Raw genomic sequence first — 57671 nt, forward strand, 5'->3', positions numbered from 1 at the left:
TGGCATAGGTCAGCACCCTGCCCCTCCTTGGATAAGGAGGGGCAGGGGTGGTTGGACCCGGTACTGCAATACCCTTCAATCCTACAACAACTTATCCATCGTAATTGGCAGCTCCCTTACCCGCTTCCCGGTGGCATGAAAGATCGCATTCGCAATGGCCGGCGCTACACCGACTACGCCGATCTCGCCGAGACCTTTGGCGCCGAGCGGATTCACGACTTCATCCTTCTCCTCCACAAAGATCACCTCCATTTCCTGCACATCAGCATTCACGGGCACATGGTATTTGTCGAGGTCGTGGTTGATGAAGCGGCCGAGGTTGTTGTCCATGACCGTGTGCTCGTGCAGGGCGACGCCCATGCCCCAGACCATGCCACCCAGGATCTGGCTGCGGGCGGTTTTGGGGTTGATGATGCGGCCGCCGGCGATGGCGCTAACCAGACGGGTAACTTTCACGGTGCCCAAATCTTCGTCGACCTTCACTTCGGCAAACACAGCGGAGTGGGCGTAGCGGGAGTATTTTTTGTATTCCTCGTCCGGCTTCGTGGAGGCCTCTCCTTCTATGCTATCCTTCTCACTTTGCTGCAGTAAATCAGTAATAGAAAAAGCCTTGGATGAGTCGCTCTTCAGGCTGATCCGGCCTTCTGTAAAACTTACCTCCTCCGGCTTTGCATTTGCCAGTGGCGAATCCGCCTGCTGCTGCGCCAGTTTCAGAAGTTTTTCCTGCACCTGCTCACAGGCTTTTTTTACGGCAGAACCTACAGTGGCTACGGTTTTAGATCCACCCTCCAAGGGTGCCTTTGGCAGGTCAGAATCACCGAGCTTAAACGTCACATCCTCCAGCGGCAGCCCCAGTGCTTCGGCGGCGATCTGGGTCATGACGGTGTAGGTACCGGTGCCGATGTCGGCGGTGGCGCTGCTGACGGTGAGTTTGCCGTCTTTGTGGAGCACGGCTTTGGCGCTGGCCTCGGCCTGATTCGCTTCCCAGGCACCTTGGGCAAATCCCCAGCCAATCAGTTGGTGACCTTCCTTCATAGAACGCGGCTCCATCTTTCGTTTGGACCAACCGAATCTCTCAGCTCCCTGGCGGTAGCACTCCCGCAGCTCCTTGCTCGAGAAAGGTTTGTCTTTGTTCTGGTCTTTCTCGGAGTAGTTTTTCATTCTGAACTCCCGTGGGTCTATACCTGCCTTGTAGGCGAGTTCGTCCATCGCGCACTCCAGGGCATAGATGCCGGTGGTACCACCCGGTGCCCGCATGTCGAGCGGGGTATACACATCCAGCGCCACCAGCTTGTGCGTCAGCTTTGCGTTCTCGGTTGGGTATAGCACACCCGGCCAGAGCACTACATCCTCGCTGTAGTCTTCGAACTTGGAGGTTTCGCCGTATACCTCCTGCTGCAAGGCTTCGAGCTTGCCGTCAGCAGAGGCACCTAATGTAAAGCGTTGCATGGTTTTGGGGCGGTGGCCGAAGGAGAACATCTGCTGGCGGGTGAGCACCACCCGCACCGAGCGCTGCAGTTCACGGGCCGCCAGCACAGCCAGAAACAGCTGGTACTGCGGACGAAGACCTGAACCAAAAGCACCACCCACAAAAGGCGAGATCACCCGTACCTCCTCCTTTGCCATGCCAAAGGCGCTGGCGATGTACTGCTGGCTGTTCTGCACACCCTGTATCTTATCATACACGGTCAGGCGACCGTCTCCCTCCCACACGGCGGTACTGGCATGCATTTCCATCGGGTTGTGGTGCTCGGCCGGGTGGGTATATTCCTCCTGGAGGCGAACGGCGGCATTTGCCAGGGCCTTCTCTACATCCCCGCGTGGCTTGGGTGGCTCAGAAGCTTTATACTCTTCTGGTTCATAGGCATTCTCCAGGTTGGTTTCAAAGTCAGTGTCGTGTGCATCTTCTTCATAGGCTACCTCTACCAGCATAGCGGCATACCTCGCCAGCTCAAAGTTCTCGGCTACGACCAGGGCAATCGGCTGCATGCTGAACTGCACTTCATTGTCATAAAGCGGACGGAAAGGTGAGCCTGGAGGTGCATCATCGTCTTTGTAGTTTTTGTCGAGCCACATGTAGCCGGGGCGGTTTTCGTGGCTGAACACCTGCAGCACCCCGTCCAGCGCCAGGGCTTTGCTGGCGTTAATGCTTTTGATCTTTCCCTTGGCGATGGCGCTGCTGACCACTACTCCGTACGCCAGCTTCTCTGCCGGAAACTCAGCCGCATACTTTGCTTCGCCTGTTACCTTGGCGCGGCCGTCTACACGGTTTTTGTCTTTGCCTATATGATCAGTTTTCATGCTGCTCCCTCCATGTTATAAGCCTGCTCCAGCGCCCGCACAATGGCGCGCTTTGCCAGCTCTATTTTGAAATCATTATCACCATAACCTTTCGCTCCTTCCAGGTAGGCTTCTGCCACTTTCCAGAAATTCTCCCGCGTTGCCTGCTGTCCCTGCAGCAAGGCTTCAGCCTCTGGTTTGCGCCAGGGCTTGTGCGCCACACCGCCCAGGGCAATGCGTGCTTCCCGTATCGTATCGCCGTCCAGTTCAAGGGCAGCGGCTACCGATACAATGGCAAAGGCATAGGAGGCACGGTCACGGAGTTTGAGGTAGGTATAGTGATCGGCAAAGCCTTTAGCGGGCAGGTCGATGGAGGTAATAATCTCGTCTTCCTGCAGGTTAGTGTCGATGTGCGGGGTATCGCCGGGAAGGCGGTGGAAATCAGCTAACGGGATGGTACGGTCGCCATTCGGACCGGTGACGTTTACATTGGCCTCCAGCGCCGCCAGGGCCACAGCCATGTCTGATGGATGTGTGGCGATGCAGTGCTCGCTGGTGCCAAGTATAGCTAAGTCGCGATTATAGCCTTTGATGGCGGAACAGCCGGAGCCGGGCTCGCGCTTGTTGCAGGGTGTTTGCGTATCGTAAAAGTAATAGCAGCGGGTGCGCTGCAGCAGGTTGCCTCCATCGGTAGCCATGTTGCGCAGCTGACCGGTGGCTCCTGCCAGTATCGCGTGTGAGAGCAGCGGGTAACGCTTCTCCACCTGCTCGTGGTAGGCAGTGTCGTTGTTCGTTGCCAGCGCACCCAGCCGCAGACCGCCGTCTTCTGTTTCCTCAATGCTCTTGAGGGCGATGCGGGTAATGTCCACGAGGTGCTGCGAGGCCATTACGTCGATCTTCATCAGATCGAGCAGGTTGGTGCCGCCTGCTACGAATTTTGCCTGGGTATGGGAAGTTACTTCCCGTACAGCGCTCTGTACATCCGTCGCCCGGGTATAGGTGAAGGGTCTCATCGGGCTTCGCTCCTTTCCAGTGCTTCCTGCACCACTTTCACAATGTTCACATAAGCACCGCAGCGACAGACATTCCCGCTCATCAGGTCCCGGATATCATCCATCGTTTTGGCCTTGCCTTCGTTCACCAGCCCGATCACTGAACAGATCTGCCCCGGTGTGCAATAACCGCACTGGAAGGCGTCGTGGTCGATGAAGGACTGCTGCACCGGGTGCAGTTCACCATCTCTGGCAAGCCCCTCGATGGTGGTGATCTCTTTATCTTCCTGCATCACGGCAAGCGTCAGGCAGGAGTTGATGCGCTTGCCGTCGACAAGCACGGTGCAGGCGCCGCACTGGCCGTGGTCGCAGCCTTTCTTCGTACCGGTCAGGTGCAGGTGCTCGCGCAGGGCATCAAGCAGGGAAGTCCAGGGAGCCAGTTCCAGGCGCTGCTCTTTGCCATTGATGCGGAGCATGACTGGTTGCATAGGCGGTAAGGGGGGAGTTTGTTTTTCCATTGTGTAGGTGTTTTAAGGTATAGCAGGCTGGCTTGACAGCAGGCAGCATGACCGGGTATGTGTTTCAACATGAAACAGAACAGATTTACGCTCCCACACCACATAAGTTGGAAAAAGCCAAAGGTTTTAGCTGCCGCTGCACATGTTGTTTTACCAAGCCTCCATATAACAAAACAAACCCCTCTCAAAAACTGGCCGTAACCATATAGAAGCCCCCTCCCTGTGATTGAGGCAGCCTAACGTTCCAGCATAAACCAAAACGCTATGAAAACAAAAGACCACAAGGAATACAAACAACCGGAAGGATATGAATTTGCCCCTGCCTGGGATCAATCGGATACGGAGTCGCGGGAGCATGCCGGGTGTGAACCACTGGCCATGGACAAGAATGAGGCGATGCCTGATGTGAGTACCAGCACGGATTATACCCGCGAAGAAATCGTGCTGGCATTACGTAACCACGGACATCATCCCGAAGGGGTAAAATGGGATATCACCCCACTGGGTATGCACTACCTGCTCATCCACTTTGACATACCGCAACTGAAGGCGGAGCACTACACCATCAAAATAGGTGGCGCTGTTGAAAAAGAACTGACCCTGACGCTGGAAGACATCAAGAGCCGTCCCAGAAAAACCATACCTGTGATGATGGAGTGCGGTGGCACCGGCCGCGTAAAACTCTTCCCCCGGCCTATTGTCTGGCCCTGGAAAGACGAGTCGATCGGCTGCTACGAATGGACAGGCACGCCGCTGCGCGGCATACTGGAGGAAGCCGGGCTCCTGGATGATACGCTCGAGATCCTTTTCACAGGACATGACCGTGGCTTTGACCAGGGCTTTGAGCATAATTTCGAACGCAGCCTGCCACTGGCAGAGGCCATGCGGGAGGAAGTGATGCTGGTGTATGAGGCGAACGGGCAGCCCCTGCCACCACAGCACGGTTTCCCCTTGCGCCTTATCGTGCCTAACTGGTATGGCATGACTTCGGTGAAGTGGCTTAAGTCGATCACCGTCATTACCGAGCCTTTTAAAGGGGTGCAGCAGGCGATCCAGTACCGCTACAAAAAGCCACGAAACCCAGTCGCCAAACTAGCCAGCAAAGTGACCGACCACCTCTGGTACAAAGACGCGAAAGACGATCCGGGCACACCGGTTACTAAAATTAACGTCAACTCCACCATGGCGCCTCCGGGCATGCCGGACCTGGTGCAGCGTAACCGATACGTCATCACTGGCAAAGCCACGATAGTGGGCAAAGCCTGGTCAGGCTGGGGATCTATCACGAAGGTAGAGTTTAGCTGGGATGGCGGCAAAACCTGGGCAGATGCCCGGCTTAAAACACCGATCGGAGAGTTTGCCTGGACACCCTGGGAATATGAGTGGGAAGTACAGGAGCCGGGAGAGTACGAGATCTGCTGCCGCGCCACGGACTCGGCCGGAAATGTGCAGCCAATCGACAGCGACGAGGTATGGAACTACGGCGGCTACGGCGTCAACTCCATACAGCGGGTGCAGGTATTCGTTTGTGAACCGTAAAACCATCTGCTATCCCAAGCAGTATGTGTAGCCATGAATGATGCAGAAGAAACGCTGGAGGAAGCCGGCACCGTTTTGCCAGACCCCAGGACGCTCGTACCAACTACCCTGAACAAAGCGAATGTTTTGTTTATAGGAACTGTAGAAAATGGCTATTTCAATCCGGCGCCAGACCTGAAGCACAGCCCACCCCGCTGGGAGCCGGGCCTGTACAGCATTGCAGCCGGCAAATGGCCCTCACCCAATCTCACCGCTGACCTGCTGGATCTCACACCCTATAACGAGCAGGCCATCCTGGTCATTGCCTCTGACTGGAACCAGGAAGTGATCAGCGAAGCGCGCATCTTTGGCATGATCGACAAGGTTGCCTGCGATGTGCTGCAGAAGTTTGCCTACGAGCACATGCAGGACAAGGAGGAAGAAATAGCCTCCTACATTTCAGGTATAAACAACTAAAAAGATCTGCTTTTTAAGGGAATTGCTGCTTACAGGACCAGCAGGGTGTTGGTGCCGCCATACTCATTGGGGGCTTCTCCGTCAGCATCCGGATCATTGCGCCATTCAGCACCGTCTACGAGGTACTTGAACTCGTGCTGGGTATTGCGCGGGAGTGTCTGCACACACTCGAATATACCGCCTTTTTTCTTGCTCATCTTGATCGGTGTGTTCCAATCGCCATTCAGCCCCAGTATTTCCACTCTTTCCGCATCTGCCAGGCTCATTGTAAATTTCACTTTGCACTGGTCTTTGGTTTTGAGATAGGTCTTTTGAATCATCTTCCTTTTGTTTTTTTCTGTGACGTAAGATTGCTAAAGCGAATCAGCGCTGGAAAGTGTTGCATTTTCCTGCCAGCAATAACATGTACTCTTTCCTGACAAGTTTTGTTAACATTTTGCGTTTCTACCAGGCTACTCCAAAGACTCTGTTCAAGTACGGATTCTCCTTCTAAAGCCTCAATCATTTTAGCAGAGAGATTAACAAGGCTAATAGGGCTCTAAGCATCCTATACTGCTTTGTTCAGCTGAAAAAAAGACGCAATTTATTATGAGCATTCATTGAAAAGAAAGATTAAACGTATCTAAAGGCTTTATTTTTTAGCAACTTGCACCTTTATTTTACCGCAATGCATTCTATTACCACGAACAGGCTTTCACTCAGCATATTTTTCTTTCTTTCCGGCTTCAATTTTTCAAGTTGGGCATCCCGCATCCCCACCATTGTTTCCAAGCTTCACCTGAACGAGGCCGAGTTGGGCAGCATCCTGCTGACCATGCCGGTGAGCTCGCTTATCGGCTTGCCTTTGTCAAGCTGGCTTGTGACCAGGTTCGACAGTCGTTTTCCTTTGATTGTGGCCATGGTCATGAACGCCGCTTCGCTCTCGCTCATCGGGATAGCCGCCACACCATTTGCCCTGGTGGTGGCCTTATTTCTGTTCTCGCTGAGTATGCGTGTATTTAACATCGCCATCAATACACAGGCCATTACGCTGCAGAAACTCTACGACCGCAAAATAAACGGGGCCTTCCACGGTCTCTGGAGCACAGGCGGCATTGTAGGTGTCGGCGTTACCACACTGCTGGTATCGCTTGGCATAACGATCGTGCCGCACCTGGTAGCCGTCTCTATCACCACGACGCTCATGGTGCTGGGCGCCTTCCCATACCTGCTGCGCAACGACCGCTCCACGACGGGCAATAAGCTCACGCTTGGCAAGCCCGATCCGTACATCCTATACCTGGGGCTGCTCGTATTTTTTGCGGCCGTATGCGAAGGTGGCATGTTCGACTGGAGCGGCATTTATTTCCAGCAGGTGGTGGGCGTAGAGGTGTTTACCGCGGGCTATCTCATTTTTATGTCGTTTATGGCGCTTTCGCGGTTCGTTTCAGATCGGATCATCGAGAAAATCGGCATGGAGAAAACCTACGTGCTCAGTGCCAGCCTCATTTTCTCGGGTATTACGCTAGCCATTCTGTTTCCGAGTTTCTGGCCTGCCATGGTGGGCTTCTCACTGGTAGGCTTCGGCACGGCTTCCGTTATACCGATGACGTACACGCTGGCGGGCGCCTCCAAGAAGTATTCGCCCGGCATCGCCATCTCCATGATCGTGACGTTCGGCATTGTGGGTATGCTTATGGGCCCGCCACTCATCGGTTACCTGGCCCACGCCTTTAACCTCAAGTTCGCTTTCGTCACCTTCGCCCTGGCGGGTGCCATGCTGATCCCGATCTCTAGGAAGTTCTTCCGGTTGGAAAGGAAAGTTTAGGGTGTGAGGGATGACTGTTTTTTTGACTGTCATAAGGGAGTCCGGGCTTTGGCTTTGGCTCCCTTTTTTATTTGCTATACCTCTCAGCGTGAGGAATTCATGCTACGCTTACATGCAGTAATTTCTGTTAAAACCCACCTGCGCCGGAAAGAATACCAGGGGATAAAGCCTTCACTTTTGAAATTTTCTGTTTAATTTAAACTGCAGAAAGCCTTATTTTATATAAAAACAGGTTTTCAAACTATACTTTACAAGACTTAACCCCACCATCACCCCATGGAAAACTTCATCAGCTCGGTAAACGACATCGTCTGGAGCAATGCACTGATCATACTTTGCCTTGGGGCAGGTGTATACTTCTCCATCGCCACCAAATTTCTGCAGATACGCTACCTCCGTGAAATGCTGCGCCTGCTCTTCAGGGGGCAGTCGTCCCAAAAGGGTATCAGTTCATTTCAGGCTTTTACAGTAGCCATTGCCGGACGTGTCGGCACAGGTAACATTGCCGGTGTTGCCACTGCCATTGCGATGGGTGGCCCGGGTGCTGTGTTCTGGATGTGGGTGATCGCTTTCCTGGGCAGTTCCTCTGCTTTTATAGAAGCCACACTGGGCCAGATCTATAAGCAGGTGAAAAATGGCCAGTACAGAGGTGGACCGGCCTTCTACATCGAAAAAGGACTTGGCGTGAAATGGTATGCGGTGCTGTTTGCTGTAGCGACCATTATCAGTATGGCCCTGTTCCTTCCGGGCGTGCAAAGCAACAGCATAGCCTCCGGGGTAAGCAATGCCTTTCAGATACCGGTGGCCTATACGGGTGGTGCCGTTACCTTGCTGCTGGCCCTTATTATTGTAGGCGGCGTGAAGCGCATCGGCAACGTGGCGCAGGTGGTGGTACCCTTTATGGCGGGTGCCTATATCCTGATGTCGGTGGTGATCATCCTGATGAATATTTCGGAAGTTCCTGCGGTGTTCAGCCTCATCATCAGTTCTGCATTTGATTTGGAGCCTGCTTTTGCCGGTGTGTTTGGCATGGCCATTTCTTGGGGTGTGAAACGTGGCATCTACTCAAACGAAGCAGGTCAGGGTACGGCGCCACATGCAGCGGCCGCGGCCGAGGTAAGCCATCCTGCCAAGCAGGGCCTGGTGCAGGCATTTTCTGTTTACGTCGACACGCTTTTCGTTTGTACGGCTACAGCCTTCATGATCCTCTTTACAGGGCAATACAATGTGGTCAATCCGGAGGGCGGCTTTCTGGTGGAGAACCTGCCGGGTGTGCCATTCGGCCCGGAGTATACGCAGCTGGCTGTGAGCTCCCACTTCCCTGCATTGGGCAGCGGCTTTATCGCCATTTCGCTGTTCTTCTTTGCCTTCACCACCATCATGGCCTACTACTACATTGCCGAAACCAACCTGAGCTACCTGAACACCAAAAACAAACAATGGATGCTCTGGGCGCTTCGCTTGTTTATACTCGCCGCTACCTTCTATGGCTCAGTGAAAACGGCAGAATCAGCCTGGATGTTGGGCGACATCGGTGTGGGTATCATGGCCTGGCTGAATGTGATCGCCATTTTCCTGCTGCGCAAGCCTGCCTTACGCACCCTGCAAGATTACCTGGCCCAGCGCAAAGCCGGCCTCGACCCAACCTTTGACCCTGATAAACTAGGTATAAAGAACGCCGGCGACTGGAATAAAGCCATCGGCGCTGACGAGAAGGAGGAGTTAGATCATAGAGAACTGAAAGCAGTTTAGAGACAGGGGTAAGAGGTATATAAACCAAAAGAGACGCATTAACTGCGTCTCTTTTGGTTTATGGAATGGGCAAAGCTATATTTTTTTAGAAAACAGGCCTGAAACAGTTTCTGTCATTCTGTTAAGAATCTTGGTAGAAAGGAGGAAAGCCTATGCAACTGGCCCACAAGATCCTTCCAGGATGACAAAAAAAAGAGAATGAAACAGTTTCGTGGTCTCTAACTTTCTAATTCCCCAACTCTCAAACTCCTAAGCTCCCCGCTCCCAATCAACTTCCGGAAACACCACCTCCAGCTGTCTTTTGATCACCCTATAATTCCCTTTCCAAAAACTCGCCAGGTCCGATACGGTCGTGATCGGCTTTAACTCCGGACTCAGCAGGGCCAACTCTACGGTCATTTCGCCTTCGTCTACGGTCGGGCTTTCTTCCCAGTCCAGCACATCCTGCAGCCGGATCTCCAGCTTCGGTTGACTCCCATCTGCATGATAGGTCAGGTCGATATCCGATCCATCCGGCAAAGTGATACTGGATGGGGCCAACACCTCCAGCCTGGCCCGTTGGGACTCGTTCAGGTACTTGGTTTCGAGGATCGGCAGCAGCTCCAGCTCCATCAGTTCATCCGGGTGCTCGATGTCAGCCAGGTATGGCCGCAGCCAATCCCAGTTGGTCATGAGCAGAGTAGCGGTGCTCACATCGGGCCAGGATTCTGAAGGGCGCCACTTTCTTAAACTTAGCACGCGGTTTTGCCACTGCGTGACCTCGTGGTTGAAGTCCAGCAGGTGCTCACCTTCTAGTTTAACGGCCTCGGAAATGGCCGGTACGCGGTGCTTCTCGTCGGGAGCCGGCAGCGGCTTGCTTTGGAGCACGATGCTACCGATGCGGGTATCCATAGAGGCGGTGAGCTCGCCGTCGTTCAGGTCCCAGTGGTAACTTTCCTGTTGCTTTACGAGCGGAGCCAGGTCGCGGGGGTTAAGCGGCGAGGCCAGGAAAATACGGCCGGGGTTATCGCCCGTACCTGCATGCAGGTGGGCAATGGCCAGCCAGGGCTCATGCGCCAGATCGTCACGGTGACCGGCGGAAGCATACTGACCACTTGCCAACTGGAACTGCGCATTGTTGCCGGGGCGGGCATAGGCGATACGCTCCGGGTAGCAGTGCGTCAGCAGCACACCGGTTTCGTAGTCGTCGAAGCTGCCATTATCAGGCTCTATGCTGAACAGCGAGCGGTACGAGCGGGCTACTTTCTCGATCTTGCCGAATTTCTTCCCCTGCCCCTGCTCTTTTCTATACCTGCGGAGGGCTTCTATTCTTAAGTTTATGTCGATGCCGGCGTTGCGGTCCAGCGGGTCGCGCTCTTCCAGGATGGCGGCAATATCACTGGCCAGCGCCACCTGGTCGGTTTCCTCGGCTTTGAGCAGCATGTGCGCGATCCGGGGGTGACAAGGCAGCGCGTGCATTTTTTTGCCGTGCTCGGTGATGCGGCCATGCTCGAGCGCCTGCAGCTGGTGCAGCATCTCGGTGGCGTATTGCAGGGCAGCGCGCGGCGGCGGGTTCAGCCAGGTCAGGCCGCGGATGTCCGTGATGCCCCACTGCGCCATGTCGAGCACCAGGTTGGCCAGGTCGGCTTCCATGATCTCGGGCGTGCGGTGCGGGGCCATGCGCTCCTGCGTGGTTTTGCTCCACATGCGGTAAGCGGTACCGGGCCCCAGACGACCGGCGCGACCGGCCCGCTGATCGGCGGCGTCTTTGGAGATGCGCACGGTTTCGAGGCGCGACAAACCCGACTTCGGATCGAAGCGGGAGGTCTTGCCAAAGCCCGTGTCCACCACCACTGAAATGCCTTCAATGGTTAAGCTGGTCTCGGCGATACTAGTGGCCAGTACCACTTTGCGTCTGCCTTCGCGGTCGGGCATGATGGCGGCGTACTGCTTGCCGAAAGGCAGCATCCCGAACAGCGGGTGTATCCTGAAATCGCGCAGCTGCCGGCGCAGGAGTTCTTCTACTTTGCGGATATCGTTTTCGCCGGGCAGGAACACAAGTATATCACCCTCCTGCTCCCTGGCCGCCTGCACCACCACCTTGGCTGTCATTTCAGGCAGCATGCGGTCGTCGGCGTCGCCGGTATAGAAGGTCTCGATCGGATATTGCCGCCCCATGCTTTGCGCTACAGGGGCCTGCAGCAGGCTCGTCAGCTGGGGCATATCCAGCGTGGCCGACATCACCATGATGCGCAGGTCCGGACGAAGCGCCTGCTGCGCCTCCCGGCTCAGGGCCATGGCCACATCGGCGTGGATGCTGCGCTCATGAAACTCGTCGAAGATTACGATGCCTATACCTGTGAGCGAACGGTCGCTGTGGATCATGCGGGTGAGAATGCCTTCGGTCACGACCTCTATGCGGGTCTTGTCCGAAATGCGGTTCTCAAACCGGATGCGATAGCCGACAGTCTGGCCTACCTCCTCGCCCAGTAGCTGCGCCAGGCGCTCAGCAATGGTTTTAGCCGCCAGGCGCCGGGGCTCCAGCATGATGATCTTTTGATCTTTGAGCCAGGTCTCGCCGAGTATCGCCAGCGGCAGCAAAGTGCTTTTACCGGCTCCGGGAGGAGCGTTGACAATAAGCGTGTTCTGCGCCGAAAGATGCTCTCTCACGGCAGGTATGATTTCCCGAACGGGTAAGTCTATGGTGAAGGGGTTGAAAGGCAATGGAGATTGAGCGTTAATGAGTTTGGAGTTTTTATTTACTGTACCTACGGAGTTTTCAATTGGCAATCCCCTCTCGTGGTGAGGAAATTATACCTGTATTTTCTTCCTGTATGAGGTATACGAGTCTGCTTGCCGATGATACAGAACCTTAAAATTACGAGAAAGTAGCTAATTCTCCTCTTTGGCGGTATGCGGAGGCGGAATTACAGTAGCTTATCAGTCACTTTTTAAAATCATAGGGGATATAATTTTCCCATTGCCATGGCGTGAAGGTGTCTCCAATCGTTTTTTCCAGTAATTCTTTAAAGATGCTTTCCCCGTTGTCGCTGTTTGTCAGTATCAAAATCCCTGTGCCCGTTTCCGGGAAAATAATAGAATAGTGCTGGTAGCCTTCTGAATGCCCTTCTTTGAAAGCTCCCACACCGTAAGGGGATTTGAGCACACCCCATCCTAAGCCATAGCCTAAGTCTATGCTGCTGTTCTCATTTGTATCAATTTTCGCATCAGGTCCAAATTGCCGTTTGCTCTTTATAGCAAACTGTTGCGTAAAGAGCGCCTGCATGGATTCTTTTTTCAGCAGTTTCTGATTCTGTAAAGCAGTTAAAAATTTCGTGTAATCTGCCAGTGTAGTGCCTAAACTGCCTGCTGCACCGGCATCATCCGCCTCGTCTTTTGGGAGTACGCGCTGTTTATTGTCATGTCCATAGGCATACTGCTTTTCCAGCCCCGGTTGCCACACGTAGATATAGCTGGTCCGGGTCATACCCAGCGGCTTAAAGATGCGTTCCTGCGCCATATCTTCCAGTCCCTTTCCCGTTACTTGCTCCAGCACAAACTGGAGTAGGCTCAGCCCTTCTCCGGAGTAACTGTATCGGGTGCCGGGTTCAAATTGAAAGTACAGCTTGCCCTTAGAATCGAAGCCACTATCTGTTAAAAAACGCCAATTCGGGAAGCCAGTGGTATGCGTCAGGCACATGCGTGCTGTAAGGACCTTATACCTGGTATCGCCTTTCAGGTGACGATATCCACGCCAGCTTTTCTTAAATTTATAATCCGGAAGCGGCTTTGGGAGATAATTTTGGAGCGGGGTATCAAGTTCAATTACTCCTTCTTCTACAAGCTGCATCACCAGCACAGCGAAAACGGCTTTACTCAGGGAAGCCCCGTAAAAAATGGTGTTGCTGCTCAGAGTATCTTTCGTATCATAGTTGCTGTACCCAAAAGCCTTCTGGTACACAGCTTCGCCTTTATTCAAAATCGAGATGCCCAATCCAGTTACATGTGCGGTGTCCATCAATCGCTTTGCAACCTGATCTATCTCCTGGCCCGCTATGTAGCTACCATCTAGTTGCTGAATTTTCAGGGCCTGCCCAAACAAAGCAGTGCTGCCAAGAAGTATGGCCGGAAGTAAGAGCAGGATTGATTTTGACATGCTGCTTTTCTTTTAGATATGTTGATTAAAACCCTAAGCTACGGTAGTAATCCAACTAGTCTTGCGTCACTTTCCTGTCATTTACGTGACATATGGCATTTGGCTTATTCGGGACTAAACTTAGCACAACCCAAAATCTCTTTCCCCTACTCCCCCACAGCCGCGACAATATAATCCGACAGGATCTTCTCTGTTTGCAGGTGGCCCTGGAAGCTTCCGTAGAGGGTGCTGGTGATGACGATGGCGAGGTCAAGTTCGGGGATGATGGCGATCTTGCTGCCGCCATTGCCGGACATGTAGTAGGCGGCGTACTTCTTATCCTGGCCAAACTGCTGTTGCCAGAGTAGATAGCCGTAGTCGTAGTTCTGTCCATTAAACTCACGCACGTGCGCCTGCGTGGCAGCTGACTTCCGAATCCAGCTGCTGGAAACAATCTGCATGCCGTTCCACTTGCCCTCTTGCTGCATTAAAATGGCCAGTTTCAGTAAGTCCCGGCTTCTTAAGCCCAGGCCTCCGCCTGTCATCGGCGTGCCCATAGGTGTTGTCTGCCAGGCCGTTTTTGAGATGCCCAGTGGCCCAAACAGGTATTTGTCTGCAAAGGCATCCACCTTCATGTTGGTGCTTCTCTCCAGCACGCCTCCCAGCAACACGGTGCCGGCCGTGCAGTAACTGAAGCTTCTGCCATAGGGGGAGTCTTCAGGCTTTTTCGCAAAGCCGGCATAGCCTCTGACGGGCAGGTCCAGGTAAAAGCGATAGTAGTCTTCTATCAGGTACATCCTCTCCTCATTGCCCCTTGAGTACTGGTTGTCATCGTCGCACTCCAGCAGCGCGCTCATAGTTAGCAAATCTTCAACCGTGATCTTTTCTTTCCGGGGGTCGGGGTTTTGGAAAGGCTTTTTGTCTTTGAAGTAGCGCGTGACGGTGGTCTTTTCGGAAGGGATCATTTTGTTGTCAATCGCCAGGCCGATCAGGAGTCCGGTGACGCTTTTGGTGGCGGACCGGGTATCGTGAAGCGAGCTGTCGGCAAAGCCCTGGTAATACTTTTCGTACACTAACTTCCCGTTTCTGGCAATCAGCACACTGGTGATGTTCTTGAATTGATCGCTGCTGATGGCGCTGTCCAATTCCTTTAGCTTTTCAGCGTTGATATGCACTGTCTTTGGCGCTGCAACAGGTATACCATCGTCTGTTTTGGTGGGGCTTTGGGCGAATACAGCCGGAAAGCTGGCGATCAGCAGGAACAGTAGAAGACCTCTTTTCATAGTAGATTGGTTTGTGATGCTGCAATATTACAGCAGGCCGCAACACAAAAATAGAATGATATTAACGTTCCAGCATGATCTTCCGGAAAGCTGAGGGGGTGAGCCCATTCAATGCCTTGAAGCTGCGGGTGAAATGGCTTTGATCTGAAAAGCCGCATTGCAAAGCGATTTCGGTCAGGGAGAGCCCTTTGTCATAGAACAGGGAAAAGGATTTTTCTGTCCTGACCTTCCGGATGTAATCACCGAGGCTGCAGTTGAAGTACTTCGGGAAGTCCCTTGATAAATGCACCGGGTGAATGTTCACTTCGGCAGCAAGCGCTTTTAAGGAGAGCGGGTCCGGGTAGCTGTCGTGCAAAAGTTCTTTGAGCCGGGCTACCCAGGGCGGGTTTTTGTAAACTTTATTTTCCTGCGGGAGCAGTGTCGTAAATACTTGTAACAAAAGTGATTCGACGGCCGGGTATAGCAGGGTGTCCTGCATTTTGGTTTCTTTGAAGATCTGGTAAAACAGGAGCCTCACCGCCGGGTTATCGATCTGCAGACTTCCCTCTGCCGCTTCCCGGTCAGGCAGCACTTCCTGAAACCACTCTTTCTGAATTTCGAGGTGAAAGCCACGGGTATAGCCCTTTGGTTTGATGTTGTAATGCGGCTCCTGCCAATTGTGAAAAAGAAGCGATCCGGGGGCACAGTGGTACTTTTCTTTGCGATTGCCTTCCAGGATATGACCGGCCAGGATAAAGGTAAAATAGGCGTTCTCGTGGTAGTGCCAGTCCACTTTTTCAAGCGTGTACTCGGTGTCGGTCAGCAGGATGCCGTCCAGGTGAAAGATCCTGTTCGTTTGCCCGAAAAAACTGCCTGCTTTTAACTCTTCCATACCTGGGGTGGGATGTTTTCCGCTTATGACTGCAGCTGCTGCTATATGCTATACCTGCAATCAGCGGCTTCAGGTATAAAGCTATAAAAAACAGGTATAAATAGCTCAACTTAATCAGATTTACCTACCCTCTAATTTCCCTGCCCAATTTGTAACCTTTACAGGCTGTCCGGCATCTAACAGGCAGCTAATTCTGATCTGACTGCCTAAAAAGAAATTACCTGAAAACAATACGTCAGACCATGACTTAGCAATTCAATAATATTCAACAATTTAACTATAGGAACTATGAAAACATTTCAACCATCCTACCATTTAATTTTACTGGCCGCTTTTTTACTGCTGGCCACATCCTGCCATGATGATCCTGTTCTTGAAGAATTCGAAGTAACAGAAACCGAAGCTATTCATAGCGAATTCAACCCGACCCTGGTGGATAATAACCTGCGGGTAAGACCTGTCGTCACGCACTTGATCACACCCATCAGTTTTGCCTTTATCGGCGAAAATGACATGCTGGTTCTTGAGAAGAATACAGGGCAGGTGAAGCGCATCAAAAACGGCCAGGCACATAGCACCGTGCTCGATCTGGCGGTTAACTTTGCCTCGGAACGGGGGCTTCTTGGCATCGCGCTGCACCCTAACTTCCGAAGTAACGGCAGTGTATACCTGTACTGGACCGAAAGCACTACCGGAGATGATACCAATGCGCTGAGTGCTACCCCACTGCTCGGCAACAGAGTTGACCGCTTCCACTGGAACGGCACCAGCCTCACACTGGCGAACAACATCATCAGGATACGGGCCATACAGCAGGATGCCGGGCAGCCAGAGCGTGGCAACCACGATGGTGGCGTTATGCGATTCGGACCTGACGGCATGCTGTATGTTTTCATTGGCGATCTGGGGCGGCGCGGGCAGCTGCAGAACCTGGAGCACGGACCTTTTGGCCCCGGTCAGCAAGATGACCAGTTCGGCGGTCCGGAACCTGATGATGCGCACCTGTCCGGCGTTGTGCTGCGCCTGACCGATAACGGGGCAGCCCCCTCCAACAATCCTTTTTATGCAGTGGGTGCAGCCATGGGCGGTGAAGTTGGCGCTAACATTCAGAAGATCTTTTCTTATGGTCACCGCAACAGCTTCGGCATGGCCTTTGACCCACTCTCAGGAAACCTTTGGCTTCAGGAAAACGGTGATGATGCCTTCTCTGAACTCAACCGCGTTATACCAGGGATGAACGGCGGCTGGATTCAGGTTATGGGCCCTGTATCACGTATCGCGCAGTATAAGGAGATCGAGACTAGCACACAGTATTTCGGCCTGCAGCAGGTCCGCTGGTCTCCCGAAAATATAGCCAGTACACCTGAAGAAGCTCTTTCCCGCTTATTTATGCTACCGGGTGCAACTTATGTCGATCCGGAGTTCTCGTGGAAGTATGAAGTTTCGCCAGGTGGGATCGGCTTTATTGAAGGACGCGCACTCGGGCCACAGTATCGAGGAGACCTGATCATGGGTGGTGCCAGGGATTTCCTGGAAGAGGGGCACCTTTTCCATTTCAACCTTACCGGTAATCGTAGAAAGATAGCTGTTGATGACCCTCGTTTAAAAGACCGGGTTGCTGATAACCCGGACAAATGGACCATCACAGAGAGCGAAAGCCTGCTGTTTGGCAGAGGCTTTGGTATCGTCACCGACATCCAGACAGGCCCGGATGGAAGCTTGTATCTGGTTTCCCTCTCACATGGCGCTGTTTACAGGATCTCCCGCCGCAAATAACATCCAAGCATCTCCAACCGGGCAGCATTACAGAATAATACCCGATCAGAATCTGAAGAGAGGCCGGTACGTAAACGGAGGTATAGAAATGGTAAAGTACCGTTGTATACCTAGATTTACGTACCGGCTATGGTCATCAGGAAATCATATAAGATAGCGGCCTTTCTTGTGCTCGTACTGATCGCTTTCCGGGTGGCACTGCCCTACCTGGTGAAAGACTATGTGAACAAAACGCTGAACGATCTGCCGGGCTATACAGGACATGTCGAGGATATTGACATCTCGCTTTACAGAGGTGCCTATGCCATCGATCACCTGGTGCTGGAAGAGGAAGGCGGCAATCCTAAGTACCCTTTTCTTAAAATCCCCCGAACGGACCTGTCTATTGAGTGGAAATCGCTGTTTAAAGGAAAGCTGGTTGGGGAGGTCGTGATGCAGGAGCCGCTGATGAACGTGGTGGAAGCAAAAGCAGATACGTCAACCGGAGAAGAGCCGACCCGGGAACATTGGACGGCGGTGGTAAAGGACCTGATGCCAATCACGATCAACCGCTTTGTGGTGAACAACGGAAAGCTGGCCTACCTCGACTTCAGTCAGAAAAGACTCATCGACCTGCACATATCCAACATGCAGCTGGTTGCCTATAACCTGGCCAATGTGGAAGATGCCGCCAACGAGCTTCCTTCGACGGTGCGGCTAACGGGACAATCGGTGGGTGGCGGCAATCTGAAGGGGAACATGAAAGCCAACCTGCTCAAGGAGATTCCTGACTTCGACCTAAACATGGAGCTCACCAAGGTAGACCTGACCCGCATCAACGATTTTATAGAGGCCTATGGCAAGTTTGATGTGGAGCGTGGCCAGATGGACATGTACAGCGAACTCAAGCTGAAAGACGGCCAACTGGATGGCTACGTGAAGCCCTTCTTTGAGAACGTGAAAGTGCTGAACCTGAAAAAGGACGTGAAAGAAGAGGGCATTTTACGGACAGCCTGGGAAGCTATTGCCGGCCTGTTTGTAGAAGCCGCCGAAAACCAGCCCCGGGACCAGATCGCCACCAAAGTCCCCATCAGCGGCAATGTGAACCAACCTGACACCGACATCTCCACCACGGTATTCAACGTGCTGCGCCACGCCTTCTTCAAAGCCTTCGACAAAGGGATAGAAGCCGAAGCAGCTAAAGCGGCGACAAAAGAAGAGGAGAAATAGGCCCTTTCCAGATTCCCAAACAGCCTCCTGCTCCGGTTGATTCTGAAAAGAGATCAAATGCACAGGGCATTAGTTTTCAATTCTATACAAGCTCGGGTGATGGGATGCAGGTATAGCGCCAGGCAGAAAATTTAAAACATAAGCAAAATGATTTTGAGCATAATAATTTTGTTTATTTGCTCTCATGTCTACAGGTCATATCATTCTTATTCTGCTCAGTGGCCTAGGTGTTTTCCATGGCTTGGTGCTGGCTGTTTTTCTCTGGTTTTACCCAAAGGGACTCGCCACTTCGAATAAAATACTGAGCGTCCTGTTGCTCATTCTCTCCTTCCGTATCGGCAAGTCCTTGTTTCTGGAATTTGTCGACGGCGTATACCTGCAGCTCATCTTTGCAGGCCTCGCCTCCCTCCTGCTCATCGGGCCGCTCTTTTACTTCTATACCCGGTCTGTGCTCGAAAAATCGATCCGGTTTACCTATAGCGCCCTCCTGCACGGCATCCCCTTCCTGGTCGGGTTTGTCTTTAGCTTTTTCATCAACAAGGAGAATGCGAAGGCCATCCCTATACCTGTGTTTGTGCTCCTTTTCTGTGTCTACTATGGCCATTACCTGGTATACCTATACCTGAGTCACCAGCAGATACAGAAATTCCGGGCCGCTACCGGAAGCGCAGATGCCGCTGTGCTATGGCTGCGCACGCTCACCTATGCGCTGGCGGCGCTCTGGGTAGTCTATGTGCTCAACCTGCTCGACGAAGACGTACCCTACATCCTGGGGCCGATACTCTATTCTTTTATTGCGTACGGGGTGACTTTTATGGCCATCAAAAAAGGCTTTATCGAAGCGTTTGATGCAGCCAAGTATAAAACAACACCACTGTCTGAAGCGGAAGTAAACCAGATCTTCGAGGAAGTGAAGCGGCTCCTGGAAGACAAGGCGCTGTACAAGAACCCGGACCTGACGCTAAGCACCTTCAGCAAAGCGCTGAAAGTAAGTCCGCAAAAAATATCGATGGCGATCAACAGCAGGTCCGGCACCAATTTCAACGGCTTTGTGAATCAGTACCGCATCAAGCAGGCGCAGGCACTGCTGGAACACAGCCAATCCGGTGAAAATACGATTGCGGCCATCGCCTATGAGGTGGGGTTCAACAGCATCACCAGCTTTAACACCGCCTTCAAAAAACAACTGCACGAAACGCCTTCTGCTTACCGCAAAAGAGTCATGCAAAATTAGGGTTGCTTACCACTGCTGGTAGTGCCGTTTCATTCTATCTTTTTTGTCATCCTGTAAGGATCTTGGTAGCAGATAGCATTGGCTTAACCTCCCTTCCACCAAGTTTCTTTACAGAATGACAGTAAATTTTAACATGTTTTCTTAGGATGAAACACCCCTCTGCGCTCCCCTCAAGGGGAGAATTGTCCAGATCGAAACAGCCCTACCTCCTGCAGCTCCTTACCCCCTTAACACTGCCAAAATCACGATTTGCTATAGGTAAATGATCATTCTGGAAGATTTCGACACCTGATCCCGCTTCATTTGTGTCAAAAAAACCCTACGATCATGTTAAAAATCTTTTTTACTGCGGCGCTACTGCTTGCCGCTATCACGGTTTCTGCTCAACTGAAACCTTTCGAATTTGAAGGTACCAAGCGCAAGTACCTGCTCTACCTGCCTGCCTCCTATGCGGCCAACCCGACGCAAGCCTTCCCGGTGGTGTTCCATTTTCATGGCGGGGGCATGACCGTGGCCGAGCAAATGCTGTACACCAGAATGAATGACGCCGCCGATAAACACAACTTTATTGTGGTATACCCCTCGGGTATAAAGCAGGACTGGAATGTAGGCTTTGATATGTCGCACCAGCACGGCACCAACGATGTGGGCTTCGTACGCGCCTTGCTCGACAGCCTGAAACAAAGCTACCGGATCGATGACAAAGCAATTTTTGCGACCGGCTTGTCACGGGGTGGTTTCTTCTGTCACCGGCTGGCGGCTGAAATGCCAAACGATTTTGCTGCCATCGCTTCTATTGGAGGCCCGCTGCCGGACTCGGTTAAGTTTTATCACCGAACGGATAAACGGATCAGTGTGCTGCAGGTGCACGGCACTGCCGACGAGGTGGTGAAATACGACGGAAAAGCCAATGCCTATGCTTCGGCCCCGGCTACCTATACCTATTGGCTGGCCCACAACGGACTGGCTGGCCAGAAAGAAAGCAAAAAGGTGCTGAACGCGAATAAAAAGGACAGTACCTCCGTCACGGTTCAGGAAGTAAGCGACAAAGGCATTACGGTGTCGCTGGTTACGGTCGAAAACGGGGGCCATACCTGGCCGGGCAGTGCGCCCTTTAACATTGGCTATCCCTTGGGCAATACGACCTCCGATATTGACATCAATGAAGTTATGTGGAGCTTCTTTCACAAAAACAGGAAGCGCTAAGGTATAGGCAGGTATAGTATAGCAGCTACAGCAAAATTAGGGGAGCCGCTGTACCTTTTAAACAAAGCAGTCCCGGACGTTTGGTGCCGGGACTGCTTTGCCGTTCTATAGAGATTAGCCGCCAGGTGCTCCCTAACAGCAGGTATAATTTCCCGAACAGGAAGGTTTAAAGTAACTAGGTTGATGGGCAAGTGGTAAGTTAGATTTGAATCTTCTATTATTATTTATTGCACTAATTCAATGAAGATGTATTAGTCACTTGATTTTTTAAAAAATATATCTTTAAATGAATATTTATTTACTTTGTATAAAATAAGTATTCAAATGCAAAATATCTCAGATTCTTATCAAGAAGAAGTTAGGCTAAGGCTTAATAACAGTAAAATATACTTAAAATTAGTAGAAAACAATAACACAGGATTAGACAATGGAAGTCAAGGTTTAATTAACCTTGTGCATGAAGCAGTACATTATTGTTATCACCGGAGCAAACTAGTTCTGAGATATATGGGTGAGTTTACTCTCCATGATGGCGAACATCTTTTTAGAGTTCTTAGATTGATGGGATTATTATTACCAGATGAAACTCTGAACAAACTTTCAAATCCAGAGTTAACATTACTAATCCTAACAGCCTTCTTCCATGATATAGGTATGTCACCTTCTGAAAATGAAGTTAGAAGTTGGTTAGGCGTCTGGAATGGAACTACCCCTACTAGTGAAGAACTTAATGAAAGAAATAAATTTCTTCGTTTTAGAAATGGTAAGCAAATCCAAGTTAATGAAATTAATTATCTAAGATCTCAAGGGGAAAATACAAAGGCTGAATTAATTGAAAAATATCTAATTAGTGAATATATTAGGATCACTCATGCTGATCGTGTAGTTGACATTTTAAGTAAAGATTGGATTGACAAGATAAAATATAAAGATCTTGACTTATCATCAGAACTTGCATCATTATGTAAAAGTCATAATGAGGATGCTGTTAAATTACTAAACTTAGATCACTCTCTAGTAGCTGGGCAGGACGTATTTATTTGTCTTCCTTTTATAGGATTACTTTTAAGATTGGCAGATATCTTAGATTTTGATGGTACACGGACACCTAAAGTATTATTTGCACATTTAGCGGTTAAAAATCCTGTTTCTCTACTTGAATGGTCAAAACATAGATCTGTAGAAGCTTGGACAATTTCAGGTGAACGTATTGCATATAATGCAACATGCTCTCATCCAGCTATAGAAGCAGCTATACGAAAATTTTGCGATTTAATTGATTATGAATTGTCGGCCTGCTCAGGTGTGCTTAATAATCTTCATGATTCAGTAAGGATACCTTTCCCTGATTATTACCGTATTCCGTTACCAAGCAATGTTGAAAGGTCTAAGATAAATGCTAAGAAAGATATAGCAGGAAAGCCTATTTATATTTATCGTAATACAAAGTTTACTCTTAATAAGGAGCAAATTACTGATATCTTAATGGGCACCAAGCTTTATAGCCAACCTAGTGTCGCCTTAAGAGAATTGATTCAGAATTCTATAGATGCTTGTAAGCTTCGCACAAAAATGGAAGAAAGTTGGGACAATAATGGTTATGTACCTAAGATCTCAATAAAGTTCTATAAAGAAGCAAATATTTCATTTTTAGAAGTTGAAGATAATGGTGTGGGTATGGATCAAGAAATTATCGACAAGTATTACTCTAAAGTCGGAACTTCCTACTATACATCTAGTGATTTCTTAGATCTTAAATCAAGTTTGAAATCATCATTTATACCAACCTCTAGATTCGGAATTGGTATTCTATCTTGTTTTATGGTAGCGGACAGTATTGAAGTAGAGACTAAAAGGCTTTATGAAGCCCATAACTCAGGCTCTCCGTTATCAGTCACAGTTGTTGGTCAAGAGAGTATATTTTATATAAAAAATGGTTCGAGAAGATTCCCAGGTACATCCACTAAGTTACAGTTGAAACAGAATAATCCTTGGGCTTACATTCAAACTGAGAATATTTTTAATTATATAATTCAAACCATTCCATTCCCACCATTTGATATACATATAGATTGTTTTGGAGAAAGTCGAACACATTCAGTGCAAACACCACAACATATCAAATTTGATAGTCAAGAAGAATCTTATTGGCTGCAAAAAGATGAACAGATAAGAGACTTTAGGATCGAATTTGATGGTAAAGATGGAATTTCTGGTGCATGTGTAGTTGCAATTCTAGAGAACAATGGAATACCAGTAGCAAACTTAGACTCGACTCCTAAAGAGATTGAAGTAGATGGTGAAAAGTTTTTATTGAAATCACACTGGAGTGTTGATATAAATCGTATTTCTAAAAGAGTACACTCTCTTGAGTGGGATTCTATAAGTCAAAGGACAGTAGTTAAAGAACTGCCTGTTTTCTATAGAGAATCTAAATCAAAATTAGCATTACATGGCATAGAAATTCCTACGTCAATATTTTCTCAATGGACGGGGCAAATATATCAACATGCTAAAGTACATTGGCCCATCAGCGCTCTTTTAAATATTAATATTGGAGGAAGCTGTGACATTAACCTCAACTCTGCCCGTACTGAAATATTATTAGACGAGAAATGGCTGCATTTTGAAGAGAAACTTATTGAATTAACATTAGTAGGTGTTAGAAGTAGAGTCTCTCCAGAATATTGGGAACAGTTCAAACTCGAAATTAACAATGCTAACAGTATACATCATAACAGGTATCATAGATTTACATCTGTTTTAAATAAACTTTAGTTAAAACCCTAGCCCGAGTTTTCAACTTGGGCTTTTTCTTTTCCAAACAGCTATACCTTCAGCTAAAGTAATAGAACGAGCTGCAAGCTCGCACCAGCGGCGGTAATCCTACACAACGCTAAAAGCTTTATACAATGAAATTTCAACCTAAAAGCCAGAATTGCGTGAATAGGGAAAAACAAAAATAAATGCGAGCAATAGAGCCCCCACAGATTTACAGTGTAGTTCCGGCCATTTTACCACCCGATCAGTTATTTGGGCCGCTATTTCACGATGTGCAGATGAATCATGTTTTTCCTGATTCCATCACGTTTGCAGACTGTTTTCCAAAGCGTGCCCCGGAAGAAATTCTAAGTTTATACGAAATCGAAAAGCATCAAAAGGACTTCGATCTGAAGGATTTTGTCTGTGAATATTTTGAAATCCCCTCCCCTATCAAAACTGATTATGAAAGTAACCAGCAACTGCCGGTTACGGAGCATATCACGCAGCTTTGGCCCCTGCTCACACGCACTTCACAAACAAATTGCTCCATGTTGCCTGTCCCCAGATCCTATATCGTTCCTGGCGGAAGGTTCAGAGGATTGTATTATTGGGACAGTTACTTTACCATGTTAGGCTTACAATGTGCCGGGGAGAATGAACTGATAAGGGGCATGGTAGAAAATTTCGCTCATATGATTGATGCCTACGGACATATTCCGAATGCAAACCGAAGCTATTACCTGACACGTTCACAGCCTCCATTTTTTGCCCTGATGATTCGTCTTCTTGCTGAAATTGACGGACCGGATGTCTTGACGCAGTATCTCCCCCACATGCAGAAAGAATATAACTACTGGATGGACGGGTACTTTCGCCTTTCGGATAGGGAGAATTGTTTTCGCAGGGTAGTCCTGCTCCCCGACGGCAGTATTCTGAACCGTTACTGGGATGACCTTCCTGCCCCTCGTCCTGAATCGTATGTGGAAGATGTCGAAATGGCGCATCATGCAGCTCCGGATGGCGTGGAGCCCGGAACACTCTACAGGCATATAAGAGCAGCCTGTGAATCTGGCTGGGACTTTACCTGCCGTTGGTTCAGAGAAGAGACGAATATGGAAACCATTCATACAACCGATATAGTCCCTGTCGATCTGAACTGCCTGCTGTACGATCTTGAACTAACTTTATCGGAAGCGTATGCGCACAGCTCTTTTTCAGAGCCTTCGGCTTACTTCCTTCAAAAGGCAGAGAAGCGTAAAAGGGCCATGATCAAGTATTTCTGGAATGATGACAGGAGATTTTATATGGATCATGATATAGAATCGAACAAGTCCACTGAAATCATGTCGCTGGCAGGTGTATACCCGCTGTTTTTCAAAATTGCCAGCAAAGAGCAGGCACACCATGTGCACGAGCATATCGTCAATAGTTTCTTAAGAAAGGGAGGCCTGGTTTCTTCTCTCCACGAGAGCGGCCAGCAATGGGATTATCCGAATGGCTGGGCTCCGCTGCAATACCTAAGCTATGTGGGGCTTCGTAATTATGGCTTTGATGCTACCGCTAAAGAATTAAAAAAGAGATGGATTTCCATTAATGATCAGGTTTTTAAAGCAACCGGCAAGATGATGGAGAAATACAATGTAGTAGACCCTGACTCGGAAGCCGGAGGAGGAGAGTACCCCAATCAGGATGGCTTTGGTTGGACGAACGGCATCTATACCTGGATGATGATTAATCCTTGATTCAGAATAGAATATCCGAACAATCCCTTTGTAATTAGGACCATTAAATTCTAGCTAATTCTCCCCTCAAGGGGGTAGTCGCACAGAATAAAAGAGCCCTTCTTTATCACTATCTTACAAGCAAACTCCATCACCTATACCTGAGGCATAACCTTGCGCTACTTCTTTCATATCGGCTATAGCGGCACACACTACAAAGGCTGGCAGCGACACCCCTATGGTGTAGGAGTGCAGCAGGTGATAGAAGAATGTCTGAAGAAGATTCTGAAGCATCCCGTGTCGATCGTGGGCTGTGGCAGAACAGATGCCGGGGTACATGCGAGCCAGTTCTTTTTTCACCTGGATCTAGCGCAGCCCTGGGACTTTGATATGCTTTTCCGGCTTAACAAAGTGCTGCCGCCCGACATCGCCGTGTTCGATATCCTACCGGTGGAGAGCCTGCCCCACGCCCGCTTCGATGCCTGCAAAAGAAGCTACGACTACTTTATCCATACCTACAAAGATCCGTTTCTGCACGATGTGAGCGCCTTGTACCCGGCTCGGAACCTGAACCTGGATGCGATGCAGGCGGCCACTGCCCTGCTCCCCCTGTATACCGATTACCGAAATCTGTGCATCACACCGGCAGAGCATGACAGCACCATCTGCCATGTAACCGAAGCCCGCTGGCACATTGACCAGCAGGGTGACAGGATGCGATTTCAGATAACGGCAAACAGGTTTCTGAGCCGCATGATCCGCATCATCGTGGGCAAACTCCTGCAAATCGGAACCGGCGCCCTCGGTCTGCCCGAGTTCGAAAGTTACCTGGCGCTGGAGAGAGCTCCCAAGCACCTCACTCCAGCTTATCCGCAGGGGCTATACCTGTCCAAAGTCACCTACCCTTTCCTGGACATCGCGCCCCGCCCTGGCTTCTCTCCTGCCTTCCGGCAGGTATAGTGACTGGCTGACAAACATGTGGAGAACATCCATCTGACCTGAACCTACAGTCTCTCACTATACCTTTACTCAAAGCCTTACCTCCAGCAGGATTAAAAATATAAATTATAAGCCTGACTAATGGTGAGTCAAAATTAGCACATGTTTACTTGCACTGGTAGCTATAACTGGTTAGTCGTTCTATACCTAAGCTGGAATACGAACTTGTAGCGGGATGCCCATGTGCGGTATAGGTATAGCTAATAGTGTTGGTTTCTGCCCACCCAGTCCTGTATGTGCTCAAAAGGTTGTTTTTAGTAGGAGGTTGCGTAGGATGAAAAAAAATGTATTGTAGTATTTGATTAGGGACAGGATTATTATCATAGGTTAGTCTGAAAGCATCTATGGTAACAGGATTACCATTTACATATTCATATTTCCATGACTGTACCCAATCAGGACTATTGACAGATATTAACTGTGCTTCTGAAAGGTCACCCTTATCATCATAATAAAAAGCATAATATGAATACGGGTTCTGTGTTTTTGTGGAAAATTCAATCCTCTTTACAATTTTCCCCTGCTTATTATATTCAAATACATGCCTACTTAACTCACTTACAAACTCAATTAACTGATTTTTATCATCATATAGCAGTTCAAGTTGGCTCAGGAAAACACCATCTTTTTCATAAGAAATATGGGTTAACTTATTCTTTTCATCATAGAGCAGACGCCTGGTCGTACTATATGGCTTTATCCCAGTTCCCAACATTGTAGTATCAACCTTAAGTTCGAATACCTCTTCGACTAACAGACATGTCGGAGTTGGTTCTGGCTCCTTGGACTTAGTACAACTCCAAAGCAGCAGGAGTAATGGTAGCAGAGGGGCAGTTTCGTTTTCATGCAGGAAAGATATAGACAAATCAAATTATACCAAAACTCCTCCAGCTTCTCTCCTACCTTCGGGCTCAGATCCGGGGAAAAGGAAAGTTTAATCTGATCGTGCATCCAGACGAGCACCGGCTATTGCGGGTTTCTTTTGTTGTACTCGGTCACATAATGGGTGATCGTTTTGATGTCGAAGCTTGCACCGTTGTTTATTTTGTAAGCCAGCACTTCATCATCGCCCATCAAGTCTAACAACACTTGCCGTGCTGCAGTTAAGCGTTTCCCGACTAACAGGCCGGTCGCGATCGGATTACGCAAGCCGCCTCTTTCACCGACTTTACCAAGGTAATAGTAAGTCATTTTACCTCCTCCTCCTGTCATCATCATACCTGGCCCTCCGGCCGGGGCCATAGCAAAGGTGGTAGGCGTCCATCCGTTACTGGCATAAAGCGTCACTTTTCCCTCAATCACCTCCGTTACAAATCCATTTCCTTGTGACGATTCATCAGCGATATTGCGACGCTGGTACAAATTTCCATTAGAGGAATAACTGCGTAAGTCAAAGTACTTCACTTTAAGCTTTTCTCTTTCGAGCGTTTTCATCACCAAGTAATCGTTATGCTCTTTAATTATGGTGCCTTCGCGGGTTTCACCTGTCATTTCATAAACAATAAAGTCCTGTGCCGATACCAGGCGTGCCGTAAACAACAGGAAAATGGTAAAAAGGGCAGGTAAGCTAAGCCTCATGATGCGATAAGAATTGGAAAATCAATAATAGTGAAAAAAAGGCGCCTGCTTGGTCTACTACAGGTATAAGCTGTTGAGCAAACGCGCTTGTAATTATTTAAAAAGTTGAAGATAGCTAGTGTTTTCTGAATATAAAAATGCTTGCTGCTTATACCTTCTGCTCAAGTAGCTGCACGAGCTACCACCACGCACTGACAGCCGGTGCATGCGCACTGTAAACAAAAAAAGCGGGGCTCAAAGGTTTTGCACCAGCCCCGCTTTTATTTATGTTATTCAGTATGATTTTACCTCTGTAGCTGACAGCCCTTAAGCCTCCTGTTTCTGAGCAGCCAATAATTCGTCAAGCCCTTCCATGGCACTGGTCAGGCCTTCTTTAAAGCCCATCTGGATGGTGGTTTCGAGTTGTGCCAGGTCATCGAAAATGATCAGGTTCTCTACTAAGGTCACCTCATTTTTGGGTGTAAAGCTTACCTCCCACTTCGACTGCGGCATTTCTGTGTTTACCACTCCTTCCGCATCTGCAAAACCATCCAGTGCGGTAAAACGCTTTTTAGGATCAATGGTCTTGTAATTGGCCAATGCCCAGTGCTCTTCCCCTTCCGGACCAACCATGGCATAGTGCCAGTGGCCGCCTTCTCTGAAATCCATCGTTTTGGTGCGGGCCTTCCAGGGTTTGGGCGCCCACCATTGGTCCAGGATCTCGCTTTTTGTGTAAGCATCCCACACCAGCGGGAGCTCTGCTGCAAACTCTCTTTTAACTGTGATCGTTTTGTTTTCCTTGTTCACGGAAAACTCGAATTCAAGGTCCTTTTTCATGGCTTATTTTGTTTTAGATTTGATAATACATTGTCTAGTTCGTTAAAGCGGTCTTCCCATATCTTCCTGAACTGGTCCAGCCATTTGTCAATTTCTTTCATTTTAGCTACTTCCAACTGATAGTAAATTTCCCGCCCCTGCTGCTCCTGTTTTACAAGCTGGCACTCCGTCAGGATCTGCAGGTGCTTTGAAATAGCTTGTCTGCTGGTGTCAAAATGTTCGGCAATAGCATTCGGCGTCATGGCCTGCAGGGCAATTAAACCGATAATGGCTCTTCGGGTGGGGTCTGCTATCGCCTGGAAAACGTCTCTTCTCATGTGTCAGCCTAAATATGCAACCGTTTGTTTGCTAATATACGCGCAACTAATCAGTTGCGCAAATTATTTCAGCTATTTTTTTATGTAACGCACTGAATAAGCGTCTTTTAATCAGAAATCATGCTGAAATATTTGTGTCAGACTCTCACTAGTAGATCACCCTTCTCCTATACTTAAAACATCTGCCTGCACATCATTTTCCCCGACAGTACGATCATCCGTCGGGCTATCAAACACCACCAGCACACGCTGCTCATCGAGTATGGCAAGTCCTTCTGCTTTGTCTTTCCCGGTGTTCTCGCCGGTGCCGTGCGGCACCTCGCTTAGCCGCTCCAGCTCGTTGTTGTGCACCACCTGCTCCGTGTCCCCGTTCAGGGCATTGCGCCAGCGGTAAATGGCGATCACGCCGTCCAGGTCCATGGTGGGACCGGCCAGCAGGTACATGTCATTCCCGTGAATGCGTAGCTCCCGTATACCTTTGCCCCGCAGGTTCAGAAAGTGCTTCCGGTAGGGTTTCTCCTTTGTCAGCTGCTTCAGGTGCAGGATGCCCGCCTCGTCTTCCTCGGGCTCCACTTCCAGCACCATGGCCCAGCCACGTAACACCGGACCGCGCAGCCCAATGAAAATGCGGCTGCCGTGTATGGCCAGCCCTTCTATATCGAAACCGTTGTCTTTGCCGGGGATGTTCATAAAAGGCGCTATGTGCTCGTCCTGCTCCATCACCCGAGTTAGCAGATTGCTGGTTTTGTCGCCCCGCAACTGCCCCGCACGCAGCATTTTCCCGGGCTGGTCCGGGTGCGCCACTTCTTTGTAAAGGGTGTAGTCCCCTGTTTTCGGGTCCTGCAGAATGGGGATGCGCGCCAGGATGTAGCGGTTAGGGTCGCTTTTGATCTGAGCCAGGCGCTTGATCTGTTTGGCGATGAAGTCGTGCCGCTTCGGCTTCTTTCGCTTCAGGCTGTGGGAACCCACCAGCCAGAGGTAGTGATCGGACATGCCCATACCTTCTATGTCGATCTCGCTGTGGTTCTGGGCCGGCAGGTCGAGGTAGGCATGCACATCAAACGAGTGGTGTTTGCCAAAGGCCCCGTCAGGCAAACGGGTGAGGCGCTCAATGGTGGTACGCTCATCGCAGCTCAGCCATAAATTATCGCCAAGAAGCAGAGCGGTTGAGAGGCCGTCGCGCACATGCTTGCCTTCGGCATTCAGGCTCAGGTCCGGGGAAAAGCAAAGTTTGATTTGATCTTGCATGCTGTATGTAACGATTTTTGTTTCACCTGTTCAGGTATACATACGCTTGAAGATCGGCCGGGACTGTCGGTGCAGGATAACATTATTACAAACCTAATTTCGTTTTTCGAAAGCTGCTAAACCTTGTAACCTAACAGAGCACCAAGTTTTGCCATCAGGTTTAACATGAATTCAGGTGGTTTTACAGATCTGATGGTGTCTTTATAGTTCCGGGAATGCTGAGAGAGATAAAACAGGTTTTTAAATCCTTTTGTACCGTTAAGTTTACCTTCTTTCGCCAGCTTCTCCATGGCTACCAGCGATGCGCCAAAGTTAAGTCCGGGTGTATGAATATTGGTCAGGAGAGCGGGTTGTGAAGAAGTGTTTTTAAAGCCATGAACGGCATTTTTGGGTATATGGGCTTCTTCGCCTGCTTTGAGTGTTTCCCACTTTCCGTCCAGGTATAACTCCAGTTCCCCCTCGTGAATTTGATAGTATTCGTCCTGGTAGGGATGCCGGTGAATGTTGGATGCTGCACCCGGATAGAATGTTGCTTTTACTTTAAAAGGCCTATCCGGAGAGATCAGCTGCTGGTCTTCTTCATATTCCGCTACCAGCCCAAGTACCTTCCTTAAATCTATTAACTGTTTTTTCATGGTTCCAGGCAACAGCTCTATACTTGTTCAAGATTGACCAAACATAATTAATACGTTTTTTTCATAGAATATGCCGGGTAGTCTCTTATGTTCTATATGCCGTTGGCTTCAGTTGAACACGAGCTACAAATTCGGACGAGCGCAGAACCAGAGAGCCTTACCGACTCAACTGGCCAATCAATTTCAACTGGTAAAACAGGTGACCACAGAGTATATTTTATGTATATTTATCGTACATACTCCTTCTGCTCACCTTAAACAATAAACCATGAAATCACGCCTCTCCATTCGCCAGCTCTCTCCTTCCGAAAACTCCGCCAGCGCTACGCCTTCCGTATCCGATTACCACAACTACGCCGGTACAGAACACGAACTGAGCGGCGGGGCACGCCGGATCACCATCAGCACACCGAAAGGTGAGTTTTTCGTCTGGACGAAGCGGGTAGGCAACAACCCGACCATCAAGCTGCTCCTGCTGCATGGCGGACCGGGCGGTACACACGAGGCTTTTGAGTGCTTTCATAGCTTCCTGCCCAAGGCAGGTATTGAGTATTACTACTACGACCAGTTGGGCTCCCACTACAGCGACAAGCCCGACGACACCAGCCTTTGGGAAATCGACCGCTTTGTGGAGGAAGTAGAGCAGGTGCGACAGGCGCTGCAACTGGATAAGAGCAATTTTTACCTGCTGGGCCACTCCTGGGGCGGCATCCTGGCCATGGAGTATGCACTCAAGTACCAGCAGCACCTCAAAGGCCTGATCATCTCCAACATGATGTCGAGTGTACCTGCCTACAACCGCTATGCAGACGAAGTGCTGGGTCCGCAGATGCCGGCCGAGGTGCTGGCCGAGATAAAGCAGATAGAAGCCGACAACGATCTTGAGAACCCGCGCTACATGGAGCTCCTGCTGCCGCACTTCTATACCCAGCACGCGCTGCGCATGCCCCTGGAAGAATGGCCGGACCCGGCGCTGCGTATGCTCGACCACATGAACCAGACCATCTACGTGCAGATGCAGGGTCCAAGCGAGTTTGGCATCCGGGGAAATGCCTCGCTGCTGAATTGGGACCGCTCTCAGGATCTGCCAGGTATAGAGGTGCCCACGCTCACCATCGGCGGCCAGCACGATACCATGGACCCGCAACACATGGAATGGATGGCCTCGCAGTTCCCGAACGGCCGCTACCTGCATTGTCCCGAAGGAAGTCACATGGCCTTTTATGACGACCAGAAAACTTACTTTGAAGGGCTGGTGAATTTTATGAAGGACGTGGATCGGTAGCCTTGACATAACCTGTGCTATGGGAATAGAGTAAATAGCTTAGAACTTTCGCTTTTTACCCATGAATCCACTGCATGATCCCGAAAGGATCAACTCCTTTTTTATCCAGCAGATAAAAGACTATGCCATTTTCGCGATGGACACCGAGGGTATGATCGCCACCTGGAACCAGGGCGTAGAGCAGCTGAAAGGATACAAAGAAGATGAATTTGTGGGCCATTATTATGGCATGCTTTTTCCGGATGAATACCAGCAGGCGGGTAAACCCGAGTTAGAAATTAAATCTGCGCTGGAAAACGGCGTGTACGAAGCTAAAGACTGGCGTATGCGAAAAGACGGTTCCCTGTTCTGGGCCACTGTCAAACTCACGCCAATTTTTGCGGACGGCAAGCATATCGGGTTTACAAAAATAACCGGTGACATCACCGAGCAGAAAGCGCTGCAGGACAAGCTGGCCGCACGCCAGCAAAGCGCCCTCGAGCACAAGAACACCGAGCTGCAGCGAATCAACCTCGACCTGGATACTTTCGTGTACACGGCTTCCCATGACCTGCGGTCTCCGATCATGAATATTGAGGCGCTGATGGGTGTTCTGAAAAATGAACTGGAAGCAGCTAACGCGCTGAACGATGACATGAAGGAGATCGTGCAGCATGTAGTGGATTCGGTAGATCGGTTTAAACGAACGATTGACGACCTGACCGAGATCAGCAGAATGCAGAAGGGGTTCAGCGAAAGTGCTCCGAATGATGTGCTCAACATCAAGGAGGTATACGATGAGATCATGGCAGACCTGAACAAGCCTACCAGGCTGAAGGACTGCTTTATTCATACTGACCTGCAGGTATACCAGCTGAAGTTCTCGCGAAAAAACTTCAGGAGTATTCTATACAACCTGATCAGCAATGCCATCAAGTTTCAGTCGCCGGAACGCGACTGCCTTATCACCTTAAGCACACACCTGGAAGGATCGTCAGTGCTGCTCAGCATCAAAGACAATGGCCTGGGTATCAACAAACGCCAGCAGCAACAACTGTTTACCATGTTCAAGCGGTTTCATGACCATGTGGAAGGCACCGGCATCGGGCTCTATATGGTGAAGCGCATCGTGGAGAATGCCGGCGGCAAAATAGAAGTGGAAAGCCAAGAGAATGCCGGCACAGAATTCAGGCTCTACTTTCCGGCAGCGGTATAAGGTCTCGCCCAAGCTAATAAGCCAGCAAACGTCCGCAGGCAATCACCACCACCCATACCACAATGGAGCAAAGCGACACTGCTTTAGCAGTCCGGGGCGTGTTGCCATGTTGCCATTCCGGCGCTGCAGAAAAGATATATCGATGAAATATACCGGCATTGATTCCGCCCACTACCAGCCCGATCATCTTGATATGAAAAACAGAATCAGCAGCCAGGGCCACCGCATTGGTACTGAACAGCAGTATACCGGAAGGTATGATCAGGTATAACCCTCTCCTGGACCAGGGCAATACATGACGGGCCAGCTCGGGGACGGGCAGGTCTTTGGAGAAACCGAGCAGGCGCAGATCGAACAGGAAAGCGGCACCTACCAGCAACACGATGCCCAGGATGTGCAGGATCTCCAGGCAAGGGTATAGCCAGGTGGATTGCCGGATAGCGCTGGCCAGCGCTGATCCTTCCAGCCCCTGCAGCAGCCCTACCCCGATCACGGTCACCGCTAGCGTAGTTCTATTTTCTTATCTCCTACATATACCCGCTCAGCACGCATTTCATCCTTCACCTCCTTATGCGGATAACCCACCACCCGCACTGAGTCGCCGGCCTGCAGCATATCCTTGCTCAGGCCACGGGAGCTCATCCTGCTGGGCGGTGCCAGCACTACTGTCCAGGTTTTGTCCTCGTGCTGTAGCTTTAACATCCCATGCGGGTTTTCATTGGTGATTCCCTCCACCAGGCCGGTATAGTCCAGCGTTTTGGTCTGGTCGTAGTTTGCCCAGCCGTGGTGCAGCGTTGAGAGTGCCACAGAGAACGGCAGTAATAGAATCAGAAGTATTTTGGCAGGCAGCATCATAGGTATAAACTTAATTGTGATACCTAGTTAGAAACGAAGAAAACACGAAAAGGTGTAGGTATGTGCTGGGGCATATAACACCTCTGATCTTTCCCTGTGGCACCTTCTGTAAAATACATCGGAATAACCCGGTGATAATGGATTAAACTGCGTACCTTAGGATATGTTAGAAAACACATTCCCCATCGGATCTGAAGTGTTCGCAAAAGTGAATCCGGATCTAAAGTTAACGATCAGACAATACCTGAAGCGCATCTACTACTGCACCGTCAATGGTAATCCTTCGCAGCGGGACCTGGTGTACTTCGAGCGTGAGCTGATACCCATACCGGTTAAATAAAGATAAAGCCCCTGCCAAAAGCAGGGGCTTTTTAATTTACGAGCTTTATGGATGCTCGCTGTTACTTGATGTTATAAGTCATAAGCGGAATGTTTGCATGCTGACCGGCATCTGTCAGGATCAGGCCTACCCCTTTGGCCCAGAAGTAATTTGTGTTGACGCCCGAATCTATCTCCATGTCCATGAAGATAACAGTCGTTTTAGCCTGCACATGGATCACCTCCTTATAGGTTTTGCCCTCCACTGTTTTGGTGATGTCTTTTGCGATAATGGTAAACGTCATCTTGGTCTCGAACCCATTGATGGTATTGGTCTGGGTCCAGGGTTTACCCACTGGCGTCTCTTCTTTCAGAAATGTCAAGGCAATGTCATTGGACAAGCTCGGGTCCATTCCTATACCGGTATACACGCCCTTTTCTTTCAGCAGATAAGATTTTCTCGTTTCACTTCCCTGCTTTGTTTCGAACTCTGAATAGGTCTTCCCATCAACTACCTTGGTATTGCCTGTGGCAGTCAAGGAATAAGGATTGGTACCACCATAGTTCCAGGTAGAGCCTTTCGTATCAGGTAAGTAATCCAGTTCTGCGGTTGCAGCCGGCGAAGCATCGTCGTCCTTGTCGCCACATGAAACCAGGATGCCCAGCATCAGGCACCACACAAGCACAAATCTATGTTTGTTCATAGGTATATAGTTATTTTACTATGCAAGATAGGGAAATATATCAGTCTTAGAAATCGAATGTTAATGGTTTTCGTCCCTACAAGGGGCAAATACTATCGCACGATCACCACGAAAAAAGGTCCGGACTCAACAGCCGGACCTTTCTAAAATCAGATCAATTAATACCTGCTATTTGCTCTGCTTCTGCCCCGGCTTATAAGTAGCCTTGGCTCTTTTCTCCACGTCTTCGCGGTAGTAGGCTACGTCTTTGAACTCCACATTGGCATAGCGAGCGGCCTGGTCATTGAAGTGGGGTGATTTCGGGTCGCCGCTCTGTCCGCCAGCCAGTATGGTCTTGGCTTTTACCTTGTCGCCAAACTCCACCACGGCCACAAAGCTGTTGCCGGAGGTGCCGTACAGGCGCTTCGTATCATACCGGTTGGCGCCATAGGAAGCCAGTGCTCCCCAGTTGCCCGAGGCCATACCGATCGGGATGCTTGGTGCCGCGTCGTTGAAAGGCTGCTTGATGTCACCGGTCAGACGCTGGAAGCGGTTGATCTCACCCCAGGGCGTGTTCCACTGCCCGAAATCCTGCTCCAGTTCGGCGATGGTCTTGCTGAAAATATCCAGTCGCTCCGCTGCCGGTGCAGTATTGGCATAGTAGTCGAAGCGCTCCATGATATGGCCTTTTGGCGCAGAGCCTTCGCGCAGCAGGTTGGTGGCATAAAAATGCGCCAGCGACATCGCCACCGACTCTTCCGAAACGGCATAGTCCCAGTTGCGCATCACCTCGATGGCTGCCTTCAGTTTCGGGTCGTTTGGCTTCTGGGTATCATAAGCTTTTACGAGCCCAGGTATCAGTACCTCGAAGCCCGGCAGGTAAGGGTCGTAAGCCAGGTCGATCAATTTGTCGAGGGTAAGATTTTCCGCCTTTTTGAGCAAACGAATGGCGTGCACGCCCCGGAAGTTTTCAGGCGAAGGCGCCATGTAAACCGGGTAGTTTTCTTTTTTCGGGCTATACTCAGCAGCAGCTGTGAAAGGCGTCGAGTTACAGTTCTGTATCCAGCCGTTTGGCGGGTTCACGAGGCGGATCGTTTCATCGAGCGGGTGCAGACCGTTCCAGTCGGTTTTCGGGTTGCTGCCGTCTACCGGCTTGGAGTAATCGAAGGAGGTGTCGCGTTTCGGGAAGAAGTTGCCGTGATAGTAAGCGATGTTGCCATCGGCATCGGCGTATACGGTGGCGTTGGAGGAGTTGGTGCGCATCTGCATCATCTCGTCAAACTCCTTCAGGTTGCTTTTCTTGGTGCGGGTATAGGATTGAATCAGGGCATCGACCGGTTTCCACATCAGGGCTGTAGCTACCCACTTGTCGCCGTTCATATGCGTGATCGGTCCATGGTGGGTGCGGTAGGTGGTAAAGGTCTTCTGCTTCAGTTGCTCGCCATCTTTGTAGGCCAGCGTTACTTCCTGCGTTTCTACCGGGCGCAGTTCCTCGCCGTACTGGTAGAACAGCTTGCCGTCCTGCTTCACGATGGTCTCCTCAAACTCGTCGATCACATCGGCATAGGCGGACGTGTGCATCCAACCGGTCTTCTCGTTGAAACCCTGGTAGATGAAAAACTGCCCCCAGGTAACGGCACCATAGGCATTCAGTCCCTCTTCACTCACGGCATGCACCTCACCTCTAAAGAAGAAAGAAGTATGCGGGTTGATTAGCAGCATGGCATCACCGGAGGCAGTGTGCTTGCCGGAGATGGCAAAGCCGTTGGAGCCTTTTGGTTCTTCGAGCAAAGCCGGCTGCACCAGTCCGTGACCGGCACTGTTCAACCCCAACGATCGGTCTTCTTCATAAAAAGCCTTGATGCCTTTGGTAGAAACACTCTCGATGTCGCCGCCAATGGAGCCTTCGCTGAAGTACATCGGCATCCAGGGCTCAAAACGTGTGAGCAGCTTCGGCTTCACCTCCGGGTGGGTGTGCAGGTAATAGTTGATGCCGTCGGCAAAGGCCTGGCACAGCTCCTTCAGCCATTCCGGACTTCTTTCATACTCTGCCTTTGCCTCTTCTTCTGTCATGTACAGACGCGCACGCAGGTCACTGTAAAGTTGCTCCTCACCTTCTACCTCCGCCAGTCTTCCGATGGCCCACATATAGTTGCGCTCCACGCGGTTAAAATCATCTTCGCACTGGGCGTACAGGAGTCCGAACACGGCATCGGCATCGGTCTTACCGTATATGTGCGGCACACCAAAGTCATCGCGCATAATGGTGATACGGGCAGCCTGCTCCTCCCACTTTGCCACTTCGCTTGCAGTGTCGATTTTGCTGTTGGTGGCGCAGGAGGAAAGGTAGATAAACAAAAGCAGCAGGAACGCCTGGGGCTTGAAGAGATAGTTCATGGTTTTAAGGTAGATAAGCTGAAAAACGATCTACCAATTTAAGCATATTTCTGAAATAACACAGGTCCGGTGCGCTGCAAGGGTATCTCATACCCAGGACAGGACCTCACAGCTCCGGGTACCGGGCCCTCTGACAGGTATAGCTAAATGCTTAAATTCTAGCCTGATAGGTATACAATTGATAGTACCTTCCCTGCTTCTCCAGCAACTCTTCATGGCGACCCTGCTCCGCGATACGGCCCTGCTCGATCACCAGGATCTGGTCTGCCTGTCGGATGGTGCTGAGGCGGTGGGCGATCACAAAAGTGGTGCGACCCTGCATCAGGGTTTTGAGACTGGCCTGAATTAAACTCTCGCTTTCGGTGTCGAGGTTAGAGGTGGCTTCGTCCAGGATGAGGATGCGCGGGTCAGCCAGTATGGCGCGTGCTATCGCAATCCGCTGCCGCTGTCCACCCGAAAGCTTCACGCCCCGCTCCCCAATCAGCGTATCCAGACCCTCCGGGAAACGGTCGGTAAACTCCTGCACATGGGCTGCCTGTACAGCCTGCATCAGTTGTTCCTCTGTAGCGTTGGGCCGCGGGAAAAGGATGTTCTGACGGATGCTGCCTTCAAACAGAAAATCATCCTGCAGCACCACCCCCAGCTGACTGCGGTAGCTTTGCAAACTAATGCGCTGCAGGTCGTGCCCGTCTACGGTAATCGTACCACTGTCAGGGTTCAGAAACGAAGCCGCCAGGCCTGCGATGGTCGTTTTGCCGGAGCCGGAGGTGCCTACCAGTGCCGTGACAGAACCGGCAGGAGCCCGAAAGCTGATCTCCTTCACCACGTCTTTGCCGGTTTCATAAGCAAAAGCCACCCGGTCAAACACAATATCGCCGTGAATCTGATCGAGCTTCAGGTTTCGGGTTCCGTGCTCGTCTTCGAGGGGAGTGTTGAGGATTTCCTGGGTGCGATCGAGGCCGGCAAAGGCTTCCGTAAACTGGCTCCCGATATTGCTCATTTGCAGGATCGGTGCGATCATAAAACCCAGGTATAGCGTGAAGGCCAGAAAGTCTCCAAAGGTCATCTCGCCCTTCATGATCAGGTAACCGCCAATACCCATAATGCCAGCGGAGGCAATGCCCAGTAACAGGGTAGCGGCAGAAGTCACCATGCTGGTGGTGGTCAGGCTCTGTTTCACGTTCAGGAAAAGTCTTGTCACGCCATCTTCAAATGTCCTGATCTCCTGCGCCTCCGCATTAAAACCTTTGATCACACGCACCCCGCCCAGCGTCTCGGTCAGGCGACCGGTCACTTCGGCATTGATCACGCCGCGCTCCCGGAAGATCGGCCTGATCTTGCCGAATGCTTTGAGCGAGATCACCCCAAAAATGGCCACCGGAATGAGCGCAAAGCCTGTCATGAGCGGACTGATGTAAATGAGCAGCACGAGGCAGATGAGCGAGGTCAGGACGCCGCCTATCATCTGCGCAAAGCCGGTGCCGACAAGATTTCGCACCCCTTCCACATCCGTCATGATGCGCGATACCAGCTCGCCGGTTTTGGTATTGTCGAAAAAGCGGATGGGCAACTGCATGATGTGGCGCTGCACCTTGGCGCGCAGTTGCGAGATGAGGTGCTGGGCCTCCACACTTAGTATTTGGGTTAACGCAAAAGAAGTAACTGACTGAATGACAATGGCTGTCAGCACGGCCCCAATCAACCATTTGAGCATGGTGCTGTCACCGGTCGGGATCACATCATCGATGAGAAACTTACTCGCACCGGGCAACACCAGACCAGCCAGTCGACTGATGACGATCAGCACTAACCCGACCGCCAGGTACCTCCGGCGCGGCCAGATGATGGTCCGGAATACTTCTGCAATCGTAACGTTCTGTAGTTTCTTTGATTTTGGCATGGGGGTGAAGATACGACAAAAAAACGCTCACAGCAGGTATACCTGCTGTGAGCGTTTCAATTAAGCTGTATGCTATACCTTATGAGGGAATGCTGCGCCGCCAGTTGCTCCATTGCTGGAGTTGGGTGGGGTTGAGCACAGTTTCAATGTTCTGCATCAGGCCGGTGCGGTGCTCGCGTAGCACCCGCATGTGCGTTTGTTTCTGTTCGTGCTTCTGTAGCTCTGCTTCCACACGCTCGCGCAGGGTCAGGAGCTTTGCTTCCAGCTGCTCAAAGCTGATGCGCTTTTCGTTGTAGGCTTTCACGTAGGTGTCGCGCTCGGCATTGGCTCGTATGAGTATTTGCTGGTGGATCATGCTGATACTGCCCCGCGTAGTAACTGTAGACCGCTGGTGGTCCAGTGCAAAGTCTCTGATGGTAGCGGCCTGATTGGTCTGCAAACCTAAAGTAGGCAAGATGTAGGAAAGCGATTGCCGGTCAGTTTTGGCAGTGGCTACCGTATGAATGTTGAATGCTTTTTCATCGCAGCCATCGCGTAGGTGGGGCGTTGCCAGGGCATCCAGGTCATCGAGCAAAAACTCTGACGATGTGAACGAGAGATCGACAGCTGGATCAGCGCCGCCTTTTTCTTCGCAGGCCGACAGGCACAGGAAGGAAACGAAGGCCATCAGCCCCCAGATACGTAACATTTTTTTCATAGCTAAACATTTAAGATTCCCCACCTTGTTTATACGGATCTACAGATAAACAGCGCGCGTATTGGCTAGAGAACCAGGTACGTTTACCATGTTTAGCAATCATGTTCAGAACCCTTCCCGAAACTCCCGCAAGTGGGCGTAACAAACCGGACTGCTATATCCTCCTGTCTGGTTGCCGGAGGAGCGGCTGCCTGCTTGTGCTGGGAAAGACCGCCGGTAGTGGCGCAGCAGCAGACCGGGCTCCTGCAAAGCGGTACAGGCATTGGTCAGGTGCTGGTTTGTGTGCTTTTTCGGATGAATGTGCTGTTTTCCGGGCATAGGCAGCAGTTTTAGTTTTTGGCGGAAGGTTTGCGCTGTGACTGTATGAGTTTGTCCAGGGTATAGCGCAGCACTTCGTCTTCGTCGTCGAGCAGGTGGTCGCGTACGAAGTGGTCCGGTATAAGGCCGGCGAGCTTTTCGCTCCCGTTTGGCCGCACGATGTAGCCTTTTGGCACCTTGAGCGCTACACTGGTGCGGGGCAGCTGAAAGCTGAACTGCGCGGCATAGAGCGTTGGTGTGTCGCCGGTCTCCTCTCCCACGATCTCCCCAAAACCGTAATCCTGGATCAAAGCGCCGCTCACAGCCGCCATGGAGTAGGATTGGCGGTTGACGAGCACGTATACCTTGCCCTTGAATCGAAGGTCCTCTGGCATTGGCTGCTGCATGGTTTGGGCATAGGCGAAGGTTGCACCATCAGGAGTATCCAGAATCTGGCGGGTATAGTCATCCGGTACAGCATCGGGATATTGCTTGCGGGTTTGGGCCTTCAGCACTGCACTGGTCCTGACCGTGAAGTCAGAAAACCAGCGGAAAGGCTTGTCTGCAAAGTAGGCGATCAGGTGATCGCTGAAGGTATTGTGTCCGCCGGCATTGTTGCGCAGGTCCAGGATCAGGTAAGGGGCCTGGCGTGAGTTGATGTCCGCAAAAGCACTGTCCACGAAGGCTTTGAACTGCGCCTCCCCGTCTTCCTCCGATGAGCTGAAAGGACCAGGGTGCAGGTAGGCGACATCCCCGATATACCTGTAGGAGCGCTCGTTTTTGAGGATCTCCCCTCCCCGGCTGGCCTCGTAGCCCATCACCGTGATGGCGTCTAAGGTATGTGTGCTGCGCTTGCCAGCGGCACTTTTCACTTTCACTTTAAAGGACTCCTGCTGCCCGAACACGGCCCAGTAGTAGCGGGGAAAAGACCAGAACTCGAGTTTGGCATCTTTGAAATAAGGTCGCTCCGCCGACAGGTAAGGATGGATCGCAGCTTTTAGATTCCGGATCGGTTTGCCGTTAAGCTGCAGCAGCTGGTCTCCTGCCCGCACGCTGGAATCCGGCACATAGCTTTTGCGGACGAAGGCTTTGCCCTCTTCAAAGGCCAGCTCGAGCGGAAACACGGTGCCGCCCTGCGTTGCGTATGTGATGTAAGATCCTGCCGGGAAATCGACTTCGCAGTGCCCCACATTGCCTACCGCCAGCAACCGCTGCATCAGCATGATGGTTTCAAGCATACTCAGTGAATCTTTCCGGATCGACTTCACCAAATCGCCATAAGCCGCGTCGTAGTCCCGCTTGCTCACATAGGCATAAAGGTTATAGTGCGCTTTCTGCAGCGTCTCGTAGGCATAGGCCATATCGGCCTTTACATCGGCAGCGGCAAACATGATCGGCTTGTGCTGTGCGATCATTCGTCCGGGTGCTGACAGCATCAAAAAGAACAGCAGAAGTTGGATGGGTTTTCGATACAAGTTACTTTTCATGCTGCTTTTTTCTGTGGTATATACGCTGGCCTTCTCTCCTTTTGTGGCTGAAAGCTAAGCAGATTCAGAGAGAATCCGATAAAAAATAGCAGTATTATACAAAGCAGGCATAACTGATTACTTCTCTGAAATGATCTGCTTCACCCAGGGCCAGCCGTCTGCCTCCGGTCGTGGTGTTACCCAGCTTTTAGCACCCCAGGTATAAGGCACAGCCGCCAGGTCCACGGTCGGGTCGACGATGGGATGCGCCGGATAGCCGTTAAGGCTGAGGCTGGAAATGGCGTATACCTCTGGGTTTTCTATTCCTTGTCGCTGGTACTCCTCCTTCAAAAACTGCGCAAACTGCCAGATCATGTCCGGGTGCTTGGGGAGTTCCCGCAGCTGCTCCCGCACCAGGTAAGTGCGGGGACTTACATATACGGTCTGGTTTGTGGCGGGGTCTTTGACGAGGTAGTACACATGGCCTCTCTTGGTCCGCAGCATCATGCGCCACGAAAAGCGGTGGCCCTCTTCGGTCCAGTTCACATCGCCGGGTATAAAGAAGTGCCGCAGCGGGAAAAGCAACTGAAAACCCAGGTATAGCAGGCAAAACTGCGCCCCCAATCGCAGCTGCCAGCGGGATTGTTTGAGCGGAGCCTGCTGCAGCATTTCGGGAGAGATCCTTTTCCGGAAAAACCAGCGGGCAATCTGCTCAGGACTAAAGAACAGCACATTGGCCGCGATCATGAAATAGGGGAACACTCCCACATGAAACACAGCCGAGTTGAAGATATGAAAAGCGAAAGCCACCCAGAAAGCCACCAGACGGGTGCGGGGCCAGAGCAGGGCAAAGCCGATCAGGAAGTCGAACAGGATACCTCCCCAGACCACCAGCTGTATCATAGCCGGTGTGTTCAGGTAAGGACCTATCACGTAGAAGTGCGTTTTGGCGGACATCCAGATGCTCATGGATTTGGCGGCTAGCCAGTCAGGCTGCAGTTTGGCCACACCGGCATAGAAATACACCAGCACAAGCTGCGCCCGGAAGAGCCAGAGCGTCCACTGCGGGGCAACCTCCGTTTCGAGCTCCGGCCGCCTGCGCACATCCAGCGAGTATTTGCGGTGGGCAGGCAGGATCACCATCAGCCCGCTGATGAGCCAGATCAGGTAGTGGTGGTTGAGGTAATGCGTCTTTTCGCAGAAAAAGCTGTAGCCGAAAAGCAGGAAAAACAGAAAAGAAGTGAGCTTATAGCGCCATCCTACCATGATCAGGAAGCCCAGCAAAGCCATGAACAGGTATAGGTATACCATGCCATTGCCGGGCAGCGGCTTCATCCACTCTAACCCAATATAGCCGAAATGGATGGTCGGCTCCACGTAGTGCTCCTGCACCCAGTTGATGAGCACGGCGCCGATCCCTTCGCAGAACATCAGCAACCCGAACAGGATGCGGAAATAAACCAGCGGATAAATGCCTATCGGCTTGATAAGCTGTTGCATAGCGATACAGGATGTATGACTTCCTACGAAGCCGGATTGCGAATGACCACCGCTTTCCGCATAGCTTACCTGCTCCAGGTATAGCCAGGCCTTCCCCACTCACTCCAGCACCAAACGGTACACCAATATAAGCACACTTATGAGAACGATTGTGGTATAAATCTCTTTATTATACCTGGCCAGCCAGTTAGGGCAGGAAAATATCGAAATTATCTTTGTAGAGTCCGAAGAGCGCCGGGCTACTACCGTGATGGGGCACATTTATTGGAACACGAGCAGCACAAGGCCCTCCTGCACAAAAATTTCTGAGGAGACGTACAGGTATGGCCACCGCTTCTTTTCAGCCTGCCAGGGTGGCAGCTTCTACCGGACCACGCTGCTGTCTTTTGCCCAGGTATAGCCGCACCACCAGCAGTAGCACTTCGAGCAGCAACACGCCACCTAAGCCCCAAAGCACCTGGGGAATTTGCAGGCCCAGCGTAACGAGGGTCATGGCCACGAAAGGCAGCGCCAGGAGCAGCTTATCGAGCTTAACGATCTGCTCACTGCGCAGCAACGTAGCGGCAAAAGCAGCAAAGGCTGGCAATGCAAATGCATGCGTCAGGAAGTTATTGAAAGGAGCCGCCGCCAGGGTCAGCACACAAAGTCCGATACCCAGCCAGCTATAGAGGTTCTGCCCTATAGAGTCTGTCACAGATGGGGTGATCTGATAGCTCCGGTCAGCCTGCCACAGAAAACGGAACTTGTGCCGCTCCAGTAGCAGCAGCGTGAGGTTAAGCAGCAACATCACCGCATTGACATAGGGCGTGCCGGCCCACTGCTGCGAAACAGTAACAGCCAGTATAGCCACGTTCATGGGCACCAGCATAATGGCCCCGAGCAAACTGAAGCGCTGCGAGAGCAGCAGCGTACCACACAGCACTTGGCTCACAGCCACTACTTTCGCAAAAAGCCCCAGCCCATACTGCGCCAGCCGCGCCTCGAGCCAGGGCGGCCCGATCAGCTGACCAAATTCTCCACCCGTCAGTTTGCAGATACCGGACGAAAAAAAGATATAGCCCAGGAAGAGCCGGATCAGGAGCAGCAGGATGTCTTTGTTTTGAAGCATGGCATTAAACAGCTGATTTATAATTGGTTTATCTGAATCTCAAATATAAAATTTCAACTTTCAGATGAAAATCTATTAGACCAACACCCCGAATAAAACGGCTAACATAAGCTGCACCTGTGCTTCTACAGATCAGCACCTAACAGGCGCCGGAGCACCATGATCTGGCCGAGGTGATAAGCGTTGTGCTCCGCCACCAGCATGGCTTCGCGCAGGAGCGTCTGTCCGTTGCCATGTGGTATGGGCGCAAAGAGATCTTGCTCCGTATCCTGCACCAGCTGCACCATCGCTTCCAGGTCCCGGTTGATCGCCTGCAGGGTCTGCTTCAGAGCCTCCTGATCAGCTGGAGCTGCCTCAGCAGGCCAGTAATCGTCAGGCCAGTCGGGTTCCTGGTAATCGGGGTTGCGGCAAAAGTCCAGGATGTCGTGCTGGGCAAAGCGCAGGTGCTCCAGCAGTTGCCAGATGGTATAAGGCAAGCCCTCTACCTGCCGACCGGCTTCCTTTAGAGTTAGCCCTTGCAGCAGTTCCTCCATTGGGCGAAATGCCTGCCCCATCCGCATCAGCTTTTCCAGATGATCGCGCAACTGTTTTTCCTCTTTCATCGGTTTCATTTTAATTGCTGATACTGCTATACCTGTCAAGGGTTGAGATGGGTGCAGCAGGTCTCGTGACTCAGGCAATTTTCCTTTCTGAGCACCTGCTATACCTTGTTTGGGCTGGCTTTGAGCAACATCCTGAAAAAAAATGAAAAAATTTGAAAGACAGAAGCAACCATCGGACGAAGGCCTACATCTATAGTTCAAATTCGCATCAGTAAAACACCAATCTAACAAGTCTTCACCCACCTTCAGGTATAGCCTTTGGCTTTGCCCGGGGTTCTGTTTGCCAATTTGTAACCTGATCTATCCACAAAATAAAATTATGAAACAGTTCTTTACTTTAATGCTCTTGGTGCTGGTTAGTAGTAGCACGATGGCACAAATGGCCCATCCGGGCAAACTAAGCGGTGTGCTCAGCGACTCTCTGACGGCAGCGCCTGTTGGATACGCCAATGCCGTACTGAAAAAAGGAGACAAACTGATAGCAGGAACCGCCGCAGACGGTGAAGGCAAATTTGAGTTAGCCAACCTTCCTCTGGGCAGCTATACCCTCGAGCTCACTTTCCTGGGATACCGCCCTAAAAAGCTCCCGATCACTCTGACAGCCGAGCGTCCTATTCTCCAACTCGGCAAGATTCCGCTCAACTCAGACAGCAAAATGCTGGCTGCCGTGGAAGTAACGGCCATGAAAGCGCTGGTAGAGGATAAAGGCGACAAACTGGTGTACAATGCCGAAAAGGACGCCTCTAATGCAGGGGGTACCGCGGCGGACGTGCTGCGCAAAGTGCCTACGCTCACAGTAGACCTCGACGGCAATGTGCAGATGCGCGGCAACAGCAATATCAAGGTGCTCGTGAACGGGAAGCCATCCGGTATGATGGCCCGCAACCTGGCCGAAGCGCTCCGCCAGATGCCAGCCGATAACATCAAGTCGGTGGAGGTGATCACGAGTCCCGGTGCCCGCTACGATGCGGAGGGCTCGGCCGGTGTGATCAACATCATCACCAAAAAAGGACTGCAGGGCTTCAACGGCTCCACCAACGTGACTACCGGCAACCTGAACCGCTACCTGGGCACCAACCTGAACTACCGCAAAAAGAAGCTCGGCATTTCGCTTTCGGCCAACGGCTACCAGTACCGCAACAAATACAGCATGGAGAGTACGCGCACCAACCTGATAGACGGCAGGCCGGTTTCTGTTTTCGAGCAAACTACGCTGGGTGACAATACCGGCTCTGGAGGCAACGGCGAACTGAGCATCGATTACGACCCGGACTCCACGAGCCGCTTCAACTTCTCGGGGAATGTGTGGGGCGGTAATTTCCCGAACGACAATACCATCCTGAACAGGCTCAGCGATGCGAACGGCAACCTGCTGCAGAATTTCCGCTCAAAAAGGAGCTACACAAACCCCTACGGCAACGGTCAGCTGGACCTGGGCTATACCAAAACCTTTAAACCGGAGCAGGAGCTTTCCATCCTGTCGCAGTACAGCCGCATGCCTGACAACTACGAGTACAGTGCGGAGAACTATACCTCCGGCGACGAGCTGACTTTCCGGCAGCATAGCGAGAACTTTAGCCGGAACAAGGAATATACCCTGCAAACAGACTATACCCATCCCTTCAAGCTCAACGGCCGCCGCGACACCACCAGCCTGAAACTGGAAGTAGGTGCCAAAGCCATCCGCCGCGATATTGGCAGTGAGTTCAGGGTACTGCTGTCGCCGGACGGGGTGAGTCCGCTGGAGCCTGACCCAAGCCAGTCGAACGATTTCAATTACTTTCAGCGGGTATACTCCGGCTATACCTCTCTGCAACTGAGCACCAAATCAAAATGGAACATCAAGGCCGGCGCCCGCCTGGAGCACACCGATATTTCAGGTGATTTTGAGAGCACCAAAACCAAAATGAGCAACCAGTACACGAACCTGATACCGAGCATCACGGTGTCGAAAGGTATAAAGGAGCACACCCTGAAAGCCAGCTATACCCAGCGCATCCAGCGGCCGCTTATCTGGTACCTCAACCCCTGGGTAGACGCCAGCGATACGCTGAACCTGCGCACCGGCAACCCCTACCTGGACCCGGAACTGAACCACGCCCTGGAACTCGGCCACAGCATGAGCACCGACAAAGGACTGAACATCAATACCGCCCTCTACTGGCGCTATACCGACAATGCCATCGAGTACCTGGCGCAGGTAGATGAAACAGGCGTGTCTACCTTAGCACCGCAAAACGTGGCGCAGCGCAAGATCTACGGCCTGAACCTGAACCTGTCGGGTCAGTTGAACAAGAACTGGAACATGAGCGGCGGCTCCGACCTGCGCTACCTCGACGTGGCAAGCCCTGCCCGCAACCTGAGCAACTCCGGCCTGGTGTGGAGCATGAACCTGAACACCACCTACAAACTGCCGAAGGACTACTCCATCCAGGCTTATGGCAACTACAGCTCCGGCTGGCTGAACCTGCAGAGCAGCAACTCGGGCTGGCACTGGTACGGCTTTGCGGCCAAGCGTGAATTCTGGGACAAAAAAGGCAGCGTTACACTGGGCGTAAACAACCCTTTCAACCGCAACATTAAGCAGACTGGGCAGCGCAGCGACCCTACCTTTGCCTACGAGTCCCGCTCTTTCAACTTCAACCGCTCAGTACGGCTGTCGTTTGAGTGGCGCTTCGGGCAGATGAACACAAACGGTGGCAAACGCAATAAAAAGATCAACAACGATGACAAAGGCGGACGCTAGCCGCAGGTACAAACCACCAGTGCCGTCACAAAAAAAGGGCAGCCCATCCGGACTGCCCTTTCTGTTTTACAGGCTAAGGCTATACCTTAGTAGTTTCGCTTGTTCTTGTCTTTATCTTTGTCTTTTTCCTTCTCTACACTACCATCGGCGTTAAAAACCACTTTCAGGTCCTCGTCATCACCGTCGAGCTTGGCCATATACCTGGTCTGGCCGTCTTTTTCAACGGTTTTGGCTTTCTCGATCGTACGGTTGGCATACTGCTGGTTGATGGCATTTCGCACCGCCTGAGGCAGCTGGTTTACTTCTATTTCGCGGCCCTGCTTCTCGATGGTACCGTCCGCATTGTACTTGATCCAGTGCTTGTTGCCGTTCATTTCAAACTTGGCGTGGTAGCTGTCATCTTTAGCTTTCCACTCTACATCGCTGGCCTGGGCGTAACTGTTGTTAAAACTGGTCTTTACTCGTTCCGGCACATTATCCTGGGCAAACACGGCCGTACTCATACCGAATCCCAGGGCCAGGGTTAAAACTAACTTTTTCATAGCGCTTCTTCTTTAGGTTTGTTGGTTGATAAAATAAATTAGGTTGATACCTCTGCCTTCACTTTTGCTAATAACAGAAACTATCAACCTTCAAAATACTCATAACTTATACCAGCCTTAAACAAGAAGGTTTGAAAAAGAGGCAATTGATTTATAATTTTTCAAATAAAGTACAATCTAAAATTGACAAACAAAAATTTGTTAATTCACCTCTTCTGCACCTCCAGCTGCTACAAAAGGGGTATAAAACCAAAGAGCCGCTGCTATACTGCAACGGCTCCCTGTTTTATCAGATTATAATCATTTAAAGACCGCCTAGCTCTCTGGTGCCGCGATCTGAATTGTGTGAAGTGTCTCCCCAGCCGCTGCTGCTTCTGCCGCCGTAGGTGCCACCGCCCATCGAGCCATAACCGCCATAGTTACCGGCTGAAGTGCCATAGGTGCTGTTACCGAATGAGCCTCCGCGGTGCCCTCCTGAGTAGCCCGTACCGCCGCCGTAGTTCTGGCCACCGTAAGTGCTGCCCATGCCGGTGCCTTCGTTGTCGGAGAAGTTGCGATGACCATAGGTTGTGTCGGGCACACCGCGGTTAGAGCTCGGGAAGGACTCTCCCATGCTTCCGCCACCGCCAAAGCGAGTGCCTCTGCCCATACCTGAGCCACCATAGTTATCACCACCTCTGTTCTGGTCGCTGTTCAGGGTATTGAAGCGATCAGAAGTGCCTTCGTAGTCAGAGATGCCGTAGCCCCTGCGCATATCGCCCTGACTTCGGTTGCTGTAGTTGTCACGGTTGCGGTTCATGTCGGAACCGTACATACCCTGGCCTCTTTGGCTGTCGCCTCTGTAGTCGTTGTAGCTGCCCTGGTTACCACCGTAATTGCCACGGTTGCGGCTGTAGTTATCCTGGTCACGATCATACCTGTGGAAGCGCTCGTCATCGCGCTCACCGTAGATCATCTTATAGCTGGTATCGCTGCGCACGGCACCCCTGCCTTCCTGCAGTCGCTCGTAAGCATCGCCCATGTTGCCTTCATGGTAGCTCTGTCGTCTGTCACCGCGATTGCGGCTCTGGCCGTAGCGGTCGTCATCCATACCACGGTGATGGCTGCGATACTCTTGCTCAAACTCATTTGTCAGGTTGCGGGCACTGTGGTAGTGCTCGTCGTTTCGGTTATAGCCGGCGCCGCTGCTGTAGTCCCGGTCATACTTGTCGTAATCGTAGCGATCTCTATCTCGTCTGTCCATAGTTTATAATTAGGTTTAATGAAACATGCCTTTATAAACGGTGGCAACGGCGTACGGTTCGGGGGAAAGGGCTTAGTTCTCTTTGATGCGGGAGGCCAGCACCCGGAACAGGATGTAAAGAAAGGCAAAGACAGCCATGGCGATCAGGGTCCAGAATTTCTGCTCGTTCCGCTCCTGCCAGTAGTCGCGCTCGTCTTCCGTGGACTTCAACCTTTTGCGAATGGCCTGATTAGCCAGCTGCTCGATCTGGAGTTCACGGTGCAGGGAATCCAGTTGCAGGGTGTCGGGCAGGTATACTGTTTCGGTGATCACGCGGGGCTCGCAGGGGGGACAAGGTATAGCGTAGCTATCAGAAGGCCTATAGGTTCGGGAGGCTGCATCTCCCCTGCTGGCGGCGGTGCTTAGCTCCGATCTTTCGACCTCGATGCCGGGCCTGCCATAAATGGCGGGGGCGTACAGCTTCGGCACCTTGGCAGGAGGGGACGGCGTAGCCTCTTCGGACCCGGCACGACGCTGGGCGACGCAGGCACTGAGCAGCAGCAATAGTACAAGGGTCCATCTCATGCAGGCAGGATTGTCACAGGTTATAGGCGCTCTACCTGTCGCCTATACGCATGCAGCCGCCATGTGGGTATAGAAATGCCGGACCGGTGTAGAAAATCTGTCCGTGCCTGTGCCCCTGTCTGAATTTACATGGCGATGTTCCGCTTGTGACGCAGCGCCTTTATACCTGCAAAGAACAGGTATGAGATGACAAGGATCAGGGCAACGTCGACCAGCCAGCGCTTGGTGGCCGCCCCCATTGTGGCAATATCACCCTCTACCAGGGCCATACCGATGATGGCGGCTGAAGGAATGAGCGCCAGACCGATCATGACGCCGGACGTAAAGACGGAGCGCTTGGTAGCAATCAGCACAGCACCCGCCAGACTCGCCGCCGCCGAAGCGATTACTGATGAAGACGTAACAGTAGTCCAGTACTTCAGGAGGGGCTGTGTGAGCTGGTAATAGTCGGCCTTGCCCGGCAATGGATCTGACCCAAGCGCTTTCAACAACAAGGAGGTCAGTGCGGCTGACGCGATAACAATCAGGTAGATCAGCAGCACGTCCCACAGACCTTTCTTCCACACCATCTGGCACTGGCACGTCCAACCAAGCGTCATGCGCATCAGCGGCATAAAGCCCGGCGCCACCAGCATCCCCCCTATCACCACATGGATGGCATTGGTGGCAATGCCCACAGCTGCCAGTATACCTGATGCGGATACCAGAATCAACAGGATCGTGTTGGCATTGCTGTCTTTGCTGATAATAGTTTCCATTTCTTCCCAACTGGCCTCCACCCAGTCGCGGTCCAGCTCTTTTGTTTTGTTAGCATCCACCAGGCTGTCGGGCTCGCTGCTCATGACTGACACACCTTCAGGCTTACCCAGTTCGTAACGATCGAGCAGACGCATCACCTCCTGCAGGGACTTGGAGGTGACCGATACCGACACCACATCGCCTGGCGGGCTGATGGATATACCTTTCTGTAGCCGCATGCTCACCAGGCCATCTATTTTCTGCAGATCCGCGAGCAGCCTATCTGTTTTGTCAGGTGAAACCGTTATATCTATATTCCGTGCCATGAGTCTCGAATTTTAGCTTTCCCTTAACGGAAAAAAGCCAAAAGGGATTTAACAAAACCCTTCAGACGCACTCCACCATACATGCCTTCCCCATCCAGCCTGACCAAAGCCACAGGCAATTCCTACAGCTGAGGACCACTAAACGTTCAAGGTATGGAGGTCGTTGAAGTGATAAACAAGAAAGTGCCAATGGGCTGTAAATTGCTTTAATTTGCAGTCCAAAGCCGCTCCGTTTTATGCCTACAAACCGATTTCTGCCACGTGACAAAGCCGCCGAACTGCTCCAGGTCATACGTACATCTGATACCTGCACGGAGTACGAACCCGAAAAGCACCGCCTGACCATTCTGGACGAGGCAGGTATAGCGCAGGTCCAGTTCCGGCTGCCGATCTCGGTGCCTTATACTGAAGCCGGTACTGGTATAGCCGAGGCCAGGCAGGTGAACTATGTGCTGCTGCTGATTCAGGCGGGTAACTGCGCCGTGGGATATTTTGAGAACGGCCGCTGCCTCAACCACAAGGTGTTCCGCTCATACATGGTGCGCAAAAAGCAGGGCAAAAGCCAGATCAAATACCTCAAAACCAAAGGCAAATCACGGGCAGGCTCACGGGTGCGGCTGGGCGAAACCGCGGAGTTTTTTGAGAACATCAACAGCCGCCTGCAGGAGTATTTTCAGCAGCACCGCATCGACCGCATCGCCATCAGCTGCTCCAAGACTCTGCTGCCCTACCTCTATACCGCTGCTGTACCGACGCCATTCGACAAGCGTGATCCGCGGCTCTTCAAAATCCCAAAGCATATCCACACGCCCATTTACGAAGTGCTGCTCGACGCCAACCGCTTTCTGCAGCGGGGGGAACTGACAGACCTCCAGGATACCGGGTTTACTGCTATACCTGTGCTACACGATTTCCTCCTCCGGCACGCAAGCCACAGTGAGGCAGTGGAAGCGGAGGACATAACCGATGAAGTGGAGGACGAGGTATACGTGGAGGACGAATGGGAGGAAGCGGATGATGATGCTGGTTTCTACAACGATAAAGACGAGGATGACGACATAATTGACTGGGACTAGAGCGGTCGCAACACGCATCCATGCGTTTTCATTCCGACTCCCGAGGGTACCTTTACGTAAGTAGAGCTATCAGAAAATCGAAAACTATGGAAGATCAGATCAACAGAGACATGGCGGTGTTTGAGCAGGTATGCGAAATAAATGAGCTAGACCCGCAGGCAATTGAAGAGGAAGCGCAGAGCCGGTTTCCGGACAAATTCAAAGAGGGAAAGGACCCGGAACGACTCATCTGGACAGCACTTGACTCCCGTGCCAAATCACTTATCAGTCAGGTTGTTCAGGAAACGAATCATGATGCTGAACAGCTAACAGATAAGGTCTACACCATTGACGGCGACCCGGCTGCTCCCGCTTTTGTCATAAACGAAGACGCGATCCGCAGCCAGTACAGTCCGGACAAAGCAGCAGAGATTATCGATGCACTCGGGCAGGTACAGCTTCCGGTTACCGGCTAAAACAGGAAAGGCAGCCACCCTGCGGTAGCTGCCTTTCTTTAGGCTATTGTCTAACCCTTTAGCTGTTCTTCTTGCGTGTAAGGAGTACGACGGCCGCGGTTGTAACCAGTGCCAGCACACCTACTTTCTGGATCAGGCCACTGCGATTGTGTTCCCAATCAGCTTTCCAGCCTTTTTCGGCGAAGATATTGGGCACCTTGCCGTGTGAAAAATCTTCGATCACGCCCTCCACCACGTTTACGCGGTCTGCCATCAGCAGTGGCAGCCAGTGCAGGTAGCTGTTCTCACTGTGCTTAAAAGCGAAGCGTCGGATCATGCCGCTGAGGCCGCTTGGCGGCGTGGAGGTGCCGAATACAGCTGTTACGTTGGGCCTCTCAATGGAATGCAACACTTCGATGTCGATGTCCTGCTGCGTTGGCCGCTCCCAGCTATAACCTTCCTGCTCCGCGTCGGTGCGGTGTTTCATGGGGTAAGTCGGGTCGTTTTTCGGATCGGCGTCTATACCCCAGCCTTTAATATGCGAATAGTCTTTTGGTGTCTTGTTTTCCATGGTCTTTCTCCTTTCTATCTGGCTGATGGCGGAATCAGGACAGGCTTGATGCAGTTGTCCAGCTTCTCTGAAAAAATATGATAGGCGTCGGCCACATCTTCAAGCGGCACACGGTGCGTGATGAGTGCTTTCGGGTTCAGGATACCGTTTTGCACATGATCGATCAGTTTCGGCAACAGACGCTTCACAGAGGCCTGGTTGGCCCGTATCGTGATGCCTTTGTTTACCACGTTACCGATCGGAACCAGGTTATCCGTAGGGCCATACACACCAACAATAGAGAGAATTCCCCCTTTCTTGAGGGAGTTCACGCCCCAGTGCACCGCCGTAGCAGATCCGGCCTGCAGCAGTAGCTTACGCCCTGTGATGGTCTGCATCAGGTTACCGCTTGCTTCGGCACCCACCGCATCGATCACCACATCAGCCCCCATCCAGTCAGTTGTTTTTTTGATGAATACCACCGGGTCATCCATCTCCTCGTAGTTGTAAGCCTCGCAGTTGGCGTAGTTGCGCACAAACTCCAGGCGGTACTCCAGCTTATCGATTACGATCACGCGCCCGGCGCCAAAGAGCCAGGAGCAGCGCGCCGCCATAATACCTACCGGACCGGCACCAAATATCACTACCGTGTCACCTTTCTGTATACCGCCCATCTCTGCAGCCTGATATCCGGTAGGAACTACGTCAGTAAGCATCACCGCATCGTCAGGGTCCATTCCCTCAGGTATAACAGTTGGTCCCACATCTGCATAAGGCACACGCACATACTCGGCCTGCCCGCCATCATAACCACCGGCCGTATGCGAGTAGCCAAAAATACCACCCACTGCCGTAGCCTGTGAATTGGACTCGTGGCAGTTACCAAAAAGGCCCTGCCTGCAGAAGTGGCACTTACCACAGGCGATGTTGAATGGCACGATCACCATGTCGCCTACTTTCAGCTTCTGCACTTCAGAGCCGATCTCAATTACTTCGCCTATAAATTCGTGTCCGAAGGTCATACCCACGCGGGTGTCGGGTACGTTTCCATTGTAGAGGTGGAGGTCAGAGCCGCAAATACAGGAGCGCGTCACACGCACGATGGCATCCTGGGGATGCTGAATTTTAGGCTCTGGTTTTTCGTCAATACGGACCCGTTGCGGCCCGCGGTAGTTCATTGCCAGCATAAGTTTGTTTTCAGTTTGTATCTAAATTGCATTTCTCGCCCGCCTGTGCAGGCTTCTGAATTATGTTTAAATAAATACTACTCTATACCTTAATGGTTGCGAAAATTGGATTTTTAAAAGAAATACCTATATACCTATACTTTTATGCTTACCAAACCAGTACACAATAACCGGGCACAAAAATGGCACAAGCGCCTGCCTGTGCCATACTGAAAATTAAACGTCCTTCCGCGGGTAGTACTACTGCCTGCCGTCGTCTCTTATCTTGGTTTTGATCTGCTCGGCCATTTCGGGCGTCACATCCACGTGGTGCACATCGTGTGCATGTTTTCCGGCCTGTGCCAGCACTTCCTGCTCGCTGTTAGCCCTTACCTCGGCATCACAATCAAAGCCGACATCCCTGCATTTTAGTGTTTTCATGATCTAGATGGTTTAGTGTATAAAGATGGTTTAGAGCATTTAAACAAAATGACCTAATTAGTTTATACCTTTCTGTTTTTCAATAAGTTATACCAATTCTTGCATTTTCAAAACTACTATACTTCGGCAGTCTGAGAGACAGCTTTGCTTCATCATAAACCCAGAACCTGCGTACACACATCAATTTTCATTTACCCTAAGAAGCTATACCTTCGCAGAAGGGCGATTCACTAATACATATGATCTCAGACAAACAATACCAGGCCACAAGCGGGCAGTTCAAAGGATTTGTAGAAGTTCGGGGAGCACGGGAGCACAACCTCAAAAATATCAATCTGTCGATACCCCGTGATGCGCTGGTCGTGTTTACAGGAGTATCAGGCTCTGGTAAGTCCAGTCTTGCCTTTGGGACGCTTTATGCGGAGGCGCAGCGTCGCTACCTGGAGTCGGTGTCGCCCTATGCCCGCCGCCTGTTTCACCAGATGGCCGTGCCGGAAGTGGATGCTATTAACGGACTGCCCCCTGCCGTGGCCCTGCAGCAGCAACGCGGCACACCCACTACCCGATCGTCGGTAGGCAGCGTCACCACACTTTCCAACCTGCTGCGCATGCTCTATTCCAGGGCCGGCGATTACCCGGAGGGGCAGTCCATCATCTATGCCGAGGCCTTCTCCCCCAACACTGCCGAGGGAGCCTGCCCTACCTGCCACGGTCTGGGGCGGATGTATGATGTCACCGAAAAATCGATGGTGCCGGACGACTCCCTTACCATCCGGGAGCGGGCTATCGCTGCCTGGCCTACCGCCTGGGGCGGACAAAACCAGCGCGACATCCTGGTGACGATGGGGTTTGACGTGGACAAGCCCTGGCGTGAGCTGCCGCAGAAAGACCGTGACTGGATCCTCTTTACTGACGAGCAGCCCGTCGTGCCGGTATACCCTGGCTATACCCCTGAAGAAACACGCCGCGCTCTCAAGCGCAAAGAGGAGCCCAACTACATGGGCACCTTTACCAGCGCCCGCCGACACGTGTTCCATACCTTCGCCAACACCAACAGCCCGCTGATGAAAAAGCGGGTGATGCAGTACATGCTGAGCACCGACTGCCCCACCTGCCAGGGCAAGCGCCTGCGGCCGGAGTCACTGTCTGTTAAGTTTGCCGGCTATGATATTACAGAGTTTTCACGTCTGCCGCTGAAGAGGGTACAGGCTGTGCTGAAGCCTTTTGCGAAAGGCACCGAGCCGGGTCATGCCCGCACGGAAGCCGAGCATCCCGAACAGGCGATTGTAGCCAGGCGAATTGCGGATGACTTGTGCGCCCGCATCGAGGTGCTGCTTGATTTGGGACTCGGCTATTTGTCGCTTGAGCGCAGCACTCCTACCCTCTCCCCGGGCGAACTGCAGCGCCTGCGCCTGGCCACACAGCTCTACTCGCACTTGTTCGGGGTGGTGTATGTGCTCGACGAGCCCTCCGCCGGGCTGCACCCTGCCGATAAAGTAGCGCTGCTCCGTGCCCTCGACGGACTCAAGAAAGCAGGCAATTCACTTTTCGTTGTGGAGCACGACCTGGAGGTGATCCGCCATGCCGACTGGATCGTGGACGTGGGCCCCGCTGCTGGAGAGAAGGGTGGCGAGATCCTGTACAGCGGCCCAACGGAAGGCTTGCGGCAGGTAGAGGCCTCCCGCACAGGGGAGTATTTGTTCAGCAAAGCAAAGGGACTCAACCTAAACCCACGTGAACCGAAAAGCTGGCTAAAGCTCAGCGACGTCAGCCGAAACAACCTGCATAGCTTGTCCGCTGAGTTTCCGCTTGGCGTGTTTACAGCCGTGACTGGTGTATCGGGCTCCGGCAAGTCCAGTCTGGTAAGCCAGGTGCTGGTGGAACTGGTCGCTTCCCACCTCGGGCAACAGTTGCCTGATGAAGAAGAGGATGGCAACGGGTTAGAACGCGACATACCTGTAACGACCGGAGGCCATATCACAGCAGGTATGGAACAGATCAAACGCCTGGTGCGCGTAGACCAAAAGCCCATTGGCAGAACGCCTCGCTCCAACATGGCCACCTATACCGGCTTGTTTGACCACGTGCGCAAGCTTTTTGCCGGCACGCCACTCGCCAGAAAGCGCCGCTATGATGCTGGTCGCTTCTCTTTCAATGTAGCCAAAGGGCGCTGCGAGAACTGCCAGGGAGAAGGATTCGTGATGGTGGAGCTGCTCTTCTTGCCGAGTGTATACGCTCCCTGCCCCGTGTGCCACGGTGCACGCTACAATGCCCAAACCCTGGAAGTGACCTACCGGGACAAGAACATCGCCGAAGTGCTCGATATGACAGTGGATGCGGCCTGGGAGTTTTTTGACGAAGAGCCGGCCGTGCATCGAGCCCTCACCATGCTCCGCGAGGTGGGTTTAGGCTACCTCCGGCTTGGACA

Annotated in this window: 50 protein-coding genes (1 of these 50 running past the window's edge); 18 read left to right on the forward strand and 32 right to left on the reverse strand. The window is 51.4% G+C overall.

Annotated elements, in window-relative coordinates:
* Positions 1-81: 81 nt before the first annotated feature.
* From AC5FXQ_RS18210 to AC5FXQ_RS18220, 3 genes are read right to left on the reverse strand one after another with little or no spacing between them, the layout of a single operon-like run.
* Complete coding sequence (locus tag AC5FXQ_RS18210; RefSeq protein ID WP_493603843.1) at positions 82-2301, reverse strand: xanthine dehydrogenase family protein molybdopterin-binding subunit; 2220 nt, start codon at positions 2299-2301, stop codon at positions 82-84.
* Positions 2298-3293: an FAD binding domain-containing protein gene (locus AC5FXQ_RS18215; protein ID WP_493603844.1), complete on the reverse strand. Its 996-nt coding sequence runs from the start codon at positions 3291-3293 to the stop codon at positions 2298-2300. Before AC5FXQ_RS18215 ends, AC5FXQ_RS18210 begins: the two co-directional genes overlap by 4 nt.
* A complete protein-coding gene (locus tag AC5FXQ_RS18220; RefSeq protein WP_493603845.1) occupies positions 3290-3790 on the reverse strand; it encodes a (2Fe-2S)-binding protein in 501 nt (166 codons plus the stop codon). Before AC5FXQ_RS18220 ends, AC5FXQ_RS18215 begins: the two co-directional genes overlap by 4 nt.
* Positions 3791-4054: 264 nt before the next feature.
* On the opposite strand from AC5FXQ_RS18220, the gene AC5FXQ_RS18225 reads away from it, so the two are divergent.
* Positions 4055-5329 (forward strand): sulfite oxidase, encoded by a 1275-nt coding sequence (locus AC5FXQ_RS18225; RefSeq protein ID WP_493603846.1) that lies wholly within the window; start codon positions 4055-4057, stop codon positions 5327-5329.
* Positions 5330-5362: 33 nt separating this feature from the next.
* Positions 5363-5785, forward strand: a complete 423-nt coding sequence (locus AC5FXQ_RS18230; protein WP_493603847.1) for a hypothetical protein — start codon at positions 5363-5365, stop codon at positions 5783-5785.
* Positions 5786-5814: 29 nt separating this feature from the next.
* On the opposite strand, the gene AC5FXQ_RS18235 is transcribed toward AC5FXQ_RS18230, so the two are convergent.
* On the reverse strand, positions 5815-6105 hold the full coding sequence (locus tag AC5FXQ_RS18235; RefSeq protein ID WP_493603848.1) for an isoamylase early set domain-containing protein: 291 nt from the start codon (positions 6103-6105) through the stop codon (positions 5815-5817).
* Positions 6106-6452: 347 nt separating this feature from the next.
* On the opposite strand from AC5FXQ_RS18235, the gene AC5FXQ_RS18240 reads away from it, so the two are divergent.
* Together AC5FXQ_RS18240 and AC5FXQ_RS18245 are read left to right on the forward strand one after the other, a co-directional pair.
* A complete protein-coding gene (locus AC5FXQ_RS18240) occupies positions 6453-7592 on the forward strand; it encodes an MFS transporter (RefSeq protein ID WP_493603849.1) in 1140 nt (379 codons plus the stop codon).
* A 276-nt stretch (positions 7593-7868) separates the two neighbouring features.
* Positions 7869-9344 carry an alanine/glycine:cation symporter family protein gene (locus AC5FXQ_RS18245; RefSeq protein WP_493603850.1) on the forward strand — a complete coding sequence of 492 codons (1476 nt, stop codon included), beginning with the start codon at positions 7869-7871 and terminating at the stop codon, positions 9342-9344.
* 249 nt (positions 9345-9593) lie between these two features.
* Here AC5FXQ_RS18245 and hrpB read toward each other — a convergent pair whose 3' ends face one another.
* The 4 genes from hrpB to AC5FXQ_RS18265 all read right to left on the reverse strand — a co-directional run bounded on the left by hrpB (position 9594) and on the right by AC5FXQ_RS18265 (position 15612).
* Positions 9594-12047 carry an ATP-dependent helicase HrpB gene (hrpB, locus tag AC5FXQ_RS18250; RefSeq protein ID WP_493603851.1) on the reverse strand — a complete coding sequence of 818 codons (2454 nt, stop codon included), beginning with the start codon at positions 12045-12047 and terminating at the stop codon, positions 9594-9596.
* Positions 12048-12267: 220 nt separating this feature from the next.
* Complete coding sequence (locus AC5FXQ_RS18255) at positions 12268-13479, reverse strand: serine hydrolase domain-containing protein (protein WP_493603852.1); 1212 nt, start codon at positions 13477-13479, stop codon at positions 12268-12270.
* 146 nt (positions 13480-13625) lie between these two features.
* Entirely contained in the window at positions 13626-14741 is a 1116-nt protein-coding gene (locus AC5FXQ_RS18260) for a serine hydrolase domain-containing protein (RefSeq protein ID WP_493603853.1), read from the reverse strand.
* A 61-nt stretch (positions 14742-14802) separates the two neighbouring features.
* Positions 14803-15612 carry a helix-turn-helix domain-containing protein gene (locus AC5FXQ_RS18265; protein WP_493603854.1) on the reverse strand — a complete coding sequence of 270 codons (810 nt, stop codon included), beginning with the start codon at positions 15610-15612 and terminating at the stop codon, positions 14803-14805.
* A gap of 288 nt (positions 15613-15900) precedes the next feature.
* On the opposite strand from AC5FXQ_RS18265, the gene AC5FXQ_RS18270 reads away from it, so the two are divergent.
* The 7 genes from AC5FXQ_RS18270 (at position 15901) to AC5FXQ_RS18300 (ending at position 26481) form a co-directional block, all read left to right on the forward strand.
* Positions 15901-17388, forward strand: a complete 1488-nt coding sequence (locus tag AC5FXQ_RS18270) for a PQQ-dependent sugar dehydrogenase (protein ID WP_493603855.1) — start codon at positions 15901-15903, stop codon at positions 17386-17388.
* 168 nt (positions 17389-17556) lie between these two features.
* A complete protein-coding gene (locus AC5FXQ_RS18275) occupies positions 17557-18597 on the forward strand; it encodes a DUF748 domain-containing protein (RefSeq protein ID WP_493603856.1) in 1041 nt (346 codons plus the stop codon).
* Positions 18598-18781: 184 nt separating this feature from the next.
* A complete protein-coding gene (locus tag AC5FXQ_RS18280; protein ID WP_493603857.1) occupies positions 18782-19831 on the forward strand; it encodes a helix-turn-helix domain-containing protein in 1050 nt (349 codons plus the stop codon).
* A gap of 327 nt (positions 19832-20158) precedes the next feature.
* Positions 20159-21037: an extracellular catalytic domain type 1 short-chain-length polyhydroxyalkanoate depolymerase gene (locus AC5FXQ_RS18285; RefSeq protein ID WP_493603858.1), complete on the forward strand. Its 879-nt coding sequence runs from the start codon at positions 20159-20161 to the stop codon at positions 21035-21037.
* Between the two features lie 324 nt (positions 21038-21361).
* The gene (locus AC5FXQ_RS18290) at positions 21362-23815 is read left to right on the forward strand and encodes an HD domain-containing protein (protein WP_493603859.1); all 2454 of its coding nucleotides are present in this window, start codon (positions 21362-21364) and stop codon (positions 23813-23815) included.
* A gap of 188 nt (positions 23816-24003) precedes the next feature.
* Entirely contained in the window at positions 24004-25542 is a 1539-nt protein-coding gene (gene treF / locus AC5FXQ_RS18295) for an alpha,alpha-trehalase TreF (protein WP_493603860.1), read from the forward strand.
* Positions 25543-25695: 153 nt separating this feature from the next.
* Positions 25696-26481: a tRNA pseudouridine synthase A gene (locus AC5FXQ_RS18300; protein ID WP_493603861.1), complete on the forward strand. Its 786-nt coding sequence runs from the start codon at positions 25696-25698 to the stop codon at positions 26479-26481.
* A gap of 145 nt (positions 26482-26626) precedes the next feature.
* Here the strand turns inward: AC5FXQ_RS18300 and AC5FXQ_RS18305 are convergent, their stop codons facing one another.
* From AC5FXQ_RS18305 to AC5FXQ_RS18330, 6 genes are all read right to left on the reverse strand, one after another.
* Entirely contained in the window at positions 26627-27385 is a 759-nt protein-coding gene (locus AC5FXQ_RS18305; protein WP_493603862.1) for a hypothetical protein, read from the reverse strand.
* A gap of 101 nt (positions 27386-27486) precedes the next feature.
* Entirely contained in the window at positions 27487-28098 is a 612-nt protein-coding gene (locus tag AC5FXQ_RS18310; protein ID WP_493603863.1) for a hypothetical protein, read from the reverse strand.
* A gap of 306 nt (positions 28099-28404) precedes the next feature.
* Positions 28405-28914 carry an SRPBCC family protein gene (locus tag AC5FXQ_RS18315; RefSeq protein ID WP_493603864.1) on the reverse strand — a complete coding sequence of 170 codons (510 nt, stop codon included), beginning with the start codon at positions 28912-28914 and terminating at the stop codon, positions 28405-28407.
* Entirely contained in the window at positions 28911-29231 is a 321-nt protein-coding gene (locus AC5FXQ_RS18320; RefSeq protein WP_493603865.1) for an ArsR/SmtB family transcription factor, read from the reverse strand. Before AC5FXQ_RS18320 ends, AC5FXQ_RS18315 begins: the two co-directional genes overlap by 4 nt.
* Before the next feature lie 156 nt (positions 29232-29387).
* Positions 29388-30479: a DUF3616 domain-containing protein gene (locus AC5FXQ_RS18325; RefSeq protein ID WP_493603866.1), complete on the reverse strand. Its 1092-nt coding sequence runs from the start codon at positions 30477-30479 to the stop codon at positions 29388-29390.
* 116 nt (positions 30480-30595) lie between these two features.
* Positions 30596-31114 carry a cupin domain-containing protein gene (locus AC5FXQ_RS18330; RefSeq protein ID WP_493603867.1) on the reverse strand — a complete coding sequence of 173 codons (519 nt, stop codon included), beginning with the start codon at positions 31112-31114 and terminating at the stop codon, positions 30596-30598.
* A 268-nt stretch (positions 31115-31382) separates the two neighbouring features.
* Between AC5FXQ_RS18330 and AC5FXQ_RS18335 the strand changes: the two genes are divergently transcribed.
* Both AC5FXQ_RS18335 and AC5FXQ_RS18340 read left to right on the forward strand, forming a co-directional pair.
* The gene (locus AC5FXQ_RS18335) at positions 31383-32399 is read left to right on the forward strand and encodes a proline iminopeptidase-family hydrolase (RefSeq protein ID WP_493603868.1); all 1017 of its coding nucleotides are present in this window, start codon (positions 31383-31385) and stop codon (positions 32397-32399) included.
* 61 nt (positions 32400-32460) lie between these two features.
* On the forward strand, positions 32461-33594 hold the full coding sequence (locus tag AC5FXQ_RS18340; RefSeq protein ID WP_493603869.1) for a sensor histidine kinase: 1134 nt from the start codon (positions 32461-32463) through the stop codon (positions 33592-33594).
* Between the two features lie 13 nt (positions 33595-33607).
* Here AC5FXQ_RS18340 and AC5FXQ_RS18345 read toward each other — a convergent pair whose 3' ends face one another.
* On the reverse strand, positions 33608-34093 hold the full coding sequence (locus AC5FXQ_RS18345) for a DUF6644 family protein (RefSeq protein WP_493603870.1): 486 nt from the start codon (positions 34091-34093) through the stop codon (positions 33608-33610).
* A gap of 2 nt (positions 34094-34095) precedes the next feature.
* Positions 34096-34449: a DUF6152 family protein gene (locus tag AC5FXQ_RS18350; protein WP_493603871.1), complete on the reverse strand. Its 354-nt coding sequence runs from the start codon at positions 34447-34449 to the stop codon at positions 34096-34098.
* Positions 34450-34612: 163 nt separating this feature from the next.
* Here AC5FXQ_RS18350 and AC5FXQ_RS18355 point away from each other — a divergent pair, with 163 nt between their 5' ends.
* Complete coding sequence (locus AC5FXQ_RS18355) at positions 34613-34789, forward strand: hypothetical protein (RefSeq protein ID WP_493603872.1); 177 nt, start codon at positions 34613-34615, stop codon at positions 34787-34789.
* Between the two features lie 61 nt (positions 34790-34850).
* Here AC5FXQ_RS18355 and AC5FXQ_RS18360 read toward each other — a convergent pair whose 3' ends face one another.
* The 9 genes from AC5FXQ_RS18360 to AC5FXQ_RS18400 form a co-directional block, all read right to left on the reverse strand.
* On the reverse strand, positions 34851-35471 hold the full coding sequence (locus AC5FXQ_RS18360) for a hypothetical protein (protein ID WP_493603873.1): 621 nt from the start codon (positions 35469-35471) through the stop codon (positions 34851-34853).
* 168 nt (positions 35472-35639) lie between these two features.
* Entirely contained in the window at positions 35640-37847 is a 2208-nt protein-coding gene (locus tag AC5FXQ_RS18365) for an acylase (protein WP_493603874.1), read from the reverse strand.
* Between the two features lie 151 nt (positions 37848-37998).
* Positions 37999-39747 (reverse strand): ABC transporter ATP-binding protein, encoded by a 1749-nt coding sequence (locus AC5FXQ_RS18370; RefSeq protein WP_493603875.1) that lies wholly within the window; start codon positions 39745-39747, stop codon positions 37999-38001.
* A 79-nt stretch (positions 39748-39826) separates the two neighbouring features.
* Complete coding sequence (locus tag AC5FXQ_RS18375) at positions 39827-40444, reverse strand: hypothetical protein (RefSeq protein WP_493603876.1); 618 nt, start codon at positions 40442-40444, stop codon at positions 39827-39829.
* Positions 40445-40549: 105 nt separating this feature from the next.
* Complete coding sequence (locus AC5FXQ_RS18380; protein ID WP_493603877.1) at positions 40550-40762, reverse strand: hypothetical protein; 213 nt, start codon at positions 40760-40762, stop codon at positions 40550-40552.
* An 11-nt stretch (positions 40763-40773) separates the two neighbouring features.
* Positions 40774-42228: a S41 family peptidase gene (locus tag AC5FXQ_RS18385; RefSeq protein ID WP_493603878.1), complete on the reverse strand. Its 1455-nt coding sequence runs from the start codon at positions 42226-42228 to the stop codon at positions 40774-40776.
* A 117-nt stretch (positions 42229-42345) separates the two neighbouring features.
* The gene (locus AC5FXQ_RS18390; RefSeq protein WP_493603879.1) at positions 42346-43707 is read right to left on the reverse strand and encodes an HTTM domain-containing protein; all 1362 of its coding nucleotides are present in this window, start codon (positions 43705-43707) and stop codon (positions 42346-42348) included.
* 340 nt (positions 43708-44047) lie between these two features.
* Positions 44048-44815 (reverse strand): DoxX family membrane protein, encoded by a 768-nt coding sequence (locus AC5FXQ_RS18395; RefSeq protein WP_493603880.1) that lies wholly within the window; start codon positions 44813-44815, stop codon positions 44048-44050.
* A 125-nt stretch (positions 44816-44940) separates the two neighbouring features.
* Positions 44941-45417, reverse strand: coding sequence for a DinB family protein (locus AC5FXQ_RS18400; protein WP_493603881.1), 477 nt, complete (start codon positions 45415-45417; stop codon positions 44941-44943).
* A gap of 319 nt (positions 45418-45736) precedes the next feature.
* Here AC5FXQ_RS18400 and AC5FXQ_RS18405 point away from each other — a divergent pair, with 319 nt between their 5' ends.
* Positions 45737-48163, forward strand: a complete 2427-nt coding sequence (locus tag AC5FXQ_RS18405; RefSeq protein WP_493603882.1) for a TonB-dependent receptor — start codon at positions 45737-45739, stop codon at positions 48161-48163.
* Between the two features lie 86 nt (positions 48164-48249).
* On the opposite strand, the gene AC5FXQ_RS18410 is transcribed toward AC5FXQ_RS18405, so the two are convergent.
* The 4 genes from AC5FXQ_RS18410 to AC5FXQ_RS18425 all read right to left on the reverse strand — a co-directional run bounded on the left by AC5FXQ_RS18410 (position 48250) and on the right by AC5FXQ_RS18425 (position 51576).
* Complete coding sequence (locus tag AC5FXQ_RS18410) at positions 48250-48705, reverse strand: PepSY-like domain-containing protein (RefSeq protein ID WP_493603883.1); 456 nt, start codon at positions 48703-48705, stop codon at positions 48250-48252.
* A gap of 304 nt (positions 48706-49009) precedes the next feature.
* A complete protein-coding gene (locus AC5FXQ_RS18415) occupies positions 49010-49948 on the reverse strand; it encodes a hypothetical protein (RefSeq protein WP_493603884.1) in 939 nt (312 codons plus the stop codon).
* A 72-nt stretch (positions 49949-50020) separates the two neighbouring features.
* Positions 50021-50512, reverse strand: a complete 492-nt coding sequence (locus AC5FXQ_RS18420) for a hypothetical protein (protein ID WP_493603885.1) — start codon at positions 50510-50512, stop codon at positions 50021-50023.
* A gap of 125 nt (positions 50513-50637) precedes the next feature.
* Positions 50638-51576, reverse strand: a complete 939-nt coding sequence (locus tag AC5FXQ_RS18425) for a DUF389 domain-containing protein (protein WP_493603886.1) — start codon at positions 51574-51576, stop codon at positions 50638-50640.
* 236 nt (positions 51577-51812) lie between these two features.
* Between AC5FXQ_RS18425 and AC5FXQ_RS18430 the strand changes: the two genes are divergently transcribed.
* Complete coding sequence (locus AC5FXQ_RS18430; protein ID WP_493603887.1) at positions 51813-52652, forward strand: hypothetical protein; 840 nt, start codon at positions 51813-51815, stop codon at positions 52650-52652.
* An 86-nt stretch (positions 52653-52738) separates the two neighbouring features.
* Positions 52739-53107, forward strand: coding sequence for a hypothetical protein (locus tag AC5FXQ_RS18435; protein ID WP_493603888.1), 369 nt, complete (start codon positions 52739-52741; stop codon positions 53105-53107).
* Positions 53108-53165: 58 nt separating this feature from the next.
* Here AC5FXQ_RS18435 and AC5FXQ_RS18440 read toward each other — a convergent pair whose 3' ends face one another.
* From AC5FXQ_RS18440 to AC5FXQ_RS18450, 3 genes are all read right to left on the reverse strand, one after another.
* The gene (locus AC5FXQ_RS18440) at positions 53166-53657 is read right to left on the reverse strand and encodes a hypothetical protein (RefSeq protein ID WP_493603889.1); all 492 of its coding nucleotides are present in this window, start codon (positions 53655-53657) and stop codon (positions 53166-53168) included.
* A 14-nt stretch (positions 53658-53671) separates the two neighbouring features.
* Positions 53672-54823: a zinc-dependent alcohol dehydrogenase gene (locus AC5FXQ_RS18445; protein ID WP_493603890.1), complete on the reverse strand. Its 1152-nt coding sequence runs from the start codon at positions 54821-54823 to the stop codon at positions 53672-53674.
* Positions 54824-55063: 240 nt separating this feature from the next.
* Positions 55064-55243: a DUF1059 domain-containing protein gene (locus AC5FXQ_RS18450; RefSeq protein ID WP_196120445.1), complete on the reverse strand. Its 180-nt coding sequence runs from the start codon at positions 55241-55243 to the stop codon at positions 55064-55066.
* Between the two features lie 239 nt (positions 55244-55482).
* Here AC5FXQ_RS18450 and uvrA point away from each other — a divergent pair, with 239 nt between their 5' ends.
* Positions 55483-57671, forward strand: partial view of an excinuclease ABC subunit UvrA gene (gene uvrA, locus AC5FXQ_RS18455; protein ID WP_493603891.1) — the 5' portion only. Its footprint extends 355 nt past the window's final position; only the first 2189 of its 2544 coding nucleotides appear in the window; it begins with the start codon at positions 55483-55485; the stop codon falls past the right edge of the window.

The sequence above is a fragment of the Pontibacter sp. LHS1 genome, assembly GCF_058932855.1.

Excerpts from the sequence above, each read along its gene's own strand:
- AC5FXQ_RS18265 (WP_493603854.1), bottom strand. The coding sequence starts at position 15,612 with ATGGAAGAGTTAAAAGCAGGCAGTTTTTTCGGGCAAACGAACAGGATC.
- AC5FXQ_RS18365 (WP_493603874.1), bottom strand. The coding sequence starts at position 37,847 with ATGAACTATCTCTTCAAGCCCCAGGCGTTCCTGCTGCTTTTGTTTATC.
- AC5FXQ_RS18440 (WP_493603889.1), bottom strand. The coding sequence starts at position 53,657 with ATGGAAAACAAGACACCAAAAGACTATTCGCATATTAAAGGCTGGGGT.
- treF (WP_493603860.1), top strand. The coding sequence starts at position 24,004 with ATGCGAGCAATAGAGCCCCCACAGATTTACAGTGTAGTTCCGGCCATT.
- AC5FXQ_RS18355 (WP_493603872.1), top strand. The coding sequence starts at position 34,613 with ATGTTAGAAAACACATTCCCCATCGGATCTGAAGTGTTCGCAAAAGTG.
- AC5FXQ_RS18390 (WP_493603879.1), bottom strand. The coding sequence starts at position 43,707 with ATGCAACAGCTTATCAAGCCGATAGGCATTTATCCGCTGGTTTATTTC.
- AC5FXQ_RS18230 (WP_493603847.1), top strand. The coding sequence starts at position 5,363 with ATGAATGATGCAGAAGAAACGCTGGAGGAAGCCGGCACCGTTTTGCCA.
- AC5FXQ_RS18415 (WP_493603884.1), bottom strand. The coding sequence starts at position 49,948 with ATGGACAGACGAGATAGAGATCGCTACGATTACGACAAGTATGACCGG.
- AC5FXQ_RS18430 (WP_493603887.1), top strand. The coding sequence starts at position 51,813 with ATGCCTACAAACCGATTTCTGCCACGTGACAAAGCCGCCGAACTGCTC.
- AC5FXQ_RS18215 (WP_493603844.1), bottom strand. The coding sequence starts at position 3,293 with ATGAGACCCTTCACCTATACCCGGGCGACGGATGTACAGAGCGCTGTA.
- AC5FXQ_RS18405 (WP_493603882.1), top strand. The coding sequence starts at position 45,737 with ATGAAACAGTTCTTTACTTTAATGCTCTTGGTGCTGGTTAGTAGTAGC.
- AC5FXQ_RS18400 (WP_493603881.1), bottom strand. The coding sequence starts at position 45,417 with ATGAAAGAGGAAAAACAGTTGCGCGATCATCTGGAAAAGCTGATGCGG.
- AC5FXQ_RS18445 (WP_493603890.1), bottom strand. The coding sequence starts at position 54,823 with ATGCTGGCAATGAACTACCGCGGGCCGCAACGGGTCCGTATTGACGAA.
- AC5FXQ_RS18325 (WP_493603866.1), bottom strand. The coding sequence starts at position 30,479 with ATGCAAGATCAAATCAAACTTTGCTTTTCCCCGGACCTGAGCCTGAAT.
- AC5FXQ_RS18220 (WP_493603845.1), bottom strand. The coding sequence starts at position 3,790 with ATGGAAAAACAAACTCCCCCCTTACCGCCTATGCAACCAGTCATGCTC.
- AC5FXQ_RS18350 (WP_493603871.1), bottom strand. The coding sequence starts at position 34,449 with ATGATGCTGCCTGCCAAAATACTTCTGATTCTATTACTGCCGTTCTCT.
- AC5FXQ_RS18310 (WP_493603863.1), bottom strand. The coding sequence starts at position 28,098 with ATGAGGCTTAGCTTACCTGCCCTTTTTACCATTTTCCTGTTGTTTACG.
- AC5FXQ_RS18420 (WP_493603885.1), bottom strand. The coding sequence starts at position 50,512 with ATGAGATGGACCCTTGTACTATTGCTGCTGCTCAGTGCCTGCGTCGCC.
- AC5FXQ_RS18450 (WP_196120445.1), bottom strand. The coding sequence starts at position 55,243 with ATGAAAACACTAAAATGCAGGGATGTCGGCTTTGATTGTGATGCCGAG.
- AC5FXQ_RS18245 (WP_493603850.1), top strand. The coding sequence starts at position 7,869 with ATGGAAAACTTCATCAGCTCGGTAAACGACATCGTCTGGAGCAATGCA.
- AC5FXQ_RS18385 (WP_493603878.1), bottom strand. The coding sequence starts at position 42,228 with ATGAAAAGTAACTTGTATCGAAAACCCATCCAACTTCTGCTGTTCTTT.
- AC5FXQ_RS18425 (WP_493603886.1), bottom strand. The coding sequence starts at position 51,576 with ATGGCACGGAATATAGATATAACGGTTTCACCTGACAAAACAGATAGG.
- AC5FXQ_RS18210 (WP_493603843.1), bottom strand. The coding sequence starts at position 2,301 with ATGAAAACTGATCATATAGGCAAAGACAAAAACCGTGTAGACGGCCGC.
- AC5FXQ_RS18360 (WP_493603873.1), bottom strand. The coding sequence starts at position 35,471 with ATGAACAAACATAGATTTGTGCTTGTGTGGTGCCTGATGCTGGGCATC.
- AC5FXQ_RS18260 (WP_493603853.1), bottom strand. The coding sequence starts at position 14,741 with ATGAAAAGAGGTCTTCTACTGTTCCTGCTGATCGCCAGCTTTCCGGCT.
- AC5FXQ_RS18315 (WP_493603864.1), bottom strand. The coding sequence starts at position 28,914 with ATGAAAAAGGACCTTGAATTCGAGTTTTCCGTGAACAAGGAAAACAAA.
- AC5FXQ_RS18255 (WP_493603852.1), bottom strand. The coding sequence starts at position 13,479 with ATGTCAAAATCAATCCTGCTCTTACTTCCGGCCATACTTCTTGGCAGC.
- AC5FXQ_RS18435 (WP_493603888.1), top strand. The coding sequence starts at position 52,739 with ATGGAAGATCAGATCAACAGAGACATGGCGGTGTTTGAGCAGGTATGC.
- AC5FXQ_RS18380 (WP_493603877.1), bottom strand. The coding sequence starts at position 40,762 with ATGCCCGGAAAACAGCACATTCATCCGAAAAAGCACACAAACCAGCAC.
- AC5FXQ_RS18410 (WP_493603883.1), bottom strand. The coding sequence starts at position 48,705 with ATGAAAAAGTTAGTTTTAACCCTGGCCCTGGGATTCGGTATGAGTACG.
- AC5FXQ_RS18285 (WP_493603858.1), top strand. The coding sequence starts at position 20,159 with ATGTTAAAAATCTTTTTTACTGCGGCGCTACTGCTTGCCGCTATCACG.
- AC5FXQ_RS18235 (WP_493603848.1), bottom strand. The coding sequence starts at position 6,105 with ATGATTCAAAAGACCTATCTCAAAACCAAAGACCAGTGCAAAGTGAAA.
- AC5FXQ_RS18330 (WP_493603867.1), bottom strand. The coding sequence starts at position 31,114 with ATGAAAAAACAGTTAATAGATTTAAGGAAGGTACTTGGGCTGGTAGCG.
- AC5FXQ_RS18270 (WP_493603855.1), top strand. The coding sequence starts at position 15,901 with ATGAAAACATTTCAACCATCCTACCATTTAATTTTACTGGCCGCTTTT.
- AC5FXQ_RS18335 (WP_493603868.1), top strand. The coding sequence starts at position 31,383 with ATGAAATCACGCCTCTCCATTCGCCAGCTCTCTCCTTCCGAAAACTCC.
- AC5FXQ_RS18225 (WP_493603846.1), top strand. The coding sequence starts at position 4,055 with ATGAAAACAAAAGACCACAAGGAATACAAACAACCGGAAGGATATGAA.
- AC5FXQ_RS18290 (WP_493603859.1), top strand. The coding sequence starts at position 21,362 with ATGCAAAATATCTCAGATTCTTATCAAGAAGAAGTTAGGCTAAGGCTT.
- AC5FXQ_RS18340 (WP_493603869.1), top strand. The coding sequence starts at position 32,461 with ATGAATCCACTGCATGATCCCGAAAGGATCAACTCCTTTTTTATCCAG.
- AC5FXQ_RS18280 (WP_493603857.1), top strand. The coding sequence starts at position 18,782 with ATGTCTACAGGTCATATCATTCTTATTCTGCTCAGTGGCCTAGGTGTT.
- AC5FXQ_RS18320 (WP_493603865.1), bottom strand. The coding sequence starts at position 29,231 with ATGAGAAGAGACGTTTTCCAGGCGATAGCAGACCCCACCCGAAGAGCC.
- AC5FXQ_RS18375 (WP_493603876.1), bottom strand. The coding sequence starts at position 40,444 with ATGAAAAAAATGTTACGTATCTGGGGGCTGATGGCCTTCGTTTCCTTC.
- AC5FXQ_RS18240 (WP_493603849.1), top strand. The coding sequence starts at position 6,453 with ATGCATTCTATTACCACGAACAGGCTTTCACTCAGCATATTTTTCTTT.
- AC5FXQ_RS18395 (WP_493603880.1), bottom strand. The coding sequence starts at position 44,815 with ATGCTTCAAAACAAAGACATCCTGCTGCTCCTGATCCGGCTCTTCCTG.
- AC5FXQ_RS18370 (WP_493603875.1), bottom strand. The coding sequence starts at position 39,747 with ATGCCAAAATCAAAGAAACTACAGAACGTTACGATTGCAGAAGTATTC.